Consider the following 57671-nt stretch of genomic DNA (forward strand, 5'->3'; position numbering starts at 1 on the left):
ACGTTTCACCGTCCTTCTTCATCCGGGCGAAGGCGAGGATGTAGTGCTCGGCCAGAGCCTTCTCGCCATCCAGTTCGACATGGATATTCGTGGAGAGATGGTTCATCAGCCCGCCGCGCGGCAGGATTTTCGCCATCAGCGCGATGTATTCGGAGGCCGGTCCGTCAAACACCCCGCCATGATCCTCCCACGCATCATCGTGATAGCAGCTGGTCAGAAGCTCGATATCGGCCCGGTCAGCGGCGCGCAGATAGAGATTGATGACATCGGTAATGGCCTGCTTGTCGAGCAGGGCCTGGACCTCGGGGGAATGGTTCGTGCTCATGCATCACCTTCAATAATGAGAATGCCGGAATCGGGCGTCGCGGCGTAAAGCCGTTCAACATCGCCGCGGCGGCGGTCGATGACAGCGCGGCGGTTCACCGTGCCCTTGTCGGACAGCTCGTGAGCGTTCGGGTCTGGCGGTGTATCCAGCAAAAGGGCGCGCCGGATCTTCGAGCCGCCATGCTGGCCTTCATTTACCGCCCGGATGGCTTTCGCGATGGCGTCCGGCGACGCGCCCGGCTTGGCCCAGCCCATCAAGGTGAGGTAGGGCCGGTCATCATCACACAGGACCAGATCGGTCATCAGGGTGCCAAGCTGGCGCATCAGCGTGTCGCGAAGCGCGCCGCCATAGACCCAGGCGCCGCTGGACAGCTTGAACTCCTCCGCCGCCCGCCCGGCAAAGGCAAGGCCCTGCTCAGGGCGGTCAGGGTCATGGAATACGGCAAGGTCTCCGGTGCGGTAGAAGCCTTCCTCGTCGAATGAGGCAGCCGTCTTCTCCGGCTCATCCAGATAGCCAGCCGTCACATTCGGGCCGCGTGCGCGCAGCTCGTAGCGGTCACCTGAGGGGACAAGCTTCACCTCGGCCCCCGGCGTTGGCAGGCCGATGCCCACCTTGTCGCTCTCAAAGTGGATGACCATGAAGGCCGACACGGTTTCGGTGGAGCCATAGCCGCTGGTCAGCATGATGCGATGGCCGGTCTCGGCCACAGCCAGAGCCTGCAGCCGGTCATAGACGGACTGCGACAGGCCCGCCCCGCCATAGAGCATCAGGTTCAGCCGGGCAAAGAAGGTCTTGCGCAGCGCTGCATCCGCTTCCAGCGCGTCCACCAGCATGGAATAGCCCAGCGGCACATTGTTGTAATAGCCGACACTGACCTCGCGCAGATTGCGGATCGACTGGTCAAACAGGCCAGGGGCGGGCTTGCCGTCATCGACATACATCGTGCCGCCCTCAAGCAGGGTGGTGCGCATCGCGAAGGCACCGGCGGCGTGGTGCCAGGGTAGCCAGTCCAGCATGACATCGTGCCAGCCAGCGCTTTTGCCGATGGTCTGCTGGCACTGGGCGCTGTTGGCGGCGAGATTGTCGAAGCTGATCTCGACCAGCTTGGGCAGGCCGGTGGAGCCTGAGGTAAGCATGTAGGCGGCCACGTCATCGGCGCGGCGCGCAGCGATGGCCTCGCTCACGGCCTGCGTTACCGGCGTCGCGGTGACGGTATCGAAGGCATGAGCGCCGGGCGCGTCCGCAGCGCAGGTGACAAGACGGGCATCGCCGGTATCAAGACTGGCTATCGCTTTGAACGCGCCAGCGCTCTGGGCAAAGATCGCGCCGGGCTTTGCCTTGGCGATAACGTGCCTGAGGCGTCCATAATCGCCGCCCAGAGCCGCATAGGTCGTGCTGACAGGGCAGACAGGCAAGCCTGCCGCCCAGCCTGCAAATGTCATCACGGCAAAGGCAGGGCCGTTCTCGGCAACAATGAGCAGGGCGCGGTCACGCGGCGCGTGGTCGAGCAACCATTGCGTCGCCCCGTCAATCTGGCGCTTCAGATCGGCGTAGGAGGTAAACACCCACTCGCCGTCGGCACTGGCGCGCTTGGCCATGGCAGGCTTCTCGCCCTGGGCCTGTGCCATGCGCGCGAACCGGGCGGGAAGATTGGTCTCATAGGGCTGCAGTGTGATGCGCGAGCGCACGACGACCGTCCCGCCGGGGCGGCGCTGAATGTCCAGATCGACCGGCAGCAGCGATGCATCACGCAGCGGCGCGAACGCGGCCTTCGCTTCGGGAAGAGCCATCAGCTCGCCCTCGTGACAACCGGCCTGTCGAGCATGGCGCGTACTTCAGGAGAAATCTCCTTTTTCTCGCGCTGGTTGGTTTGCACATAGGCGTTGAAATACTCGCGCCAGCGGTGAATCCGCCCGTCCTTGAACTCCAGAACGCCTGCATAGGGCACGGCCAGATGCGAGCCGTCAGTGCCGGTAAACTCATCCACGCCTTCCATCCAGAGCGTGTCGCCATTCTCCGCGTAATCGAAAAGGCGCCAGTCATTGGATTGCGTCTTGCCAGCCATCTTGGTGAGAGCGGCGCGCATGGCGTCCTTGCCCTCAAAGACCGGCAGCATGCCGCCGGAATTATTCCATATGAAATCGTCGTGGATGTGCTCCATGACAGCGTCCACGTCGAGCCTGTGCCAGGCTTCGATAACGTCAAGAAGAGTATCGATATGGCGAGCCAAAGCTTTTTCCTCCCTTAAGCCTCTCTTTGCCGGAGGCTATTTCCTTGTAAGTCCGGTTATACAAGCGACGCTCGGGAAGCGCAACCAGCGGATTCCTCAGCCGGGCTAAAGTCTTGTTTTGGCAATGAAGTCATGAGCTGGCGCCGGAAATCGCCGGGCGGTCAGGAACAGGCCGGACCGTCCCGGCGAAGGCGCAACGCATCCTGCAAACTCTCTGGGCACGCCCCCCTGACAATCGGCGTCAGAGGCGCGAATCCGGCTTGCCGCAATCTCTGGCCACTGCTCAACTTGCCCCGTTTCAGGGGGGAGATGTCAATGCCGGATGCCGGGACCTTGAAGCGGCCATATGGCCGGGCTTTTTCGGCTTTTGTGGCCGTCCTCGCGACGCTCTGCCTGGCGGCATGCGCCACAGTTCAGCCAGATGACGCGTCAGCCATGCCGCGCTTTGAATCCGACGAAGCGCTTCGCGCGTTTCTCGCGCCTGACGGCGACGTGCAAGTCAGCATGATGGCGGGGTTCCCGGCACCACCTGCACCGCCGCCACCGCCGGGGGGCGTCGCAGCGTCGCCACCGGCTGAGTCTTCCGCAGCGCAGGAACGGGTCGTCATGGCGTCTGACGTAAGCGCAGCAGACAGCGAATCCATCACTAACGTGCAGGTTGCCGGCGTTGATGAGGGCGGCATCGTCAAGGTGATTGGCGACTATCTGGTTATTCTCAGGCGTGGCCGCCTGTTCACCGTTTCCACGGCAGATGGCGGGCTGCGGGCCATCGACTCGATCGACGCTTATCCGCCGGGCGCCAGCGCCCGCCATGACTGGTATGACGAGATGCTGGTCTCTGACGATCTGGTCGTGGTGATTGGCTACAGCTACCGGCGCGGCGGAACCGAGATCAACCGCTTCCGCATGGCACCGGATGGAACGCTCGCCTTCGTCGACTCCCATCATCTGAGGTCTGACGATTATTATTCGGATCGCAATTATGCCTCCCGCCTGATCGGCAGCCGGCTGGTTCTCTATGCGCCGCTCTCCTTCCGCTGGAACTCGCGCGATGTGCTCGACGACCTGCCGGGCCTTAGCCGCTGGTCGCCTGATCGCGAAGGGCCGGAGTTCAAACGCATCGCCAGTGCCAGCAATATCTTCATTCCCGCCCCCTTGCGGGCGAGCGGCGCGCAAGCCGTGGAGGCGATGCACACCGTGACGCAGTGCGATCTCGCTGCGCCGGAGCTGACCTGCGATGCCACCGTCGTGCTCGGGCCAGAGGGCCGCACCTTCTTTGTGTCGAATGACCATGTCTATGTCTGGCTGGAAGCGAACCGGAATGTGGAGGCAGACAGCCCCAACTTCCTGATCCGCATAGCGCTCGATGACCGGCTGCCAGGCGCCGTGCGGGTGGCGGGCAGCCCGCTCGACCAGTTCTCGCTTGGCACCAACGCGGCCGGCGACCGGATTGATGTCCTGGTCGCCGACGAGGGCTATGACGATCCGATGTGGGATACGGAGCTGACGCGCGGGCGTCCGGCCCTTTTGCGCCTGCCGTTTGCGCGTTTTGGCGATGGCAGTGGCGCGGCCCCCGCGTCCGACTACCAGTTCCTGCCGGGCGACGAATACGCCCACCTCAATCGTAACCGCTTCATCGGGGACCGGGCGCTCTACAGCCTTCATCGTTACTCGGACAGCCAGCACCGCTATTCGATTGTGGTTGTTCCGGTCGAAGGGGGCGATCCGGTCGAACTTGCCGTGCCTGAATGGGTCGAGCGGATCGAACAGCTGGGCCGCGATGCCGTCGTGATTGGCGGCTCGCAGGCGACCGTGTTTGTCACCCTCGATATTACCGGGCCGGAGCCTGCCATTATCGACCGCTATACCGAGCGTGGTGCCCGCGAGGCGGAATCGCGCAGCCACGCCTTCTTCTACCGGCCAGATACGGGCAGCGCTGACGGAGCCGACGGCCTGCTGGGCCTGCCGGTGATCAATCGCGGACGCGGTTCTGGTGATGCGGACATGCTGTTCCTGCGCCGGGAAGCGCGCCGGCTATCCGCGCACGGGCGTCTTGAGTCCGCTGCGCCCGGCCATCTGGATGATGGCTGCCAGGCCTCGTGCATCGACTGGTATGGCGATGCGCGGCCCATCTTCCTGCACGGCAGGGTGTTCGCCCTGCTGGGCTATGAGCTGGTAGAGGGCGACGCGTCCGGAACGCGAATTCGGGAGGTGCAGCGCATCAATTACGGCCCGCGCATCGAACCCGGAAAAGACAACTAGCGCTGTCTGAACGCCGGCAGCTTGGCCATACAGGCCTTGGCTCGCGCAATCCCAAAAGCGTCCCAATCAGGATAACTTGTCCTGATTGGGATCGTGTGCCTATGATCGTTCTCAAACCGGATGACCGCGAAGCGGGAGGGGAGAACGATGCCGATCTTGAAACCATGGCTGCGCCGTGCGCCGCTTGAAACACTGATCTGTCTTTGCGCGGCAGTGGCATTTCTGGCGGCCACGCCGCTGAACGCGTTCGCCAATACGCCCGGCACCACGGGGGGCGGCGTCGGCTACACCGCTCCTGACGGCTGGGATGTGCGCCCCGGCGAAGGCCTTACTGTGCTGGCTGCGCCCGCAGATGAGCTGCTGGTGGCACTCGTGGATGTGGGTAGCGCCGATAGTGCGTCTGATGCGGTGCTGGCTGCCTGGGCACTCTTCGACCCGGATGCGGATTATCCCGTACGGCTTGTCACTGCGGCCAGCCCGCGCGAAGGCTGGGAAGAGCGTGCCAGCGTCTCCTACGACATTCCCCCCAATGAGCGCCTAGCCGTGCAAGCTCTGGCGCTAAGGCGCGAAGCCAGCTGGACAGTGATGATCGTGCGCGGTTCACAGGCCGCGCAGGAGCGGCGCTCGGCTGCGACATCCCTGATTCAGCAGAGCCTTCGCCCGGCTGGTTATGAACGTGAGAGTTTTGCGGGGCGCACACCCAACCCCCTCACGCCGGAGCGTATCGATCTGCTGCGCGAGTTTGTGGCTGAGGCCATGGACGCGCTGGATGTCCCCGGCGTTGGCCTGGCGCTGATCGATCAGGGCGAGGTCGTCTGGCAGGGCGGTCTTGGTGTGCGTCAGCTTGGCGCCGATGAGCCGGTCACGGCTGACACACGCTTCATGATCGCGTCCAACACCAAGGGTATGGTGACGCTTCTGCTGGCTACGCTCGCTGATGAAGGAGCGCTGGAATGGGATCAGCCCGTCACGCAGGTCTTTCCGGAATTCCGGCTGGGCAGCGACGAGACCACTCGCTCCACGCTGATGCGCCATCTGGTCTGTGCCTGCACCGGCCTGCCACGCAAGGATATGGGCTTCCTTCTGGTGGAACCCGGCGCACCGGCAACCGACACTTTCCGCCAGCTTGCGGACACCCAGCCGACCAGCGCCTTTGGCGAGCTTTTCCAGTACAACAACTTGCTGGTTTCGGCGGCCGGCTATGTTGGCGGCGCGCTGGCCTATCCGGGCATGGAGCTGGGCGCGGCGTTCGACCTGGCCATGGAGACGCGCGTGTTTGCGCCTGCAGGCATGCACAATTCCGGCTTCGACTTTGCCGAAGCGATGCAGGGTGACTGGGCGCGTCCGCACGGGCGCAATCTCGATGGCGATGTCGTCGAGATCAGCAACACGTTCAACCAGTCGATCGAGACCCACAGGCCCGCTGGCGGCGCCTGGTCGACGGCGGCCGACATGGCACGCTTTGTTCAGCTGGAGCTGTCGGGCGGACTGACGCCGGAAGGCGAGCGGGTGGTGTCCGAGGCCAATCTGATGGAGCGCCGGGTGCACAACGTGCCCACGGGTGAGGACAGCTGGTACGGCATGGGGCTGTTTGACGAGATCGCCTGGGGCGTTCCGGTCGTCAGCCATGGCGGCACGCTTCTGGGGTATCGCAGCAATTTCTACCTTCTCCCCGAAGCCGGTATCGGCGCGGTTGTGCTGACCAATTCCGATGAAGGCTCGGTCATGCTCCGGCCCTTCCTGCGCCGCCTCATGGAAGTGGTGTATGACGGCCAACCCGAAGCGATGAACGACATAAACACGGCGGTGGAGCGTATGGCCCGCCAGTCAGGCGCGCGGCGCGCCACGCTGACCGTCCCGGGTGACCCGGCCATACTGGAGGCCCTCGCGGCGCAGTATCACAACCCGGAAACCGGCTATATCACCATCCGCGACGTGGACGGGGAGACCTGGCTGCGGGCCGGTGCGATCGAGGGGCCGGTTGCCACCCGGCGCAATGCCGATGGCACCGTGTCTCTGGCCACCGTGGGAGCGGGCGCTATCGGGCTGGAAGCCGTGATCGGCGATGAGGATGGCGTGGCGACCCTGACCATCCGCGACAGCCAGCACGAGTACGTCTACCGCGCCCAGGACTGACCGCGGGCAGGTTCCATAGTGCTCGCGACCGGCAGGGCCTTGTCGTCCTGCCGGTCTGGCGCGTTCTAATTCCGGGTGGACGGCTTATATTGATCTTCAAGGGCGCACGCGCTCCGGCGGCGCGCCGTTGAGGAAACCATGTCTGACACCATCCTTGCTGCCGAGCCTTTACTGCGCCTTGCCGCATTTGCCGGCGTGCTGGCCGTGATGATGGTGTGGGAACTGGCCGCTCCGCGCAGGCGGCGGGAGATTCCACGCCTTGTGCGCTGGAGCAATAATCTCGCGGTGGTCGTGCTGGACACGGCGATTTTGCGCCTCGCTTTTCCCTTGCTGGCGGTGGCATTTGCCCTGTGGGCTGAAGGGGCAGGCTGGGGCCTGTTCAATGTGTTGGGCGCGCCGCTATGGCTGGCTCTGCCGCTTTCAGTCCTGCTGCTCGATCTGGCGATCTATGGCCAGCACGTCGTGTTCCATAAGGTGCCCGTCCTGTGGCGTTTTCATCGCATGCATCACGCCGATCTGGAGTTTGATGTCACGACAGGGCTGCGCTTTCACCCCGGCGAGATCGTCCTTTCCATGATCATCAAGCTGGCGGTCGTCGCGCTGCTCGGTGCTCCTGCTTTGGCCGTGCTGGTGTTCGAGGTGTTGCTGAACGCCACCTCCATGTTCAACCATTCCAATATCCGCCTGCCGTTCGGCCTCGACCGGATGTTGCGGCTCTTCGTGGTGACGCCGGACATGCACCGGGTACATCATTCGGCCCTGCGTCATGAGACCGACAGCAATTACGGCTTCAACCTGCCCTGGTGGGACCGGCTGTTTGGCACCTATCGCGCGCAGCCCGAGGCCGGACATGACGCCATGACCATCGGCATTGGCCAGTTCCGTACGCCCCGAGATCTCTGGCTGGACCGCATGCTGCTCCAGCCTTTCCGGGGGAGGGCCAGCGATCCGGTGTCCGATGATGACAAGAGGGGCACGGTAAGCAGCGTGTAGTCAGATCGCGTGGTCCTGCATGGCTGCCTGGCCCCGAAGTCCACACCTCCCCAAGCCATCAAGCCACACCGTCGCTTCCTACGCATGCTTGACTCCACAAACTTTGTAAATCAAAGTAATTTGACATCGACGCTTCACCCTGAACATTACGAAAATGTATCGTAAAGGGTGCTTTACATGCGATGGCGCACGGCCTACCGCTTGTGCGACAAACGCGCATCAGGCGCAGGGACGGGCAGGGGACAAGTCAGATGAATGATGATCGCCGGGACAAATTGCGGTCGCTGAGCATCAACCGGGATGAAGAAGAGCGGCGTGGCGGCGGGGTGTCGCCGGTCATGCTGTTCGGCGGGATGATCGTGTCGGCAGTCATCGCCGCAGGCGCGGTCTGGTTTCTGACACAAGGCGATGCCGGCAACGCGGCGCCGCAACAACAGACAGTCGCCAGCGCGCCGCCCGCCAGTACCGGCCAAGCCACCGACACGCAGGCGGCCCCGCCGCCTGCTGCGGCGACGCCACGCGCGCCGCGTGCGTCGGGCCTTGTTGCGTCCGGCTATGTCACCGCGCGCCGTCAGGCTACCGTTTCGGCCGAAATCACCGGGCGCATCGCCGAAGTGCTGGTTGAAGAGGGTACCGAGGTCGAGGCCGGCGAGATACTGGCCCGGCTGGACGATACGCGTGCGCAGCTCGATCTTGAATTGATCGACTCCCAGATTGCCGCCGCCGAGGCGCGTGTCCGTTCACTGGAGTTTCAGGCGCGTGAGGCCGGCACGGTTACCCGCCGCGCGTCCAGCCTGTTTGATCGCGCGATTGCCTCTGAAGCGGCCCTGACCGCGGCGCAGGCCCAGCAATCGAGCCTTGAGGCTCAGCTGCGTGCGGCCCGTGCCGAGTTGGACAGCGCCCGTGTGCGCCGCACCAGCCAGGTTGACCTTATTGCCCGGCATATCGTGCGGGCGCCGTTTGCGGGCGTCGTGATCGCGAAGAATGCGCAGGTTGGTGAAATTCTGTTTCCGGGTTCCGCCGGTGGCGGGTTCACCCGTACCGGCGTCGCAACGCTGGTCGACATGGCCTCGCTGGAAATCGAAGTCGATGTCAATGAAGGCCAGATCCAGCGGGTGACGCCGGGCCAGCGCGTTGAAGCAGTGCTTGACGCCTATCCGGACTGGCGGATTCCCGCCCGCGTGGAGGCGATCATTCCCACTGCAGACCGCAGCCGCGCGACCATCAAAGTGCGCGTGGCCCTCAATGAGCGCGATGCGCGTGTCCTCCCGGACATGGCTGCCCGCGTGACCTTTATCGAGTGATGCCGGCCCTTGGCCGGGGATGAATTTTCAAGGGACAGGACAACATGGCAGACGCATCAGGACTTTACGAACTCAAAGGGCTTTCCAAGCGCTATACGCGCGGCAAGGAGACTGTCGCGATCTTTGACGGGCTCGACATGACGATCTCCCAGGGCGATTTCATCGCCATCATGGGGCCGTCGGGCTCGGGCAAGACGACGCTGCTGAACCTGCTGGGCGGGATCGACAAGCCCAGCTCCGGCGAGGTTTTGTTTGAAGGCCAGCGCATCGACAATCTCAGCCAGGGCCGCCTCGCCAAATGGCGCGCCAAGAATGCCGGCTTCATCTTCCAGTTCTATAATCTGATGCCGACGCTCACCGCCGCGCAGAATGTGGAGCTGCCCCTGCTGCTGACGAACCTGTCGGGCAAGGCGCGTAAAGAACGGGTGAAAACCGCGCTCGATATTGTCGGCATGGTGGAGCGGGCGGGCCATCGTCCGGGCCAGCTTTCAGGTGGTCAGCAACAGCGTGTGGCCATCGCCCGCGCCATCGTCGCCGACCCGAAAGTGCTGCTTGCGGACGAGCCGACGGGTGATCTGGACCGCACGACGGCCGATGAAATCCTGCAGACGCTCCAGCTGCTCAACAAGGAGCTGGGCAAGACCATCATCATGGTCACGCACGACCCGGAAGCGGCGAGCTACGCCGCGCGCGAACTGCACCTGAACAAGGGCCGGTTCGAGGAGAAGGGGAAAGCCTGATGAATGACGCAACCCTTATAAGGAAGAACCTGTTCCGCAAGCGTTTGCGGGCCATTCTCCTGATGGTCTCCATCCTCATCGCCTTCCTGATCTTCGGGGTGCTCGGCGCCCTGCAGAACGCGTTTTCCATGGGCAGCGGCACGGCGGCGCAGGAGCGTCTCGTCACCGTCAACCGTATCAATTTCACCGTCGCGCTCCCCTATGCCTACTGGGGCCGTATCCAGCAGGTGGAAGGCGTGCGCAATGCCGCCCCGGCCAGCTGGTTTGGCGGCTACTATCAGGAACCCCAGAACTTCGTGCAGAGCTTCGCGGTAGATCCTGAAACCTATCTGGCCGCCTATCCCACCGAGATCGTCCTGCCGCCAGAGGAGCGCGCGGCATTCCTGGAGGGGCGCACCTGCGCGCTCGTTGGCCGGGCGCTGGCCAACCAGTATGGCTGGTCCACGGGTGACCGCATCCCGCTCATGTCCAATATCTGGCAGAACACCGATGGATCGCAGGCCTGGGAGCTGGATATCTGCGGGGTGTTTGACGACACCGAAGGCACCTATCCGACCAACTACCTCATGCTCCACTACGAGTATTTCAACGAGAGCCTCGCCTTCGGCCGTGATAGCTTCCACTGGATCACCATCAACACGACAAACCCGGCCCTGAATGATCAGGTCAGCCAGGAGATTGACGCCCTGTTTGCCAACTCTTCGGCGGAAACCTCCACCACCACCGAGGCCGCGTTCAATGAGGCTTTCATGGAGCAGTTCGGCAATATCGGTCTGATCCTGACCTGGGTTATCGGGGCGGCCTTCGCGACGATCCTGATGATTGTCGGCACGACCATGGTGATGGCGGTCAATGAACGCACCCGCGAGATTGCCGTGCTGAAGACGCTGGGCTTCACCGCGCCGCGCATCTTCCGCATGGTGCTGTGGGAGTCGCTCCTCTTGAGCTTTATCGGCGGATTGATAGGGCTGGGGCTGGCATCGCTGGCTGCGGCTGCCGCCAGCGGCGCGCTTGCCGGTTTCCTTCCCGCCTTTGGCCTGTCGCTGACCAATATCGTGACCGCGCTGATCCTGATGGCGGCGCTGGGGATCGTGACCGGGTTGCTGCCCGCATACAACGCCATGCAGGTGCGCATCTCCGAAGCGCTCGGCAAGATCTAGGAGAGATCACCATGCTCAAACAGACAACAGCCGTAACGCTTCTCAATCTGCGTTCCATCCCGCAGCGCTGGGGCATGTCGCTGGCGACAGTCCTCTCCATCGCCCTGGTGGTTGGCGTGCTGCTCGGCTTCATGGCCATGGCCAGCGGTTTCCGGGCCACGGTGGATGGTGCCGGCTCCGATGACGTAGCCATCATGTTGCGCGGCGGCGCGATGGCGGAGATGAACTCCACCGTTAGCCGCGATGATGTACGCCTTGTCGAAATCGCGCCCGGTATCGCTGCCGGTGAGAATGGCGAGGCGCTCATCTCTGCCGAGCTCTATGTCGTCGCCGACGGCATCAAGCGCACCACGCAGACGCGGGCCAATCTGGCGCTTCGCGGTGTCGGGCAGCATGGCCCGGAGCTGCGTCCGCAATTCTCGCTTGTCGAGGGGCGCATGTTCAGCCCCGGCACCGGGGAACTGGTTGTGGGTGAAAGCGTGCTGCGTGAATTTGATGGGTTCGAGCTGGGCCAGAGCATCCGGCTGGGAACGAATGAATGGATTGTTGTCGGCGTGTTCTCCACGGGCGGTTCGGTGTTCGATTCCGAAATCTGGGCCGATCTGGGCGTGATCCAGAATCTCTACGACCGGGGCTCCAGCGTGCAGACCGTCCGTGCCCGGCTGACCTCGCCGGACGCCATCGAGGCTTTGCGCGAATATGTCGAGAACGAGCCCCGGCTCAATCTCGAAGTGCTTTCCGAGCGGGCCTATTTCGCGCGGTCAGCGGGTGGCACGACCAATCTCATCATGTTCCTTGGCTGGCCGCTGGCCATTGCCATGGCCATCGGCGCGCTCGCCGGTGCGTGGAACGCGATGTATGCCTCGGTCGATGCGCGCACGCGTGAACTGGCAACGCTCAGGGCCATCGGCTTTGGCGGCCTTCCTGCCTTTACCGCAGCGATGGCAGAGGCGCTGGTGCTCGCCTTTGCAGGCGGGCTGATCGGCGCTTTGGCGACGTATCTGCTTTTTGACGGGGTCAGCGCCTCCACGCTGGGCTCGGGCTTCACCCAGATCGTCTTCGCTTTCGCAGTGACGCCAGATGCCGCTGTGCAAGGGGTAATCCTTGCCCTGATTGTCGGCTTCCTGGGCGGGTTCATCCCGGCCATCCGTGCCGCGCGCATTCCCTTGCTCGCCGTGCATAACGACTGATAGCGGCCCGGCCTGGTGGTGCCTGATCTGCCACCGGGCCGGGCTCGCCGTCCCCGGCGCCGAATCCAGCTGCGCGCTTGACCTTCGCGGCGGGCCCATCACCAATGGCACCCGGACGAAGGCAATAGGAGGGGATTATCGATGACCGGACAGGAAGGCGCGGCTAAGCGCTCGTGGCTGCGCATACCGCACACGCTGGTGCTGATGGTCATCATGATGGCCATTGCTCTGGTACTGACCTGGATACTGCCCGCCGGCAGTTTCGAGATGCAGCCCAACGAGGCCGGCCGGATGATGGTGGTTCCGGGCACCTATGAGGTGGTCGAGGACGCGCAGACACTGGCGCCCTGGCATTTGCTCAGCGTGGTGCCGCGCGCCATGGCTTCGGCCTCCGACGTCATCTTCTTTGTCTTCCTGATTGGCGGCGTGCTGGGCGTGGTACGGCTGACCGGTGCAATCGATGCGGCGATCGGCGGCATGCTGCAGCATTTCCGTGACCGGCTGGCGCTGCTGATCTTTGCTGCCATGTTCGTCTTCGGCACGTTCTCTGCCACCTTTGGCATGGCCGCAGAATACATCGCCTTTGTCGGCATACTGGTGGCGCTGTGCGCGGCCTTGCGGCTGGATTCCATGACGGCTGTCGGGATGATGGTCGTCGGCTACGGCGTCGGCTACGGGATCTCGTTCATGAACCCGTTCACCGTGATGGTCGCGCAGGACATTGCCGAGCTTCAGCCGCTTTCGGGCTGGTGGTACCGTCTGGCTATCGCCCTGCCGATCTTCGCCATCGGTTTCCATCACGTCTACAGCTACGCCAGAAAGGTACAGGCCGATCCGTCCAAAAGCCTGATGGCCGGGTTGCCGGCCACCGTCGCGCCGCCGGCGGAAGACTATCCGAAGATGAACTGGCAGCGCCGTCTGGTCCTGCTTTCGCTGGGCGCGACGATTGTCGGCCTGGTGCTGGGCGTGATGCTGCAGGGCTGGTGGCTGACAGAGCTGGCAGCGATCTTCCTGGCGCTGGCTGTTGCGGCCATCATTTTTGGGCGTCTGCGCCTTGATGATGCCGCGGAAAGTTTCATCACCGGGGCGGCGCAGCTGACCGCCACAGCGCTGCTGGTCGGCTTTGCCCGCTCGATCTCGCTCATTCTCGAAGACGGGCTGGTGCTGCACACCATCGTCAATGCGCTGGCAACGCCGCTGGAACAGGTCCGCGCGGAGTTTTCCGCCGTCGGCATGTTCCTGCTGCAGAGCCTTCTGAACCTGTTCGTACCGTCGGGCAGCGGCCAGGCCTTTGCCACCATGCCGATCATGGCCCCGATTGGCGATCTGGTCGGGGTGAGCCGTCAGGTGACCGTGCTGGCCTTCCAGTTCGGCGACGGCTTTTCCAACATGATCGTGCCGACCAACGCCGTGCTGATGGGCATTCTGGGCCTTGCTGGCATTCCCTATGACCGCTGGCTGCGCTTTGTATTTCCCCTGATGATCAAGCTGACCATCGCCGGTGCGCTGGCGCTGATGCTGGCGGTCTGGATCGGGTATACCTGACCGGGCGGTGAAGCCTGTTCCTTTAGTGAAAATCCCGGCTTTTGGGGATGACGCGCACATCGCGCGGATGGCGGGCGTGTGAGCTGTCCTTTGGCGGCGGCCCGCGCCGCGCCATGACGGGGCGGCGCACCTCGTCTACCGGGGCCATCGCGCCGTCGAGCATTTCGCGCTGGGCGTCCTCGCTGAGGTAAAAGAGATCGCCGGAGCGATCCTCCAGCCTTTCCGCGATGATGTGGGTGACATTGTCAGCCGTCTGCACACGGCCCGTCACGGCGAGGATACGCGCGCCCATCACGACCGGGCGGAAAAGCTCTGCCACTTTCTTCCAGACGATGAGATTGGCGATGCCGGTCTCGTCCTCGATGGTGATGAAGAGCACGCCCTTGGCGGTGCCCGGTTTCTGGCGCACCAGCACCAGCCCGCCTGTACGTACCCTGCGGCCCGTTGGCGTGGCGCAGGCCTCCTGCGTGGTCGCGAGGCGTTCCTCGCGCCACAGCCCCCTTAAAAGCGCCATGGGATGGCTTTTCAGCGATAGGCGGAGCGTCTGGTAGTCCTGCACCACATGCTCAGACAGCGGCATTTGCGGCAGCTCCGTGGGCGTCTTCTTCGCCCCATCGCCCGCCAGTGCCAGCAGCGGGGCAGGGGGCTCAACCGTCTCGCCGCGTATCGCCCACAGCGCCTCGCGACGGGAGAGGTTCAGCGAGGTGAAGGCATCGGCGCTGGCGAGCTTTTCCAGCGTGGCGCGCGGCAGGCGGGTGCGGGCACGCAAATCCGCCGGGCTGGTATAGCCAGTGCCGCGCAAAGCCGTCAGCCGGGCCATCTCCTCTTCTTTGAGGCCATCAATCTGGCGAAGACCGAGGCGCAGCGCGACGGGCCATGGGCCGCCCTCAGCCGGTTCCAGCATGTTGTCCCAGGCCGAATGGTTCACGTCGGCGGGGCGCACCTCCACCCCGTGCTCCCTGGCATCGCGCACGATCTGGGCAGGCGCGTAGAAGCCCAGGGGCTGAGCGTTCAGGAGGGCGGCGGCAAACACCTCCGGGTGGTGGCATTTGATCCATGAGGAGACATAAACGAGGAGCGCAAACGAGGCGGCATGGCTTTCGGGAAAGCCGTACTCGCCAAATCCCTTGATCTGGTCAAAGCAGCGCGCGGCGAACTCCGGCGCATAGCCGCGCTGCACCATGCCCTGCACCATCTTCTCCTCGTAATTGCGGATCGTACCCACGCGCCGGAAGGTCGCCATGGCGCGGCGCAATCCGTTGGCCTCCTCGGGTGTGAACTTGGCCGCATCAATGGCGATCTGCATGGCCTGCTCCTGAAAGAGCGGCACGCCGAGCGTACGCTTCAATATGCTTTCCAGCTCGTCCGCCGGGCCATGCTCCGGGGCGGGCGAGGGGAAGGTGACGGCTTCGATGCCTTTGCGGCGGCGCAAATATGGATGGACCATATCGCCCTGAATGGGGCCGGGGCGCACAATGGCGACCTGAATGACGAGATCGTAGAAGGTTTGGGGCCGCAGGCGAGGCAGCATGTTCATCTGCGCGCGGCTTTCCACCTGGAAGACGCCCAGGCTGTCGGCCCGGCACAGCATGGCGTAGGTGGCGGCGTCATCGGGCGGGATGCTGGCGAGGGTGTGGCGGATACCCTTGTGCGTGCGAAGCATGTCAAACGCCTTGCGGATGCAGGTCAGCATGCCCAGCGCCAGCACATCCACCTTCATGATGCCCAGCGCATCAATATCGTCCTTGTCCCACTCGATGAAGGTGCGGTCCTCCATCGCGGCATTGCCGATGGGTACGGTCTCGGTCAGCAGGCCCTTGGTCAGCACGAACCCGCCCACATGCTGGGAGAGGTGGCGCGGAAAGCCGATCAGCTGGCGGGTGAGGATGATGGCGCGGCGGATCATCGGGTTTTGCGGGTCGAGACCGGCTTCCCTGATGTGTTTGTCTTCAATCGTGCGCCCCCAAGAGCCCCAGACCGTGCCGGCGAGCGCCGCCGACACATCCTCGGTCAGGCCCAGCGCCTTGCACACTTCACGCACGGCAGAGCGCGGGCGGTAGGAGATGACGGTGGCGGTCAGCCCCGCCCGGTGGCGGCCATAGCGGGCATAGACATATTGCATCACCTCCTCGCGCCGCTCGTGCTCGAAATCCACGTCAATGTCAGGCGGTTCGCGCCGCTCCTTCGACAGGAAGCGCTCAAACAGGAGGCTGCTGGTGGCGGGATCGACGCTCGTGACGCCAAGGCAGTAGCAGACAGCCGAATTGGCCGCCGAGCCGCGCCCCTGACACAGGATGTCTTGCGCGCGCGCCCACGCCACAATGTCATGCACGGTGAGGAAATAGGCCGCGTATTTCAGCTCCGCGATGAGGGCGAGTTCCTTCGCAAGCAGCGCCTTCACCTTGTCCGGCACGCCGTCCGGATAGCGCCACTCCGCCCCCTTCCAGGTGAGATATTCGAGATGACCCTGAGGCGTAGAGCCGGGCGGCACCGGCTCGTCCGGGTATTCATAGCGCAGCTCATCGAGGCTGAAAGTGCAGCGCGCGGCGATGGTTTGCGTGCGCGCTATAGCGGCTTCAAATCCGGCAAAAAGCCGGGCCATTTCGGCCGGGCTTTTCAGATGCCGCTCGGCATGGGGTTCGAGGCGGAAGCCTGCCTCCTCGATGGTGCAGTGCTCGCGTATGCAGCTCATCACGTCCTGCAAGGGGCGGCGTTCCGGCGCGTGATAGAGCACGTCATTGACGGCGACGATCGGCACGCCCGCGCGCCTGCCAAGCGCGTCCAGACATGCGATCCGCTCCCTGTCCCGCCCCCTGTATCGCCACGCGGCGGCCAGCCATACCCGCCCCGGCCAGCTCGCGCCCAAACGGGCCAGCAGCGCCTCGAAGGCGGCATCGGGTTCTTCTGGCGGCACGATGATGAAGCACTGGCCGTCAGCGGCCTCCATCACATCTTCAAGGGTTAGATGGCACTCGCCCTTGGGGGCTTTCATCTTTCCCAGCGAGATGAGGGCGGAGAGGCGGCCATAGGCGGCGCGGGTTTCGGGATAGCAGAGAAGGCTTAAGCCGCAGGCAAGGTCCAGCCGCGCGCCGACCAGCAATTTCAGCCCGTGTTCCTTGGCCGCGATATGAGCGCGCACCACACCGGCGAGCGTGTTGCGGTCCGCCACGCCAATGGCAGAAAACCCCAGCGCCTTTGCCTTCTCCACCAGCTCGGCGGCATGGCTTGCCCCGCGCAGGAAGGAGAAGTTCGTGGTCACCTGAAGTTCGGCGTAGACAAGCGCGCTCATGGGAACAGCCCGCACACATACCAGCGCGGAGTGCCGCCGCGCTGGTCATCATAAAGCCCCTCACGCATCAGCCAGTAGCGGTGCCCGTCCTCATCCTCCACGCGGTAATAGTCGCGCGCGCGCACGCCATCCGCGCTGCCCCGCCACCATTCCGGGCCGATCCGCTCCGGCCCGTCCGCGCGCGCCACGCTGCGCGTCACACGCCGCCAGGTGAAGCGGGCAGGCGGACCGTCGGGCAGGATGGCAATGGTTTCCACCGGCTCTGGCTGGTCGAGCACGACGAGCGGACGCGGGCCGGTGCGATGAGCCGAGGCGGGCCAGGGTTTCAGCGCGCCGGGAAAGGGTGTCAGCGCCTCGCTGCGGCCCGGCACATGGCTTTCATGGGCGGTGAAGATGGCGACCAGATCATCGCCCAGCCTTGCATTCAGCCGGTCCACCAGCGCGGCTGTCTCGGCCGGATCAGCGCCCGGCAGGGCTGCGCCATCGGGCAGGGCAGAGGCAATGGCTTCCAGCGGGCCGGTGCCATGGGCGGAGAGGGTCATCAGATCGATGCCAAAGCCCGGATCCATGGCCTCAAGGCGCGGCGCGAAGAGCTTCGCGATAGCGCCCGCATCCCGTCCCGGACGGGAGAGGGCAAGGCTGGCGCTGGTGCGTGTGCCATCAGAGCGATAGCCGGTGAGGATGAAGCGCCGCGCGCCCTTGCCCGCCTCCTCCAGCTGGCGCGTCAGCTCGGCGAGCAGCTTGATGAGCGCGTCTTCGATCCCGCCAAGGCTCAATAGCGGTTCCGGGCCGGAAATCCGCGCGGTGAAGCGCGCGGGCGTTTTCAACGGGATCAGCGGCTCCGGGCGCAGCCCAAGCGCCTGATCGAGGCGTAACAGCACGTCCTGCGCAGCCTCGCGATTGCGAAAGCGGCGGGCGAGGGCGGTGCGCTGAATCGTGAAGAGCTGGCCGATCCGGGTCAGGCCGAAACGGCGTAAAGTCTGTACCGTGCCAGCCTCCAGCCGCAGGGCAGCGATGGGCAGGGCGGTGAGTGCTTCGCGCGCCTTTTCCGGCCCACTGATCTGCACCGCATTGGCACCGAAGCGGGCGAGCGCCCATGCCGCGCCTGCACTGTCGGCGAGGCCAAGGTGGGACGTGAGGCCCAAGGCTTCCAGAGCCCGCTTGATGGCGGCCAGAAAGGCCTCCTCCCCTCCGAACAGGTGCGCGCAGCCCGTCACGTCGAGGCGTATGCCGTCAATCCCGTCCATGGCGGTGAGGGGGGAGAAGCGCGTCATCCAGAGGGTGAGGCGCTTCAGGGCCAGCGCGTCCGCCTCGCGGTCTATCTCTTCTGCTGCAAGGTCCGGCACGCGGGCGCGTGCATCGGTGAAACGAAGCCCCGGTTCCAACCCCAGCGCGCGTGCAGCCTCGTTCACCGCCGCCAGCGTGCGGCCCTGCGCGCAAGTCTCGGTCAGTACGAAGGGCGCGCCGTCCTCAACCGGCCATGGCGTGGTGCGGGCGCGTTTCAGGCGCTCCATCGGCCAGTGCGGGAACCAGACGCACACGAAGCGGCGCATCATCCATCTCCATCAGGAATGTCTCTCCGGCCCGTTGCGCAAATTCGCGCGAGCGCTCCAGCGTCACCTGCCAGCGCGCGCGTCCGGGGGCGCGTGGATCAAACGCATTGGGCGCTGAAGGCGCCGCCGCCACCCGCCAGCGATTATGCGCGGCGGTCGCCCCTTCGGTGCGCCATGAGCGCACGAGGATGACCGGCGTGGCGCTTGCCTCATGGGCCAGCGTCAGGCGGCGGGTGAAGGTGAAATCAGCCGCCTCCACCTCCGCGATGACGGCCCCGATGGCGCGTGAGCGTGCGGCCTCGTCAATCGCGCGCAGGGCTGCATTGTGGTCGCGGGTTTCCACCAGCATCACGCGGGCCGGATCGGCTCCCAGCGCTGCGAGCCCCCGCGCGCTGATCCGCCCCAGATCAAGGCGCTGGCGGCGCGTGCGCACCCACAGCCAGCCGCCATGGGGCCGCGTCTGTGCAAATCCCACCGCCAGCCCCAGCGCGGCGGCCATGTCGGCAAAGGCGGCTGGGGCAATCTCGTGTACGCCCTGCAAGGGTGCGCCGAACCTCTCTTCCAGACGCGCAGCCTCCCTCTCCACGCGCGTGGAGAGACGCTTAAGAGGCAGGTCATGGAGGATCGCACGGGCCATATGTTCTTATTTTGTTCTTAGGCCCAAGAGTCAAGAGGGGTGATTCGGGGATCCTCTCTCCTCGTCATCCCCGCGCAGGTGGGGATCCAGAGATCATAGGGCTCTGTCGGTGCAAATGGCTCTGGGTTCCCGCCTGCGCGGGAACGACGAAGTGGAAGCCAGGACCTATGAAGTGGAAGTCGGGACCTATAACGTGCACCTCACGCGTTTCACCGGGATGAGCCGGGGTCCAACATCTTTCTGGGTCCCGACTTCTGCTAGAAAAGTCTGTATTTTAGCTATTTAGAGGAAAAATTTTCCTTCTGCCGCAAAACCAGCAGGGGAGGGTTCAGAAAGGGCGCGGAGATATTCTGCCTCGCCCCTTCTAACGTAGGTATCGAAGAGACCTGTGCGGCCTTTTCCTTGAAGATGCGGGCCAGTTTTTCTTTCTAACCAGCCACTTACTGTAGCGCCGACGAAATTTGGATAAGCACTCTTTTTCGCCAAAGGTTGCGATAAATTGAAGCTCTCACGAGCATTACCCTTTAGGTTGGCCTGAGGGTGATTTGAGTGTTCATAGTTCCACCAAACCGAAACTCTAAGTTCGCCATAGCTAATGCCACTCCAAAGCACTACGCAATTGCGCCCGGCTATTTTGACCTGAATATGACCTTCTTCGTCACAGCCGCTTTCAGTCGGTGGCGCCAGAGAAAATCTCTGAGCCGCAAGTGCCTCATTAACACCGTGAACTAGTAGCTTTCGGAGATATTCCATCTTAGATCCATTCGTTGCAGTTTAATACGGAAAATTATTCGTCAGTCGAAATATCTAATCAAAGACGACTGGACCTATCAACCAGCTGTCTGGACTGGTCAATGACAAGCGGCCAAATATGAACTGGATGGTCCTAACCAATTTCATGAAGAGCCACTCAAAGCCCCGCATTGTATCGACTACATTGCGAAATCGAGAAAATATGTCGCTCTGGCGTACTTTTTCATTGACGTCCCGGGGCGTATCGTGGCTCATTTTACCAGTCTCCTCTGAGAGACAAAAACGGGGAAAGCGGCATTTAATTGCTCCGTTGTCTAAGGCCTCGGATGTTAGCGCATCCGGGGGTCTTTCTGATGGGAAGTCGAGAATTTATATAATACAGTTAAGCCAAAGCTAACGACGACCTAGGCTATTCTGGTAGCATCGTATCGATAGTCTTCCAATCGCTAGCAAAATACTCCTTTAATGAAGCGATTCGAGACGATTGCTCTGCGTAGAGAGCGATCACAGATTTCTGTAATATTGTTTGATAGGTCAATAGGTTAAAGTGGAATTTTGTAGCGTATTAATGCTTGACAACCAAATTTTGCTGGTGGTGCCAGACGTTACAGAGTGAAAAAAACTTCGCTTGCTGACGAGATGTTCGGAAAGGACTCGAACTAATGCGTATTTCGTCGGGAAAACGAAGATGGTGGGTGAAAGAAGGTTACCCCCGCGCGGTCTTCACCACCCGCGCCACGTCTTCCGCTTTTGTCTGCCAGCTGGTGACGAAGCGGTAGCCGCCATGGGGCCAGGGGTAGAAGCCGGCATTGAGGGCGTTCAGCGCATCGACGGCCTCTTGCGGCAGGTCGATGAAGACCTCATTGCCTTCAACCGGGTGGAGCAGTTTCGCGCCGGGAACAACGGACAGGCCCTTTGCCAATTCGCTGGCCATCGCGTTGGCGTGAGCGGCCAGCTCCAGCCAGCGGCCACGCTCCAGCCACGCTTCGAACTGGGCGGCGACATAGCGCATTTTCGCCACCATGTGTCCGGCGCGTTTCTGGCGCACCTGCAGGGCGGAAAAGCGGTCCATGACGGACGGGAAGAGGATCACGGCCTCTGCCGCCAGCGCCCCGCCCTTGGTCGCGCCAAGGCTCAAGACATCGACGCCAGCGCGCCATGTCAGGTTCGCCGGATCGCATTTGAGATGCGCCAACGCATTGGCAAAGCGCGCGCCGTCCATATGGACGTGCATCCCGCGCGCCTTGGCGAGGCCCGTCAGCGCTTTCACCGTCGCGACATCATAGGTGGTGCCGGACTCGGTGAGGTTGGAGAGGCTCAAGACCGAGGGCGGGGTGGTGTGTACGAAGTCTGACGGCCATTGGCTGAGCGCCGCTTCCAGCGTTTCAGGCGTCAGGCGTGCATGGTCGCCATGCAGGGTGATCAGCTTGGCCCCGCCGGTGAAAAACTCCGGCGCGCCGCGCTCATCGCGGTGAATATGCGCCTCGTCATGGCAGAGGATGGCCGTATCGCCCGGAGCCAGCACAGACAGCGCCAGCGAATTGGACGCCGTGCCGGAGACGGTGAATACCAGCTCCAGATCGGTGGAGAATATCTCTTTGAGCTGCGCCTTTACCCGCGCGGAAATCGCGTCATTGCCATAGCTGGCAGCGGCCCCTTCATTGGCGCGTACAAGCGCCTCCAGAAGGGCAGGGTGGGCGGGGGCAGTAGTATCTGACAGGAAGCTCATGGGGGCGCACCTGACACGAGAAAAGGCGCGCGATCAACGCCTTGAAGCGGCGTCAGGCTGCCGACTGTTTGCGCGCATACATGGCCGCGTCCGCCTCGGCCATGGCCGTTTCCGGGGTGATGCCGCGTTCCAGCGCCTGCACGCCCCAGGCGGCCTTGAGGTTCAAGGTCAGTCCGCCGAAATGGATCGGCGCGGCTGCAATGGCACCGGCCAGTTCTTCGGCCTTGCGCTCGGCGGCCTCGACCGGGGTGAGTACCAGGACCACGCCAAACTCGTCGCCGCCAAGGCGTCCGACAGCATCAGTGTCGCGTAGCTGGGAGGAGAGGGTATCGGCCACGACTTTTAGCGCTTCATCGCCTGCGGCATGGCCATAGGTATCGTTGATGGCCTTGAAGCCGTTAAGGTCGAAATAGACCAGCGCTGAAGGCGCATCGTGGCGCTCGGCCAGTGACAGGGCTTTAGACACCTCGCGCAGGAAGGCGCGCCGGTTGAGAACAGGCAGCAGCACGTCGCGGTCAGCGAGGCTTTCCAGATCGCGCACCTTGGCGCGCAGCGCGTCGGTTTCCTTGCGCAGCTGGTCTACCTCGCCCATCAGGGTCAGGAGCGCACGCTGGACATTCGGGGTCAGTTCCGCTTCCGGCACGCCCATGATGGAGGCGGTGTCGTCGGCGCGCCGCACCGGAGAGGGGGCCGATGCCGGGCTGGCAGCTTCGCTGCGCACGGGCCCGCTGACAGGCCCTGCAGACGCCACTCCGCCTGCCGCTCCGCTGGATCGCACCCGCATGTCCCCGATCCTTCCCAATCGACTCAAGGACGCAGTCTTGTTGATCGTGGTTAACAAACGCTCAAGCGGGCTTGCCAGGATGGTTCACCTGCCGCTTGACGCCATGCGGCTTATGGCTAGGCTCCCGCGCTTTCCGCTGCCCGGAGGCTGCGCATGGCGACCCGTTTTCCCGACCCTTCACCGCCCGTAGCGGTCATCATGGGCTCACGCTCGGACTGGCCGACCATGCAGCACGCGACCGGCGCGCTGGATACGCTGGGTGTGGCGTTTGATGCGCGGGTGATCTCCGCTCACCGCACGCCGGACCGTATGGTGGATTTTACCAAGTCGGCAAAGGCGCGCGGCGTGAAAATCATCATTGCCGGGGCAGGGGGCGCGGCCCATCTGCCGGGCATGGTCGCCTCGCTTACCGAACTGCCGGTGCTCGGCGTGCCGGTGAAGTCCAAGGCCCTCAACGGCCTCGACAGCCTGCTCTCCATCGTCCAGATGCCCGGCGGCATACCCGTTGGCACGCTGGCCATCGGCGAGGCGGGCGCGACGAATGCCGGGCTGCTGGCAGCCTCCATACTGGCGCTCACAGACACAGCGCTTGCTGACAGGTTGACCGCCTATCGTGCCAGCCTCAGCGATAGCATTCCCGACAGTGTAGAGGACTAGGCTCGCGCTCATGCTGAAATCCGGCGCGCGTATCGGCATTCTCGGCGGCGGCCAGCTGGGGCGCATGCTGGCGATGGACGCGGCGCGTCTGGGGTTCGACGTTCATATCTTCACGCCCGAGGACAACAGCCCCGCCGCGCGCGTGGCGGCGGCCTGCACGGTCGCGCCCTATGACGATCTGGACGCCGTGGCGCGCTTTGCCGCTGGCGTTGATGTCGTGACCTACGAATTTGAGAACGTCCCCGTGGAGACCGCGCGCAAGGCGGGTGAACACGCCGCGCTGCGCCCCGGCGTGAAGGCGCTGGAAGTGTGCCAGGACCGGGTGACGGAAAAGCGCTTCGTCAATGAGGCGGGTATCGAGACCACGCCCTGGCGGGCGGTTTCCAGCGCGGACGAAGCTGAGGCGGCGATCGAAGCGCTTGGCACACCTGCCATCCTGAAAACGCGGCGTATGGGCTATGACGGCAAGGGCCAGCAGGTCATCCGCAAGCCCAGTGATGCCGTTGCTGCCTTCGAGGCGCTGGGCGGTGTGGCCTGCATTCTGGAAGCCTTTGCGCCGTTCACGCGCGAAGTGTCGGTCGTCGCCGCGCGCAGCCTTGACGGCCAGATTGAGGCCTACCCGCTGGCAGAAAACCACCATGAGGGCGGAATCCTGCGCACCTCCATTGCCCCTGCACCCGGCGCGGATGTGCTGGCCGGGGAGGCCCTGCGCATCGCCTCTGCGATCCTCGAAGGGCTCGACTATGTGGGTGTGCTGGCGGTGGAATTGTTCGTGCTGGACGATGGCCGTCTGTGGGTGAACGAGATTGCCCCGCGCGTCCACAATACCGGCCACTGGACGATGGATGCCTGCGCGGTGAGCCAGTTTGAACAGCATATCCGCGCGATTGCGGGCTGGCCGCTCGGAGAGCCGTCACCGCACTCGGCGGCCCGCATGGATAATCTGATCGGTGATGATGTGGCACGCTGGCAGGCGCTGGCCTCTGAGCCGGGCGTGTGCCTGCACCTCTATGGCAAGGGCGAGGCGCGCGAGGGCCGCAAGATGGGCCATGTAAACCGGCTCTCACCGCTCTCCTGACGGATCGCGTGCGCGCTGCGGCGTGATGGACGGGCCGATACCCAGATGATCGGTGCGCGTTGAGCGGTCGCGGTCCATCGCGCGAAGCAGCGGTGAACGGCTGATCTGCTCGCGCTGCGCATTGAGGAAATGCACGCGCAGTAATTCCATCGTCGAGGGGCTCACGCCCAGCTGGGCGAGTTCAAACTCCAGCCGCGACATATTTTCGGCGAACTCCAGCGGCCCCGCGCTCATGGCCCGGACATGATAGATCGCCAGCTCGGCCTGGGCTGCGTTGGGGCCATCGCCGCAATCGCCAATCTCCCGGTTGGCATCGCCCGATGACAGGCAGAACACCTCGGCTATCACGGCGCCAACGCTGCCCTCGATGCGGCTGACCTGAAAATCTTCTACCCGCAGGCCGGTCTCCGCGCGGGCCGCGATTCCGGCGAAAGTGGGCACGCGCCGCACTATGATTGCCGCGTCCTCCTCGGCTGGCTGGATGGTATCGACCGGGGATTCAGGAGACGTCACGGAAAAGGAGGGCGCAGGCGCCCTGTCTTGCGCGGGGGCTTGAGGGGCTGACGCTGCTGGCGTGTCCGGTTCAGGGGGAAGGGTGCCAGTCTCCGATACAGGGGGAACAGGCTCAACCGTTTCGTCCGGACTGGTCTCGTCAGCGGGTTCTGGATCCGGTTCCGCGGCCGGTTCTGGCTCTGCCTCCTCCATGCCGGACGCGTCATCGCCTGGACTTCCTTCCGCGCCGGCACTGTCGCTGCCCGTTTCGCCACGATCTGCCAGCAGGGGCGCATTGAGCGGCAGATTGCTCTCTGCGTCGCTGGCGCTGATGGTGAAAAAGCGTATCTCGATGCCGGTGCCGGTATCGATAAACTGTTCCAGGGTTTCCGGCGGCAGCGCGGCAATCGCGCCGATAGCCCCGGCATGGAGAATGCCCGCGCAGATATAGGCACCCAGCCGCAAGCGGCTGAACGCGGGTGCCGATGCACGGGTCAGGGCCGGTCCACGAACGCTCACAATGATGAGAGATGGCCGCTGGTGGCAGCTGGTTCAAATTAAATCGGCAGCAATGGCACAGGTATCGGCGTGCTAGCCTTCGCCGCTCTGGGTGATGAACAGGCCTGAGGAGGTGTCGCCGAGTACGCCCGAAGCGTGCGCGATCACGGCGCAAGCACCGAACATGACGATGGCGATGAGAAGGGCACCCAGATTGATGTCCCGGCCCGGACGGCCATTACCGGCAGAAAAGTCAGCCATGATCCCCTCCCTCAATGAGCCACCCGTCTGCGGCTGACCCTGTACTGGTCCGGTGAACGCCAGATGAACAGATTTCCTGCGCTTCGCGGCCCGCAGAGGTCCAAAATCAGGCGAACTCAAGATCAATTACGGTCAGAAGAAGGCATCATGACAGTGCTACAGCGCAACGCGTATTGCGGTTTACGGTAAACGGACGGTAGTTTCTGCGCGCCTTTCACCGCCCGCATCAGGAGAACCCATGTCCGCCCCGTTCGAGGTTTCCAAAGCCCTTTCCCGCGTCCAGCCGTCTGCCACCATTGCGGCGACCCAGAAGGCACGTGAGCTGAAAGCCAAGGGCATTGATGTGATCTCGCTCGGCGCTGGTGAGCCGGACTTCGACACGCCCGGCCACATCAAGGACGCGGCCATAGACGCCATACGGCGCGGCGAAACGAAATACACTGCCGTGGACGGCATAACCGAGCTGAAAGAGGCGATCTGCGCCAAGTTCAAGCGCGATAACGGCCTCGCATACAAGCCCTCGCAGGTGAATGTCTCACCGGGCGGCAAGCCGGTGATCTACAACGCTTTCGCGGCCACGCTGAACCCCGGTGACGAGGTGATCGTGCCTGCGCCGTACTGGGTGAGCTATCCCGACATGGCGCTGTTGTGCGGCGGCAAGCCGGTGTTTGCTGAAGCCACCGCAAAGGATGGCTACAAGCTGCGCCCTGAAGCCCTTGAAGCGGCCATCACGCCGCGCACGAAATGGCTGGTGCTCAACTCGCCGTCAAACCCCACCGGCGCAGCCTATTCCGCCGATGATCTCAAGGCGCTGGCAGAGGTGCTGGAGCGCCATCCGCATGTCTGGATCCTGACCGACGACATGTATGAGCACCTCGTCTATGACGGGTTTGAGTTCGCCACCATCGCCGAGGTCGCGCCCTCGCTTTATGAGCGCACGCTGACCATGAATGGCGTGTCCAAATCCTACGCCATGACGGGCTGGCGCATCGGCTATGCTGCCGGGCCGGAACCGCTCATCAAGGCGATGGCCAAGGTGATGACGCAGACGACATCCAACCCGTGCTCGATCAGCCAGTGGGCGTCTGTAGCCGCGTTGAATGGCGAGCATGACTTCCTGAAGCCGCGCAATGACGCCTTCGTGCGCCGCCGCGATCTCGTCCTGCGGCACATTGCAGCCAGCGAAGGCCTGGATGCGCCAAAGCCGGAAGGCGCGTTCTACGTGTTTCCGTCCTGCGCCGGACTCATCGGAAAAACCTCTGGCAAGGGCAAGGCGCTGAAAACCGATGGCGATGTGTGTGATGCGCTGCTCGAAGAGGCGCATGTGGCCGTCGTTCCCGGCACCGCCTTTGGCTCCGGGCCGGCTTTCCGCATCTCCTATGCCACGTCTGACGAAGCACTGGAGAAGGCGGGCACCCGCATTGCGGAATTCTGTGCCGCCGCGCGTTGATATAGGCGTTCTCTATCGCTGACAGTTTGTGTTCCAGTTGGATTGGAACAGGGCGTTCCCATATACGTAAGGCAATGGACACTGTCCGGGCGGTTCCCTCTCCGCCCGTTCCGCAAACTGGAGAACGTCATGCAAATCAATATGGGACTGAGCCAGGCGCAGCGTGAAGAGATGGCCGAGGCCGTCACCCGCCTGCTGTCTGACACCTACGCGCTCTATTTCAAGACGCACGCCTATCACTGGAACGTCACGGGGCCGCGCTTTCACGACCTCCACGCGATGTTCGAGACGCAATACACCGAGATGTGGACGGCGACCGACGACATCGCCGAACGCATCCGCGCGCTCGGCGTGATGGCCCCGATCTCCTATGACGAGATCACGAAATCGGCCTCAATCCGCCCGGATGACAAGACTCCGAAGGCCGACGACATGGTCGCCAACCTGCTGCAAGGCCATGAGACGGTGGTGCGCACCGCGCGCGCCGCGCTGGAACTGGCCAACACCCATGGCGATGAGGCCACGGCTGATGTCGTTGCCCCGCGCGTGACGGCGCATGAGAAGATGGCCTGGATGCTCCGGGCGACCTTGGGGTAGGTTTGGGTCCCCTTGTCATCCGTCCGTTGCGTTAGCGGCGCAGGGCACCGGTTTCCTCCCCCGTTTACGGGGGAGGTGTCAGCGAAGCTGACGGAGGGGGGAGCTTTTTTGAACAATCCCCCCCCTCGGCCCTTCGGGCCACTCCCCCCATAAACGGGGGGAGAAACCGTCAGCCGGAACCCAAAACCCTCAAGCCTTCTCCGCTATCGTCCAGGCGTATTCGGCCATGGGTTCGACGAGGGCGCCAAGTTCCTTCGCGCGTTCGTTGGAGGCATTGCCCTGCAGCGCCCGCGCATAGACGCCCTGCGCGATGCCGGCCAGGCGGAAGATATTGTAGGCGATATAGAAATCGAGATTGGGAATGCCGCTGCGCCCGGTGCGCTCGCAATAGGCCGCGACATACTCTTCTTCGGTCGGGATGCCGAGCGATTTCAAATCCACGCCGAGGAAGCCGGAGCGGATTTCCTTCGGCGTGCGCCATTGCATGAGCTGGTAGGTGAAGTCCGCCAGCGGATCACCGAGCGTTGAGAGCTCCCAGTCCAGCACTGCGATGACGCGCGGTTCGGTGGGGTGGAAGATCATGTTGTCGAGACGGTAATCGCCATGGACGACGCTGGTGCGCTCCTGCTCAGGCGCATTGGCGGGCAGCCACTCGATCAGCCGGTCCATCGCCGGGATGGGCCGTGTTTCAGCGGCCTTGTACTGCTTGGTCCAGCGTCCGATCTGGCGCTCGAAATAATTGCCCGGCTTGCCGTACTCCGACAGGCCCGCCTTTTCGACATCGATGGAGTGGAGATGCGCGAGCGAGGCGTTCGACGCATCATAGAGCGCGCGGCGTTCTGACGGGTCCATGCCCGGCAGATAGGCGTCCCAGAAGATGCGCCCCTCCACGAATTCCATTACATAGAAGGCGGTGCCGATAATTTCCGGATCTTCGCACAGGCCGAACATGCGCGGTGCCGGAAAGCCGGCCTCGCCGAGCGCCTTCATCACCGTGAACTCGCGCTCCACGGCGTGAGCAGAGGGCAGCAGAACGCCCGGCGGCTTGCGGCGCAGAACGTACTGGCGGGCAGGGCTGGTAAGCTTGTAGGTCGGGTTGGATTGCCCGCCCCGGAACTGGCTCACTTCAAGTGGCCCGGCATAGCCGTCCACATGGGTTTTCATCCAGTTTTCCAGCGCCTTTTCGTCAAAGCGCAGGGCGTCCGCGACGGACTTGGTGCCGGAAAACTGGGCGTCGAGTTCGGATTGTGAGTTGCTCATGGTGCTTTGTGTACCATTCCCGCTGCCATGACAAAGTCCACATCACGCAGTTCAGAGATATTTTCCAGCGGATTGCCGCTGACTGCGATGATGTCGGCATGAAAGCCCGGCGCGATGCGGCCTATTTCGCCTTCCATCTGCAGATGGCGGGCGCCGTTGATGGTGGCGGCGATGATGGCCTGCTCAGGCGTCATCCCGGCTTCAACCATCAGCTCGAATTCGCGTGCATTATCACCATGACGGCTGACCCCTGAGTCCGTGCCGAAGGCAATCTGTACCCCGCCCCGGTGGGCGCGGCGCAGCATGTCGACCATTTGCGGGCCGACCTGCAGCGCCTTGGCGCGCTGGAACGGCGTCATCCAGGGCGCGTTGGCTTGCGCCTCCAGCGTCACGAACTCACCCGCCATCACGGTCGGCACCAGGAAGGCCCCTGAGCTGCGGAACAGCCGGATGGATTCATTGTCCAGAAACGTGCCGTGCTCGATCGAATGCCCGCCTGCGGCGAGGAAAGCGTTCACGCCAGTCACACCATGGGCGTGCGCCGTGACGCGGCGTCCCATCATCTCGGCGGCCTGCACGATGGCGCGCAGCTCATCATCCATGAACTGGACCTCGATGCCCGCCGCCGTATTGGACAAGACCCCGCCCGTGGCCGTGATCTTGATCGTGTCCACGCCTGCCTGAATGAGCGAGCGCACGGCGCGGGCGCAGTCAGAGGGGCCGTTACAGGCACCGGGGCTGGAGAAGTTCTCGATAACGCGCTGATTATAGCCGTTCACATCACCATGCCCGCCAGTGGGCGTGATGGAGGGACCGGCAACGCGCATGCGCGGGCCTACCGCATCGCCATTACGGATGGCGTTGCGCAGGGCCAGGATGGCTTCCAGATCACCGCCGACATCCTGCACGGTGGTAAAGCCTGCCTCAAGCGTGCGCCGGGCATGGCGCGCGCCAACAAAGGCACGGTCGGCGCTGGAGAGGGTGAAAGGGTCCAGCCGGCTATTGGCTCCACGCTCGCTGAGCAGGTGGACGTGCGCGTCAATCAGACCCGGCAGCACCCAGTGCGAGGTGAGGTCGACGATCTCGGCCCCGTCGCGGGTGACATAGCCGTCCTCGATGGACTCGATGCGTCCGTTGCGGATGATGATGGAGGCGCCATTGCGCACCCGCTCGCCTGGCACGGCGATCAGATGGCCGGCATGAATTACCTGCAAGTGCTCCTCGGCGGGCTGCGCGAAAACCAGTCCGGCAGAAGCCAGTGCTCCCAGCGCTGCAACGCAAAGGCTTGAAATAAAGCGTTTCATCGGCCCGCTCCCCGTTAGTTTGTATTCGCCTTTGTCCGACGCGCCGTGCCGGAAAGTCAAATCCTGATCACGGGCTTGTGAGAGGTTACAACAGTTTAAGTGGACGCGCCGGTCCGTGTGCCGAACATCGCCGGATCAATCTAACAGGGGGAGCTGGCGATGCGCCGCAATACAATCATTCTTCTGGCCTGCACGGCCGCCATCGCGCTGGCACCTGCTGGCTACGCACAAGGCACGGCGGCGCCCGACGCACGCTGGACCTGGGATACAACAGCTCTCTATCCGGACCGCGCCGCCTGGGATTCTGACAGGCGAGCTGCCATGAGCACGGCAGACGAACTTGCCGGGCTGGAAGGCACGCTGGGCGACGGCGCGGGCGCTTTCCTGCGTGTCCTGCGCACCTATTCGGATGCCTGGCGTACAGGGGTCCGCGCCGGCACCTATGCCGGTCTGATCGCGGATGAGAATCTCGCCGATCCTGATGGTCAGGCCCTGCGCCAGCAGGCCATGGCGATGTATGCCCATATCGGACAGGCCGGTGCGTGGATCGACCCTGCCATCGTCGCGCTGGGAGAGGAGACGGTCTGGTCATACTTCGAGGCAGAGCCGGCTCTGGAGCCTTTCCGCCAGATGATCCGCACCACCCTGCGCAATGGCGATCATACCCTGTCTGACCAGACCGAGCGCGCACTCGCCGCCCTCGGCCCAGCCACGAGCGCCAGCTATACGATTTACGGCCAGCTTGCGAACTCCGAAATCCCCCGGCCCACCATTACCCTGTCGGACGGCACCGAGCTTACGGTGAACTCAGCCGGCTACGCGCGCGGCCGCTCTTCGGATAACCGTGAGGACCGTATCGCGGTGTTTGATGCCTATTGGGGCTCCTGGCAGCCGTTTACCGGCTCTGTCGGTGCGGCGTTGAATGGTCACGTTCAGAACTCGGTCGCGCGGGCCCGCCTTCGCGGTTACGACAACGCTCTGTCGGCTGCCCTGTCGGGCGATAATGTGCCGGAGGCCGTCTACCGTACGCTGGTGGCTGAAACCAATGCGGCGCTGCCCGTCCTCCACCGCTATTTCGCCCTGCGTGCGCGGCTGCTGGGGGTCGAGGATCCGGCCTATTACGACATCTATCCGGATATGGTCAGCATTGACCGTGAGTTCGGGATCGAGGACTCCATCGAGCTGACCCGCGCCTCCCTTGCCCCGCTGGGTGAGGACTATGTGGCGATGTATTCCGACGCGGTCTCCCAGCGCTGGATGCATGTCTATCCGCAGCCGGGCAAGACCTCCGGCGCCTATGTCAGCGGAGCCGCCTACGACGTGCATCCTTATGTGCTGCTGAACCATCTCGATAACTACAACTCGGCGACCACTTTCACCCATGAATGGGGCCATGCCCTGCATACCGTGCTGGCCAATGAGGCCCAGCCTTTCGAGACGGCGCGCTACTCGATCTTCACCGCTGAAGTGGCCTCAACGGTGCATGAATTCCTGCTTCAGGAGCACATGCTGGAGACGGCACAGACGCCGCAGGAGCGGCTATTCTATCTAGGCAACGCGCTGGAGCTGCTGCGCGCCACCTTCTTCCGCCAGACCATGTTCAGCGAGTTCGAGCTGGCCATCCATGAAACGGTGGAACGCGGTGAACCCCTTACCGGCGCGGCGATCACCGCGCTCTACGCCGATGTGGTGCGCCGCTATCACGGCCATGCAGAAGGGGTCATGCAAGTAGATGATCTCTACACCCACGAATGGATGTTCGTGCCGCACTTCTACATGAATTTCTACGTGTACCAGTACGCCACCTCGCTGGCGGCGGCGGCCTATTTCACCGATCTCATTCTGGACGGCGATGAAGCGGCGCTGGAGCGGTATCTGGGCGCGCTGCGTGCCGGCGGATCGGACGATCCCTACCAGATCCTGCTCGATGCGGGCGTGGACCTTGCCACCCCGGAGCCTTACCGGGTGCTGGTAGAGCGGATGGAGCGCACCATGGACGAGATGGAAGCCATCCTCGCCGAGATGGAGAACTGATCAGTCCGCGACCGTTTCCAGACGTTGGGATATCCAGAACTTGATCAGCGCCTGCCGGGTGACCCCCAACCGCTGGGCTTCCTGATCAAGTTCTTCCACCACCCAAGCGGGAAAACCGACATTCACCCGGCGGGTTTCGAGATTGGGGCGGCGCGCTTTGGACCAGTCCACGATGCCGGAGACATCGCCGCCTTCATCAAACCGGGTGTCAAATTCACGGGCTTTCATAGGCGTTTATCTCCCTGACGGAGAGTATATCACGTTTCGGCCTTTATCTCTTCGTTTCACCGGCGAAAGCCGGTGTCCAGTTTTAGTGATGCTCAGCCCATCCGGGCTTCGCGCCTCGCCCCTTCGAGACGCCGCTTGCGGCGGCTCCTCAGGGTGAAGTGCCTCGGTCGGCCGGTCGGCCTTGCAGGCCGCAAAGCGGCCTGAAAAGCGCGAATGCCCGCCCGCGACTGCCTGTGCCTGCGCAGGCGGGTATTCGCGGAATACCGCAGCGCGGCCGCGTTGCGGAGACAAAGGGCTGGGCCCCGGCCTGCGTCGTAAAAACGCAGGGCTGATGATGCGGGCACACCAAATTAGTTGCAAATGATACTAATTTCCGGCACAAAGACCGGGAGTTTGCTGGACGGGTCTGGGCGGTCACGCACCTCTCCCGGTTCCGGCTTATCCCCTTTTGTGTGAAGGAGCCCTTGCCATGGCTGACCTGTTTGAAAACCCGCTGGGAACCGATGGTTTCGAGTTCGTCGAATATACGAGCCCGGAGCCCGAGAAGCTCGACAAGCTGTTTACCCTGCTCGGCTTCACGGCTGTGGCCAAACACAAGACGCGTGACATTGTCCGCTACAAGCAGGGCGATATCACGTTTCTGGTAAACCGCGAGAAGACCGGCCAGGCGGCTGATTTCCGCGCCGAGCACGGCCCGTCGGCCAACGCCATGGCGTTCCGGGTGCGCGATGCGAAACAGGCCTATAAGGACGCGCTCGCGCGCGGGGCGGAACCCTATGGCACGCCGCTCTGGGGCGATGACCAGAATCTGCCGGCCATCAAGGGTATTGGCGGTTCGGTGCTCTATCTGGTCGATCAGTATGGCGACAGCAATATCTATGACGGGAACTTCGAGCCGATCCCCGGCGCCGAAGACAAGGGCGGTGCGGGCCTGGAAGTGCTCGACCATCTGACCCACAACGTCTTCATGGGCCGCATGAACCATTGGGCCGGTTTCTATGAGAAGGTCTTCAACTTCCGCGAAATCCGCTATTTCGACATCAAGGGCGCCCATACGGGCCTGCTCTCGCGCGCCATGACCGGCCCCTGCGGCAAGCTGCGCATTCCGCTCAATGAAAGCTCTGACGACAAGTCCCAGATCGCGGAATATCTGCGCGAGTATAATGGCGAGGGCATCCAGCACATCGCCCTGACGACGAGCGATATCTACTCCACGATCGAGAAGCTGCGCGCCAATGGCGTGGAGTTCCAGTCCACCCCGCCGACCTATTACGAGCTCGTTGACGAGCGCGTGCCGGGCCACGGGGAAGACCTTGAGCGTCTGAAAAAGAACTCCATACTGGTTGATGGGGACCCGGAGAACGGGCAGGGCCTGCTTCTGCAGATCTTCACCACGACCAATATCGGACCGATCTTCTTCGAGATCATCCAGCGCAAGGGCAATGAGGGCTTTGGCGAAGGTAATTTCAAGGCGCTGTTTGAATCGATCGAGCTCGATCAGATCCGCCGCGGCGTGCTCAAGCCCGACGCTGCCGAGTAAGCTGTCATGACGGGGCGGGCGAACCGGGCGGACGGGCCGCCCGCCCTCATCCTTTCCGAGTATCTGCCCTACCGGCTCTCGGTCGTCTCCAACAAGGCGTCCGGGCTGATCGCGCGCGCCTATCAGGCCCGCTTCGGGCTTACGATCTGGGAATGGCGGGTAATAGCGGTGCTGGGGGGCGGCGAGGCGATAACCGCGCAGGCCATCTGCGAAGCGACCGCCATGGACAAGGTGACGGTGAGCCGCGCCCTGCGCACCCTGACCGAACGGGCGCTGGTGCGCCGCCGTACAAGCCCCACGGACAAACGTGCCGCTCTGGTGTCCCTGACACCGGAAGGTCAGTCCATCTTCGACGAGATCGCACCGCTGGCGCTGGAATGGGAGCGTTCCCTGCTGGAGGGCTTCAGCCCTGAAGAGGCAGATCAGCTATCGCGTTTGCTGGACAGGCTGGAGAAGCGCGCCGACGTGCTAGGCAAGGGCGAGCTTTAGGCGGATACAGCCTAAACCCCCTTCGTTTCTTCGATCAGCTTCTGGTCGTCACTGTCTTCCGGCGTCTCGATGCGTTCCGGCTCCGGCGCTTCGCCCGTCAGAAGCTCCACGGCCTGATCGGCGGCATCCTGGAAGGGGAAGAGGATCAGGTCTGCTCCGGCCTCCTGCAGCCGCTCCAGCGCGGCGCCGCGCTGGCTGGTCACGGCAATCTTGCCGGCAAAACCGAATTTGCGCAGCGTGGAGATCATCGCGATGCGGGTATCCTCATGGGTGACGCCGGTTTCCAGGTCCGAGGTGGTCGAGATGATCCAGCGCACCCGGCTAAGCGGCAAATGGGTGAGAAACTCCTGATCGGTCAGGTCGCCATAGACCGCGTCCAGTCCCCGCTCGCGCCATAGCTTCACCGCTGACGGATTGAAGTCGACCCCCAGCGTTGAGACGCCGCGATTGAGAAGGCGCTGCGCAATCGCTCCGCCATAACGGCCCAGCCCGAACAGGACGATGTCATGGTGCTTCTGCGCGGTTTCGCCATCGTCCGTCTCGGCATGATTGATATTGCGGCGCTCGAAGGGCGAGAGCAGGGGTTCGACCAGCGGATAGAGCCGGTGCGAATAGGTGATCATGTAGGTCGAGGCCGCAATCGTGATCAGGCCGACCAGCGTGACCAGCCCGAGCGCCTCATCATTGACGTGGCCGAGGGTCAGCCCCATTGCCATGAAGATGAGGGAAAACTCGCTGATCTGCGCGACGGTGAGGCCGGCCAGAAAGCCGGTGCGGCGGCGATAGCCCATAACGCCCATGATGATGACAACGATCAGCGGATTACCGATCAGCACGAAGGCGGAGAAGATAGCCGCTGCGGGGATGTTCTCGCCCAGCAAGGTGAGGTCGAGGCGTGAGCCGAGGCCGATAAAGAAGAACAGGAGCAGGAAGTCGCGCAAAGGCGCCAGCCGGGCCGACACCGCTTCGCGGTAGGGGGTCGACGCAAGCGCTACGCCCGCCAGCAGCCCGCCCAGCTCCTTGCCCAGGCCAAACATATCGCCAAGGGCAGCAAACATCGCTGCCAGAGCAATGGCAAACGACAGCAGCAATTCCGGCGAGCGGGCGAGTATGGCCGTCAGCGGATTGGCGACGAAGCGGATGAACACCACCACCGCCGCGACCATGAGTATGCCAGCGATGAGAACGCCCAGCAGCGCGCCCGCACCGCCGTTTTCCGCCCCGCCTATACCGATGGCCGACAGGACGATCATGGCCAGCACGACGACAAGATCCTGGACGATCAGGAATCCGAGCGCGATGCGGCCATGCAGGGAGTCGATCTCGCGCTTGTCGGAGAGCAGCTTCACGATGATGATTGTGGACGAGAAGGTCAGCGCCACCGCGATATAGATGCTGGTGAGCGGGTCAAACCCGAGCCCCAGCGCTATCGCGAAGCCGATGATCGAGGTGAAGGCGACCTGCCCCAGCCCCGTTGCGAGCGACACCATGCCCAGCGACTGGATCAGCTTCACGTCCAGCTTGATGCCGACCAGAAACAGCAAAAGCGCGATTCCAAGCTGGGAAAGCAGCTCGACATGGTCGCTGGAGCGCACCAGATCCAGCCCGGCCGGGCCCACCAGAATGCCAACCAGAATGAAGCTGACGATAAGCGGCTGGCGCAGCATATGGCCTACGAGGCCCACGCCTGCGGCGATTACCAGCAGGACCGCGATCTCATAAAAGACCGATACAGAAACCAGATCGGCCAGCATGCGCACGTCCCCTTCGCCACGAAGTCTGAATCACCAAGTCACCACAATGACATGGCGCAGACTAGCGACCAAGCCGGATCACGCGAAAGGACTATCAGCCGTGATTAGCCTGTGGCCGCCATGAGCGAGCGTGCGTCATAGGCATTAGGGGCGTCCGGTGTTGCGCCGTGCCGGGCGATGATTTCAAGACTGACCAGAGTGCGCCCTTCCTGGCCGGGACTGAAGCTGACGCCAAGCCCAACCCCGGAGGCCCGGTAGCCGCGCGACCCCACACTGGTGCCAGCCGAGCCACCAACGCGCACCGGATTGCGTCCGGTTGTGGACTCGACGCGCCGGTCGACGATCTCGAACCAGTCATAGCCATTTTCCAGTGTCAGCTCGGCAGCCCGGCGCAGGGCGAGGCGCTCTGCGCCAGCGGTGGAAACGTCCGCTCCGGCGGTAAAGCTGACGCGCCAGCGATTATCGGTGATCCTGAGCGAGTCGAACCCGATTGCCTGTCCGGCTGCGCCGGTGGCAGGGCCGTATGTCGTCTGTGTCGGTGCGCAGGCAAAGAGCGCAGCAGAGCCAATGGCGGCCAGAAAGACGAGTTTGATGGTCATGCACAGCACTCCTGATGGCTTGGCCGGTCGGGTGGCCACTATATCAGGGTTTACGCGTTTGCGCCCCGAACGGTTTCGCCGGCTGTTACTTTATCATAGCCCAACGAAGCGATAATCCAGCCGCCGATATACCCGGCGACAAAGCCACACGGCAGGGTGGCCAGCAGCACGATCGCGTCCAGATCCATGCCTTCACCGCCGACAAGGCGTCCCACGATAAAGAAGAGAAATGAAAAGCACGTGCCCCCCACGCCGAACGTGAGCCCCATCTGGGCAGGAGAGCGCCATTTCAGAAAATGGGCGATAGCCCAGACCGCAAGCATCGGTATGCCGGCAAGAAGATATGCAGCTGCCACGCCGACCATCACAGCCGGGACGGCCCCGATCATTAGCACCAGCATGGTCTCGTCGAGGCCCTGTTCGGGCAGGAGGGGCAGAGTGATCGCCAGCCAGACCAGCATGCCGCCGATCAATCCGGTTGCCGCGGGGGCAATCAGCAGGGCGGCGATGAGATGGCCTGTCCGGATCTTGTACATAGGCTAGCGCGCGCCCTTGGAGCTGGAGTTGACGATCAGCCCAATCATCGCCCCCAAGAGACGTTTTGCCTGCGCGGTTTTCCTGTCTGGTCCGGCGTTGAACATCACGCGCCAGCGCCAGAGCTTGTCGCAACAAGCGCGGTAACTGGGAAGGGGCGTCGGATCATGGGCGTCCTTTTTTGCGTTTAGTCCCTCATTTGAGAGCATAGCGGCTTTTTGGGATTTACGCTTCCCCGGACGACGCGGTTTCTTCTGGGGCAGTCGGCGCATAGCCAAGCTGGCCGACAAACCATCCCGCCACGTAGCCCGCCGCGAGCCCGGCAGGCAGTGTCACGAGCAGGGCAGTGTCCGAGCCAGTCTGGAAATCCTCGAGAAATATCCGGCCATTGAAGAAAAAGCCGATTGCGAAGATCAGCCCGGCCACAGCCATCACGAGCCCCATCTGATGGGGTTTGCGCAATCTGGCAAAGTGAGCTGCGGCCCAGCCCGCCAGCATGACCGGTACGCCGAAAGTGTAGCAGACGAACACCGCGATGATGACCGCAAAGAAGGACATCACGAGGCCGGTGCGCAGGGTCTCCAGAACGGTAAAATCTGGAAGCAGCTGGAAGCTGAGCCCGAACGATACAAGCGTGCCTCCGAGAAACCCCGCGATCAGCGGTGACAGTGCCATGGCGAGTACGAGCTGCAGCGGAACCGGCTTGCGCATTGGTCTATCGCCCTGCGCGCTCAAGGCTGGTGAAGACCAGCCAGTGACGCGTAGTCGGCCAAGGGCACATCAGCGGCTGCCGGGTCGGTGATGTAGAGATGCCCGATCAGGCCCAGCACGGCGAGAGCGGCGAGCATGCCGCCCGGATAAGCGGACTGTCTCATGCGCGCATGCTCCAGCCGGATTCGTATCTCATGATTTCCCCCCCAATTCCCCGCTGACCATTTACTCAAGCGCGGCCCTGCACGTGACGCAAGGCCCATACCCGGCACGCGCTTGCCAGACCGCCCTCATCGCCGCTCGCAACCCGTTCCTCGTCAATCTCGCCGACCAGGCTTGCCAGTGAGCGGCCCTGCGCCGCGCTGGCTTCGTCCAGCACCGCCCAGAACTCTGCTTCCAGCGCGAGGCTGGTGCGGTGTCCGGCAAGGGAGAGGGAGCGTTTGATCTGGCTCATCGCTTGAAGAAGATCACCGCTGCGCCCGCCGCGATCAAGGCAAACCCGACCAGATGGCGGATTGTGACAGGTTCTTTCAGGTAGATCGCTGCGAACGCGACGAAAACCGTCAGCGTGATCACCTCCTGCATGGTTTTCAGCTCGGCAGCCGAATAGACATTGTGTCCGATCCGGTTGGCAGGCACGGCCATCGTGTATTCCACGAAAGCGATCAGCCAGCTGAAGAAAATGACCATCAGGATGGGCGCGCTCTTGAAGCGTAAATGCCCGTACCAGGCGAGCGTCATGAAGATATTGGAGCCGATCAGCAGGATGACAGGAAGGATGTGCGGCCAGGAGATGGTTGGCATGGAGGAACCGTGGCGAGAGCGGCGGAAAGTGCTATTGCGCAGCACCGGGCGCGCCTGTCCATAGACAAAAAAAGAGCCGGAAGGCGCAAGGCGCTCTTTCCGGCTCAGTCTTGCATATCCGTTCGGGGAGGAGACGGTATGCGAACAAGAAACGGGGAAACCGTTCGCGGCTGATATGACGCTAACGCCTGCCCGCTTCAAGGCGTTCCAACGAATACCAGCTATGCAAAAATGCTGCGTTACGGCTTTGCGAAGAATATGTGACGCAATGCTGGAGGCGGAAAGCTGAAATTATTCAGCGGCCTCGGCTTTCCACGCTTTGGCGGCGTCCACGAGAAAATCCCGGAATGCGGCAACTCGCCGCGATCCTTTGAGTTCTTCGGGAAACACCACATAGACATCGAAGGTCGGCCCGTCGGTGTCAGGCAGGACGCGCACCAGGCCGGGGTTTTCAACAGCCACATAATCGGGCAGCCCGCAAATGCCGAACCCGGCTTCGGTCGCGCGCATCATTGCCTTGATCGTGTTGGCCTCGATTGTAGCCGCGCGCGGCTGAGTGCCGGGCTCGTGGCCAATGGTCAGCTGCCAGTTGAGGTTGGGGATCGGGGCGAGCTTTTTGGGCCCGTAAGCGATGAAGCGGTGACCTTTGTCCAGATCAGCCAGCGTTTCCGGCGTGCCATGTTTGGCGAGATATTCCGGCGCGGCGTAAAGATGCTGCTCCACCTGCATCAGGCGGCGCTGTACCAGATCGTTCTGGGTGGAGGGCCATGGACGGATGGCTATATCGGCCTCCAGCCCGGCGAGATCCAGCTCATGATCGGCCAGCAGCAGTTTGAGCTGTATTTTCGGGTACAGCGCCTGAAACTGTTTCAGGCGCGGGATCAGCCAGATTGAGCCGAGCGCGGTTGGTGCGGTAATGCGCAGCGCGCCGGTGGGCTTGTCGCGGCTGTCCTGTACCCGTGCCTCGGCCACCGCGACGCGGTTGGCAATCTCTCCTGCGGCTTCAAACAGGAGCCGCCCCGGCTCTGTGAGCAGAAGCCCGCGCGCATGGCGGTGAAAAAGCTTTATCTCCAGCTCGGCTTCGAGCGCAGAGATTTGACGGCTGACCGCCGACTGTGACAGGCCGAGCGTTTCGGCAGCGCCGGTGAGCGAACCCGCATCGGCGGCGGCGTGAAAGGTTTTCAGCTTGTCCCAATCCATCAGGGAACGTTAGAGCGCTTCGCCGCCCCCGTCAGGTGCGAATTGTCATGCCGTCTGCCAATGAATTGCGGAACGCCGTCCAGGCAGGAATGAAGCCCAGTATTGCCGATGCGCCAGTGACGACGCCGATGAGTGCGAGGTCGTAAAGGCCGGGCAGGGTGCCGCTCAAGTGTACGCCGTAGCGCTGCTCCAGCACAGGTGCGCCCAGAGACAGCGCGCCATAGGTGAGGCCGGTGCCGATAATGGCGCCAGCCAGCGCGAGAAGCGCGCTTTCGCTTACCAGCAGTACGAAGACATGGCGGGGGCGGGCGCCCAGCGCTCGCAGGATCGCCATTTCCCGGCGGCGCTCATTGAGGCTGGTCAGTACGGCGGTCAGAATGCAGATCAGTCCCATCAGGACCACGAAGGCGGCCACCGCCGCCAGCGTGCGCTCGGCAACACCCACCACGCTCCAGAGCTGGGACAGCGCAACGCCCGGAATAATCGCCTGCAGCGGCTCCACCCGGTAGGTGTTGATCTGGCGTTGCAGGCGCAGCGCCGCGACCGGCGTTTCGAGGCCCACGAGAAACGCGGTGATCTGGTCAGGGGTGAGGTCCATGGCCCGCAGCTCGTCCATGGAGAGGCTCGTGCCTGCGCCCGTTGGCCCTTCCAGATGGATCGCCTCAATAGCTTCGAGGCTGACAAAGACCGAGCGGTCCACCGGCGTTCCGGTCGGTTCGAGAATGCCGACAATGGTGAACGGATTGTTGTCGTGCTCGACAAAGCTGACCCGGCCCGTGCCGTGGGCGACGATGATTTCCTCGTCCAGTGAATAGCCCAGCTCGCGCGCGACGCTGGCGCCCACAACCGTGTCGAACAAGTCGTCGAGCGGTCCGCCAGCAGCGAACTGCAGATGCCGCCGGCCGGCATAGCGGTAATGCTCGAAATAGCGGTTATCCGTCCCCACCACGCGGAAACCGGCATGGGAATCGCCCAGCGAGATCGGCACCGTCCAGGCGACGCCGGGTGCATTGGCGACCTGCTGGTAGGTCTCCCAGGTAATGTTGTTGGTGGCATCGCCGATATGGAAGATCGCGTAGAGCAGCAAATTGACCGGGCTGGAGCGTGCGCCGACGATCAGGTCTGTACCCGAAATCGTGTTTTCAAAGCTTGCCCGCGCGCCGTGGCGCACCTTCTCGACACCCAGAAACAGCGTCATTGCGATGGCAACGGTCAGGATGGTCAAAAGCGCCGTACCGCGCCGGTTGGCAATGGAGCGCCAGGCGAGGGAGATAATGGGAAAGCGGGTCATGCGCTTCTCCCCGCAGTGTTGAGCTCTGACAGATCGACCGCGCGGTCAAACTTCGAGGCGAGAGAGCCATCATGGCTGACAAAGAGAAGCGCCGCACCGCTGGCCGCGCATTCCTCGATCAGCAGAGACAGGAAGGCATCGCGCGCATCGGCATCAAGCGCCGAGGTCGGTTCGTCGGCCAGTACCAGCCCTGGACGGCCAATGAGTGCGCGCGCGGCGGCCACGCGCTGCTGCTGGCCCACGGACAGCTCGATTGGCGGGCTCGACCAGTATTGCTTGGGATCAAGCTGCAGGCGGGTCATCAGGCGTCGGGCCTCGGCCTCGGCTCCGCCTGCCGCTTCACACGCCTTGCCCCGCCGCGCCGAAAAGCGCGCAGGCAGCATCACGTTCGCTCCGGCGGGCAGATAAGGCAGCAGGTTGAACATCTGGAAGATGACGCCCAGCCGTTCGGCGCGCAGCGCATCACGCTTGCCGCCGGAGAGCTTTGACATCGGCTCGCCCAGCACCTCGATACGGCCCGCCGTGGGCGCCATGATGCCCGCGATCAGGCCCAGCAGGGTGGATTTGCCCGATCCGCTCGCGCCCTTGAGGAATACTTTCTCTCCGGCTGCAACCTCGAAACGCTCCATGTCGAGCACGACAGGGGCTTTGCGCGCATAGGAGAAGCGCACGCCCGTTAACGATATGGCAGGCGCCGCGCTCACGCCGCGTCAGACTTGGCGGCTTTGCCTTCGCTGGCGGCGTGATGCTCCATCTCCGCCAGCCAGCGCTCGGCTTCCAGCGCGGCCATACAGCCCATGCCGGCTGCCGTGATCGCCTGCCGGTAGATGTCGTCGGTCACGTCTCCGGCGGCAAAAACGCCGGGGATCGAGGTGAGGGTGGAGCCGGGCTTCGTCACCAGATAGCCGCCATCCTTCATCTCAAGCTGGCCTTCAAAGAGCGAGGTTGCAGGGGCGTGGCCGATGGCGATGAATACGCCGTCAGTGGCGAGCTTCGTTTCCTCGCCGGTTTTCAGATTCTTCACCCGCACGCCGGTGACGCCGGGCACATCGCCTTCGGCGAGGATTTCCTCTACCGCGCTGTCCCAGATCACCTCGATCTTCTCGTTATCAAACAGGCGGGCCTGCGCGATCTTTTCAGCGCGCAAGGAGTCGCGGCGATGGATGAGGGTGACCTTGCTGGCAAAGCGCGTGAGGAACAGGGCTTCCTCAACGGCGGTATTGCCGCCGCCGACCACCACGACTTCCTTGCCGCGATAGAAAAAGCCGTCGCACGTCGCACACGCCGACACGCCAAACCCCTGCAGGCTCTGCTCGCTTTCAAGGCCCAGCCATTTGGCGCTGGCGCCGGTCGCGATAATCACGCTGTCAGCGGTGTAGATCGTGCCGCCATCACCCTTCATGGTGAAGGGGCGCTTGGAGAAGTCGGCCTCCACGATGATGTCGGCGATGATTTCCGCGCCGACATTCTCGGCTTGCGCTTTCATCTGCTCCATCAGCCACGGGCCTTCGATGACGCTGGCAAAGCCCGGATAGTTCTCCACCTCGTGTGTGATGGTCAGCTGGCCGCCTGGCTGCAGCCCGGCGATGACGATGGGCTCCAGCATGGCCCGCGCGGCATAGATCGCGGCGGTGTAGCCGGCCGAACCCGAACCGATGATGACAACTTTGGAATGGCGGGTCTCGGTCATGGCGGGCGTGGTCCTCTGGCAGTCGTGTTTCGGGCGGGTGATGAAAGCTTATTGCGTGGATTCGGGGCCTGGCGTCTCTCCCAGCAGGCGTGACAGGAGAGCCTGATTCCATTCGCGCCCCGGATCGATGGTGTAAAGCTGGTCTCGGCTGACATGGCCTGCCCGGATCTGGGCGGCTGCGTAGACATGGCTGGCGCGGATAGCGCTGGCGCAGTTGATCACCACCGGGCCATCAGTATCGGCCATGATGCGTGCTACCGCATCGGCAGCTTCCGTCCCTGTCATGCCCCCGACCGGGACGTTCGCGTAGACCATCCCGTTTTGCATGACGTTTTCTGCATAATCGAAGCCCAGTGCCTCGATCTCCGGCTCGGTCAGCAGGTTGATGACGGTGGTACGGCCTTCGCGCGCCCAGCTGCGTGCATCGCCGGCATCGGGCCGTGCTTCAAACCGCACATCGCCGCGAATTTCGGGCATCGGGGTCTGTTGCCCGAGTGCGGGCGCCGCAGGCATGGCGAGCAGGGCGGTCACGGCAAGAACGGGGCGGAGCATTTCAAGCCTCTTTCGGACGCGTGGACATTATCCGGCGTTCAGATGTCGCCTTTGCGAGTCATGATTTCAAGGACACGGTGCGCTGCCCTCTCGGTTTCGTGAAGAGGCATATAGCTCCAGCGGTCCAGACGCCCAAGGAAGGGCCGCACCGCGCCGTGAGCCTCCAGCGCGCTGTAGAGCCGGGCAAACTTGCCGGGCTTTCCCTCCAGCATCAGCCGGTAGACGGGCGTGCCGGTAGCGGCGGCCTCGGTGAGCATGTTGGTGGAATCCTCAGTGGCGAATATCCAGTCGGCACCGGCCAGAAAGCCAAAATACGGGTTCGGCTCGCCACCCGTATGCAGCCACACGCCGTCGTCTGCGCCGAATTGCGCTTCCAGTGCGCTCACGAAGCTCTCTGGCGTGCGCCGCGAAGTGGTGATCATCAGGCCGATGTCTTGCGCACGCAGCCAGACGAGGCGCTCCAACAGCACACCGGCGATCTCCGGCGTGAACTGGTGATGCCGGGAATCCCCGCCAATCAGCACAGCTGCGCGCGGGGCGGGCAGGGCGGCGATCTGCCCGGCAAAGGCGCGCTCTGCCTCGGCCAGCCGCTCTGGCGTGATACGGTTGGGCGAGCCGGTGATTTCAAACACTTGGCGGCCGCGCATGCGGTCATGCTCAGGTGGTATGATGAGATCGAAGCGGTGATGGGCCATTTTCGGGTCCTGCACATAGACAAAGACCGCGTCTGGAAAAGCCTTGCGGTGTTCGCCCGCCGCCCGAACGGCCGCCATGCCGCATCCGATCCACAAATCGGGCGCAATGGGGCCGGGATCGGGCAGGTCGCCGGTACGCGGCACCTGCACGGGCAGGATGCGCATGGGCGTCAGCCGGGCCACGGCCTCGGCGAGGCCCAGCGCCTGATTCTCCATGCCTCGCCTGCCGTCGGTAACGACAAAGCAGGCACGTTCTGCACGATTGGATTTGTCCGCCATACCGTCAGTTAGCCTGCAAGGACGCGTCCAGCCAAGAGGCCGTGGAACTGCACTGCACATCCACGCGGCGCGATCGCATGCCTGCTGCCCTCTCCGCCGCATGCGCTACGGATCGGTAATCGTGTCCGGTGTAACGGGTGCGAAATGAGAGAGCTTTCTGCCGATCATCGGCTTCTACACGAGCGTCCCAACATCGCGTACTTGTGCGCCGGGCACCACACGGCGTGGGAAGACGCCGCGCGCGGCATGGTTGTCCTGTCTGATCTGTTAAACCACGAGCGCCTGAGCGGCATGGTGATAGATTTCCGGACGGTGTCCCATCTGTTCAACGATCTTGAATACGCAGAACTGGCCAAGCGCGCCCGCCTGTTCTCTCCAACCTATTTCCCGGTCGGCTGGATCACGGGGCCGTGCCACGCCGACAAGGCCGAACTGATGGTCAGGCTGTTGCGCCAGCATGGGCTGAATAGTCGCAGCTTCACAAGCTGGGCCACGCTGACGGCATGGCTCGGGTGCCCGCAAGCCATGGACCCCCTGCCGCGAGAGACGCTGGAGGTATAGGCGCGGCATGCTGGCCCCTCCCTCGCAGCAAGAAGCCGGCGGATCGCTCCGCCGGCTTCGGTCATTTCTAAAGAGTGGCAGGCAGTAAGCCTATTTCCACTCGACCTTGATGATCTCGTACGTCTTCAGCCCGCCGGGCGCATTGACCTCGACGACATCGCCCTCTTCCTTGTTGATGAGCGCGCGCGCGATGGGCGAGGAAATCGAGATCTTGCCCGATTTCACATCGGCCTCATCATCGCCGACAATCTTGTAGGTGGCTTCCGCCTCGGTATCCTCGTCGATGAGGGTGACCGTTGCGCCGAACTTCACCTGCTCGCCGGACATGCGCGAAACGTCAATGATTTGCGCACGTGCGAGCTTGTCCTCAAGCTCGACGACACGGCCTTCAATCCAGCTCTGACGTTCCTTGGCCGCGTGATATTCCGCGTTCTCTGACAGATCGCCATGGTCGCGCGCTTCGGAGATCGCCTGGATCACCGCCGGGCGCTCAACCGATTTGAGATGCTTCAATTCTTCGTCGAGGGCCCGGTGACCCTCGGCGGTCATAGGGATTTTTTGCATAGGGAAGGACTCGTTTCTTTTTACGCCTGCGAGCGTAAGACCCAAATGATCCCGCTATCAAGCGCTCTTTGCGTTCTCCTCGAACGCCCTAGTAACGATAGGATTGCAAAGCGCGCGGTTCAAGCTCTCCTGCATCAATCGTCGCAATCGCCTTGACGGCAGCCCGGCTGGCCGATGCCGTAGTATAGCAAGGCACTTTCAGCTCCAGTGCGGTGCGGCGGATGGAGTAGCTGTCGATCTGGCTCTGGCGGCCTTCTGTTGTGTTGAAGATCAGCTGGACCTCACCGTTCTTGATCGCGTCGACAATGTGCGGGCGGCCTTCGAACACCTTGTTGATGCGCGTAACTGTCACACCGGCCTCTTCCAGCGTCTTTGCCGTGCCACCGGTCGCCAGCAGTGAGAAGCCAAGCTGCGTCAGCTGGCGGCAGGGTTCGATCATCTGTGCCTTGTCGGACTCTTTGAGCGAGACGAATACAGCCCCTGAACGCGGCAGGCGCACCCCGGCACCCAGCTGGGCCTTGGCGAAGGCGGCTTCAAAACGCATGTCGATGCCCATTACCTCGCCGGTGGAGCGCATTTCCGGGCCCAGCACCGGGTCAACGCCGGGGAAGCGGGCGAACGGCATCACCGCTTCTTTCACAGCAATATGCTCGGGCGTGTCATTCCATGCCTTGAAACCAGACAGCTTCTCGCCTGCCATCACCTTGGCCGCGATGCCGGCAACCGGCGCGCCAATGGCCTTGGCCACGAAGGGCACGGTACGGCTGGCGCGCGGATTGACCTCCAGCACGAAAATCTCGCCATCCTTAACCGCGTACTGCACGTTCATCAGGCCTTTCACGCCTATGGCTTTTGCCAGCGCGACAGTTTCCGCTCTCAACTCCGCGATGGTTTCGGCCGGCAGGGAATGAGGCGGGATGGAACAGGCGCTGTCGCCGGAGTGAACACCGGCTTCCTCGATGTGTTCCATGACGCCCGCGATGCGCACTTCCTCGCCATCGCACACCGCATCGACATCCACTTCTGAGGCGTCGGTGAGGTAGCGGTCGAGCAGAAGCGGGCTGTCGCCGGAGACGTGAACGGCGGCACGGATATAGCGCTCCAGACTTTCCTGATCGCGCACGATCTCCATGCCGCGCCCGCCGAGGACGAAAGAGGGGCGCAAGACCAGCGGAAAGCCGAGTTCCTTGGCCGTCTCCAGCGCTTCCTCTTCAGAGCGCACGATCGCGTTCGGCGGCTGGCGCAGGCCCAGCGTGTCCAGCAGCGCCTTGAAGCGTTCACGGTCCTCGGACAGATCGATCGCGTCGGGGCTGGTGCCGAGAATCGGGATGCCGGCTTTTTCGAGCGCGCTGGCGAGCTTCAGCGGGGTCTGCCCGCCATATTGCACGACGACACCCAACAATGTGCCATTGGCCTGTTCTGTCTCGATCAGTTCGAGCACGTCCTCATCGGTCAGCGGCTCGAAATAAAGCCGGTCGGCCGTGTCATAGTCGGTGGAGACGGTTTCAGGATTGCAGTTCACCATGATGGACTCGATGCCCATCTCGGCGAACGCAAAGGCCGCGTGGCAGCAGCAATAATCGAACTCGATGCCCTGACCGATCCGGTTCGGCCCGCCGCCCAGGATGATGGCTTTCTTCGCGCTTGAAGGCTGGCTCTCGCACCCGCCGGTTTCGTAGGTGGAATACATATAGGCGGTGGGCGTTGCGAACTCGGCCGCGCAAGTGTCCACGCGCTTGTAGACCGGACGCACGTTCAGGGCCTTGCGCGCTTCACGCACCTTGGCTTCGGTGGATTTCGTCAGCTGCGCGAGGCGCAGATCGGAAAAGCCCATGGCTTTGAGCCGGCGGAAGGCCTTGGCATCGCCGGGCAGGCCCAGCGTGGCCAGGTCTTCCTCGGCGTGGACGATCTCTTCGATCTGGCGCAGGAACCAGGGCTCATAGGCGCAGGCGGCGTTGATCTCGTCCACGCTGAGGCCTTCGCGGAAGGCTTGCGCGATCACGCGCAGCCGGTCCGGCGTCGGGCGGGCCAGCGCTGCGAACACGGCATGGCGGCGTCCTTCCGGCCCATCGGCGGACTCAAAGCCCTCAATCTCGATCTCGTCAAAGCCACAAAGTCCGGTCTCCAGGCTGCGCAGCGCTTTCTGCATGCTTTCCTGGAAGGTGCGGCCCATGGCCATGGCCTCGCCCACCGACTTCATGGAGGTGGAAAGCAGGTTCTGGGCGCCCGGATATTTCTCGAAAGCAAAGCGCGGGATTTTCGTGACGACATAGTCAATCGACGGCTCGAAGCTCGCGGGCGTTGCGCCGCCCGTGATGTCGTTATCGATCTCGTCGAGCGTGTAGCCTACCGCGAGCTTGGCAGCGACCTTGGCAATCGGGAAGCCCGTGGCTTTTGAAGCCAGCGCAGATGAGCGCGACACGCGCGGGTTCATCTCGATGACCACCATGCGGCCGGTCTTCGGATCGACGGCGAACTGCACGTTTGAGCCGCCGGTTTCCACTCCGATCTCGCGCAAGACTGCAATCGAGGCGGAGCGCATGCGCTGATATTCCTTGTCGGTCAGCGTCAATGCGGGGGCGACGGTGATGGAATCGCCGGTATGTACGCCCATCGGGTCAATATTTTCGATCGAGCAGATAATGATGCAGTTGTCCGCGCGGTCGCGCACCACCTCCATCTCGAACTCTTTCCAGCCGAGCACGCTTTCTTCCACCAGCACCTCGGTGACGGGGGAGGCGGCAAGGCCGGTGCCGACGATCTCGCGGTACTCCTCGACATTATAGGCGATGCCGCCGCCGGTGCCGCCCATCGTGAAGGACGGACGGATGACGGCAGGCAGGCCAAGTTCGTCCAGCACGGCTTCGGCCTCGGCCAGCGAATGCACGGCGCGCGATTTCGGGCTTTCCAGACCTATTCTGTCCATCGCGTCGCGGAAGCGCTGGCGGTTTTCCGCCTTGTCGATGACGTCGGCCTTGGCGCCGATCATCTCCACACCGAACAGCTCCAGCACGCCGCGCTTTTCCAGCTCCAGCGCACAGTTGAGCGCGGTCTGCCCGCCCATCGTGGGGAGCAGCGCGTCGGGGCGCTCCTTCTCGATGATCTTGGCGACCATTTCAGGGGTGATCGGCTCGATATAGGTGGCGTCTGCGAGGACCGGATCGGTCATGATCGTGGCCGGGTTGGAGTTCACCAGAATGACCCGGTAGCCCTCTTCTTTCAGCGCCTTGACTGCCTGCACGCCCGAATAGTCGAACTCGCAGGCCTGACCGATGACGATAGGGCCGGCACCGATGATGAGGATGGAGCTAATATCGGTGCGTCTGGGCATGGGCGGTGCTCCGTTTGTGTTCGCGCGCGTATCCGCGCTGCCGGTCTTGTGGGGCAAGTCCGGGCGCGGTTCGACTCTGATTACATGCTAGAAGCGGGTGTTAGCGCCAATTTGCTCCCATGGCGAGGGGGTAGGTGCTTATGCCGATCCTATTGACCGAATAGGTAGGCTATCGCCTGCCATGAGAGCAAAATGGCCTTGCAGATGAAACCGGTGGCGAGCAGCAAGAGCATCCACGGTTGTTGAAGTGTATTAAGCGCGTAAAGAGTCTTGGCGTCTTCTTCCAGCTTGTCGCTATCGTCGGGATCGCCGCACCGCTGTGACTTCCCTTCCAAGTGTAAGCCCCAAAGTGCACGAATAATTGTTATCATGCCGCCGGCCACGAGCGCTGTGTCACCTAGCCAACCGATAACTGTAAGAGGCTCGTGCATGCGGGTTACTCAATGGAGATACGCAAACTTTTGCCCATCGCGAGCGCGATGTGTGCCAACGTAGCGACAGTTGCCCCTTTTTTTCCCATACGTCCGTTTGCAAGACGTGAGACAGTCGCCGGATCTGGACCACCAGCTTTGCGCAGATCTTCCAGGGTCTGTCCATAAGCCTTTAGAGCCGTCACCAACGCATCGGACACTTCAGCTTGCGCCACGAAACTGGCAGCCTCCAACAGTGCGCCGCGCCCATCATCGCCAGCCGCTTCCAGTAGGCGAGCGTCAATATCCGACGAACCGGCAGTGTTTGTCTGCGTAGGCGATATTGACCCGGATACTTCTGATGTGTGTGGCATATGAGCCTCCTTTTCAATTGATGAGTTTATCAAAATTGATGAATTTGTCAACGCGCTGCCGTTTGAAACGGTCAAAGCGCCTCATTCAGTGCATTCGCATATGGTTGGTGTACTCTGGACCAGTTTACAAAATTGTTGGTCTCTATCTTGAGATCTTGCACTGCGTCGGCCCATCGAATGTCGGGTCCGATCCACATAATCCGAAGTTCGTTGAGCAGGTCGAAATAGACCAGCAATGCCGCCATGTCGGAAAAGTGCCGGGCTTCCGGAGGGCCAGCATATAATTTGGCAAAATAGCTTTCGGGGTCAGCATCCCGTAAAGCACGCGATCCGAGCTGAAATGCGGATTCATCCGGAAAAAGGGGTGTTGCAGGGCTGCACAGGCCATGTAGAAGCGCGGCTGACCGGCGCGGCCAGCTCAAGGCCCCGGTACTGGACAGCACGTCCCGTTCAAGCGTGGCGAAGCGGCCATCTGTCGGCAGATAATTGGGTGAGGTGCTACTATGGGCTCTTGAAAACCGGTTCGAACGTTCTTGAAAGGCGTTTTGCATCGCCATAATTCGACTGGCAGTTTTCGCACTGTGTACGAGTCCCTGCATTCGGTAATGCTTTCGGGTGTTTAGGATACGTGATTGATCCAGTGTGATTTTTAGCATCCGGAACCCTAAAATAGGTTTTCGTGTCCCTAATAATCCAGTCTACTCAGAGTTTTGATCGGCGGACAAGCCTCACCCCAGACTTAAATCCCGCCAGAGCTGGGGCTGGAGGTTGGCGTCGCGCCGCCGCACGCGGTCTGAAATCATCCAGAAGGCGCGCTCATGCAGCAGCGGCACATTGCATTGCTCTTCCAGGAAAACCGCCTCGGCCTCGCGGTGAACGGCGATGCGTTCAGAGCGCGAGACGCGTCCGCGTGCATCTTCCATCAACTGGGCAAAGCGCGTCCGGCCCGGCCCGGACCAGCCTGTATCATCGGCAAATCCGCCCGGTGCGAATGGTTCCAGCATGAAGTCCGGCTCTGATTTCAGGCCCCGGTTGAAATAGCCCAGCGTCATGTCGAACTCGCCGCCCGCCACGGCCTGATTGATGTCGTGCGGGTAGGAGGAGAGGATGTCTATATCCAGCCCCGCACTGCGCAGATCATCCGCGATGGCAATCGCAATGCGCTCCCGGCTGCCCGATGACACCCGCAAGACCAGCCGCAGCGGGCTGTCCGGCCCGTAACCAGCCTCGGCCAGCAGCGCGCGGGCGGCCTCCCTGTCCGGTCCCGGCGCGGTTTGCCCGTTCTCTTCCAGCGCCTGTGCGGTGATGACATGAATCGTGGGCGTGGCTTCGCCGCTGAAGAAGTTCTCCGCCAGAAACTGCCGGTCCACGGCGAGCGAAATGGCACGGCGCACGCGTACATCGTTCAGGCCGGGCCGCCTGTGATTGAGTTTGAGATAGGTCAGTATGGGTGCGTCAAATCCGTGCAGCCGGTCGCCGATCTCCCGGCGCAGAAAGCCGATCTGCTCAGGCGGCGGACGGTCGGCAAGATCCAGATCGCCGGAGCGGAAGAGGCGCGCCCGCGTCGCCTCGTCCTCAACCACATCGACGCGCACAGTCTCTATGGAGACACTACCTGCGGCGTGGAAGCGCGGATTTCTGGCGAGAAGATAGGTCAGCGCGCTGGCCTGGCGCAGAATGTACGGCCCGGCGCTGACCCAGTTTTCGGGGCGCACCCAGCGATCCCCGCGCGCCTCGATCACATGGCGGGGCAGGGGGTAAAACTCGCGCATCAATACCGGGAAGGCACCAACGGGCGTATCCAGCTCGAAAATGATCGTGCGGGCATCGGGGGCTGTGACGCCTATCTCGCTGGCAGGGGCTCTGCCTGCGAGCGCAGCGCGGGCGCCGCGAACAGCAAAAAAATCGCCCAGATTGGCAAAGCCGGTGCGCGGGTCCACGGCGCGCTGGGCGGTCCATACGACGTCATCAGCCGTCAGCGGCATGCCGTCGGACCATTGCAGGCCTTCGGCGAGCCTGAAGCGCCAGATGCGCCCATCCTCCGAACGCCAGCTTTGCGCCAGACCCGGTGCCAGCCCGCCTGACGGGCTGTATTCGGTCAAGGGCGCATGCAGCTGCTTGTAGAGCAGGGCGGAGGCCGCAAACTGGCCTTTGAGCGGATCAAGGCTGTCGGGTTCAGTGTCGATGGCGGCGCGCAGCAGGCTGCTGTCCGCACCGCCGCGCGGCGCACAGGCGGCAAACGCCAGCACCCCGGCGCTGGCTGCACCGCCCAGAAGTGTCCGCCGTGAGACGGGCAAAAGGATTCGCTTGCTCATGACCGCAGTTTTGCGGGCAGCGGCGGACTCTGGCAATGCCTACCAGCGCGCGCGGATCGAGGCCCAGCCCAAGGCCTGAGGCTCGGCGTCCGCAATATGGCCGGGCTCACGGGTCACACGCGCGGCAAAGGCGGCGTCGACCTGTGTGGTCAGCTGCTTGCGCCAGGCGGCTTCCAGCGAAATCTCGCGGCCCGAAGGCGTCAGCGAAGCATGGCGCCGCTCATAGCTGACCCTGTCTTCCCGGTCGACATTGACCGGAACCCGGGCAGAGATCCGTCCGTGCTCCATGCGCAGTGGCTGAGACAGGGTGAAACCAAACCTGCCCCCGGCCAGCGGCCTGTCGATACCGGCGCTCCACGCGCTGGCACCGAGCTCCTGCTCGACGGTCAGCGAGGCGGGCGTGTTGAACTGGCCGGTGACGTATTCCGCCCGCGCCGACCCGCGCCAGCCGAGCGGCAGCTGGCCAGACCAGAGCGCTGCGGTGAACTGGGTGTCGGCGGCGTCTTCTGCCCCGAACCGGGCGGCCAGCCTGCCACCCATCACCGAACCGGTTTCCTGGCCGGTGCCGGTCTCCAGCCCGACGGTCTGCCCGGTAAGCCGGCCGGACCGCAGGGTGTAGGTGAAGCCCACGGCGTTGAATGCGCTGTTGTCTCCAGAGGAGGAGCGCATATGGAAGGCAGCGGGGCCGAACTCATAGCTGGCTGCCACCCATTCGCGCGAGCCAGCAAAGCGGGCCACCGCACCTGAGAACAGGGTTTCCGACAGCACCGATACCCCTGCCCCGCCAACGGGTGCGGGCGAGGAGAAGCCGCGCCCGGCTTCCACGCTCAAGCCCCCCTGACGGAAGGCGAAGGACATGTCCGGAGCCGACTGGTACCAGTCCTGCGGCAGGTTGCGCAGCAGGTGCGGCGGCTGCCAGTTCATGCGCAGATTGATGCTGGCCGGGCCGACCTGGGTGCGTGACGCGCGTGCCAGGCCCGCCGCTGCTGCGCTTTCCATGGCGTTCAGAGCGCTGTCCGGTGCAAAGGATGGGCGGTCGGCGCTGAAATGGAAGGGGCGGCGATAGCTGTCGCGCAGCACGGCATCATCAACCAGTCCGCTTTCCCAGAGCCAGTCCCCTGCCGGACCGTCCGGCGCAGACAGGAGCAGGTCGAGCGGGATGGCTTCGCCTGTGCCAAGCCGCATGCTGGTCGCGCCGACGGGCTGGAAAGCGGCCGCCAGGTCGATCAGCCCGCGACCGTAAATGCTGTCGGTGCCCGGGGCGCCGAGATCGAGCGCAGTATCAAACAGGATTTGCAGGGCATCATTGCCCTGCAGGTTCGGGAAAGCATCCAGTAGCAGGGCGAGAGCGCCGGCTACGTGCGGCGCGGCAAAGCTGGTGCCCGAGTAAAGGACAAGGCGTGGGTCGCCGTCGTCATCATCGAGAAAGGGCGTCAGGATACGCCGTCCCGGTGCCATCAGGAAAGTTTCGCCGGCGTTGCCGGCCCGGTTGGAGAAACTTGTGATAACCGTCTCGCCGGGCGCACAGTTCTCACCGCCATCCGGGCATTGAACGGCGCCAACTGCCACAACAAACCCTTGCGCGTCCGGCATGTTGGCAAAGTTGGCCGGGAAATTGGGCTGGTCACCCGTGCCGTCCGTTTCCTCGCCGCTATTTCCCGCCGAAACGACGATGAAAATACCGGCATTTACTGCGCGCCGCATCGCAGCGAATGTCTGAGTCAGGGAGTCATTGCTGCCGATATCGCGCCCCAGCGAAAGATTGATCACGCGCGCGTTGTGGCTGATCGCATAGTCGATGGAAGCTGCGATATTGGCGTCCGAGAAGCGGCAGCCGCCATCATCGGGATCGTCATCTTCGCACGTTCCCGGTGTGTCTGCGCGGATAGCCAGAACGATACTTTCAAAGGCGACGCCGTGGCCACCCTGATTGTTCTTGTTTGCAACAATAACACCGGCCACGCCCGTGCCGTGTCCGTCTATGTCTTCCAACTCGCCGCGTGAAGAAACGATATCGGTGCTTGCGGAGGAGATGCGGCGGTGAAATTCGGGATGAGACTGATTGATGCCACTGTCCACGACCGCGACGGTGATGCCCTGTCCGGTCGCGCCGGCCGCGTAGGCGCTCGACGCATTGATCAGGCCCAGCCCGTACTGGCGATTATACTCAGCCGTTTCAAAATCTGCCGGATTCCCGGGCGGGGGTGGCGGCGGAGGAGGAGGGGGTGGAGGCGGCGGGGGGGAGGTGGAGGTGCAGGCGTTACGGTAGGGCTGCCACCGCCACCGCCGCCACCACAGCCAGCCATGCCGATGCAGGCTGCCGCAAATACCGTTACCAGAAGCGCGCTGCGCAGTTTCATGGCCATTCCTGATCTCCGCGTCCCCTGTCCTTCGACAGATAAGCTAGAGCCGATCAGGCAAAATGGAAAAGGTTTTCCGAGAGGTGGGGTTTATCAGGGGTCAACCGCCCGACAGGCGGCCGACAAATTCGTCAAACACGCCAAAGGAATCCTGCGGGCCGGGGCTGGCTTCCGGATGGTGCTGCACCGACATGACCGGCTTGTCCTTAAGGCGGAAGCCGCAATTTGTACCGTCGAACAGCGAGATATGGGTCTCTTCGGCATTTTCGGGCAGGCTGTCACGATCCACCGCGAAGCCGTGATTCATGGAGACGATCTCCACTTGGCCTGACAGTATGTTTTTCACCGGATGGTTCGCGCCATGATGGCCGTGGGTCATTTTCTGTGTCCGGGCGCCAATGGCCAGTGCGAGCATCTGGTGGCCAAGGCAGATGCCAAGGGTTGGCACACCTGCCTCGATGACGCCGCGAATGGTGGCCAGCGCATACTCACCCGTGGCAGCCGGATCACCGGGCCCGTTCGACACGACGACGCCCGCCGGCGACAGCGAGAGTACGTCTTCGGCACTCGCCGTGCCGCGCACCACTTTTACGCGCGCTCCAGCCCCTGCCAGACGGCGCAGTATGTTGGCCTTCACGCCATAATCCAGCACCACAACGAGCGGACCATCGGACGGGCCGATGCCCGGCCCGTCGGGCCACACCCAGTCTGATTGCGTCCAGTCGCTGTCTGCTTCGCTCAGAACATGCTGCGCCAGCTCTGCGCCTTCCATGCTGGGCGCATCGAGCGCAGCCTTGCGCAAGGTATCCGCGTCCAGCTTCCCGTCCGGGGAGTGTGCAATCGCGGCGATAGGCATGCCCAGCTCGCGGATCCGGGCCGTGAGCGCACGGGTGTCGACGCCGGTGACGGCCACAATGCCCCGCGCGGTCAGCCATTCGGTAAAGCTGTGTTCGGCGCGCCAGCTGGATGGCGGCGTGATCGGGGCCCGGCTGACCATGCCTACGGCTGCCTTGCGCGCCCTGTCACTGGCGGCCTCTTCATCGTGCGCATTGGCACCGACATTGCCGATATGAGGGAAGGTGAAGCAGACGATCTGTCCGGCATAGGACGGATCGGCGAGAATCTCCTGATGCCCGGTCATCGCCGTGTTGAAGCAGAGCTCGCCAGTGGCGATTCCCGATGCCCCGGCGCCTTCGCCGGGGATGATCGTGCCGTCAGCCAGCACGATGGCTCCAGTCGCCCCGTCAAGATCGCTGTCGCGCCAGGGGTTTGCGGTCAGTACTTGATTCCCGGCCCGTTCCGTCATATCTCACCGCCTGATTTCGCGTGCGCCGCACAATAAGGGCGGCCCTTTGAACAAACGCGCGGACGGTATGTGAGCCTTGCCCGGACGTCAAGCAAGCTAGAAGCCGAAAAAGAAACTCAAAAACAACGGGTTAGGCGGCGTCGCTGTAACTCGTGCGAATGGATGAAAAATGTCGCTGCGCGACCAGATTGCCGAAGACCTCAAAAACGCGATGCGGGCCAAGGATGGGCTGAAGCTCAGCACGCTGCGCCTCGTTCAGGCTGCCATCAAGGACCGTGACATCGCTGCGCGGGCTGAAGACCGCTGCCAGGGGTGCGGTGAGGGCGAGATCATGGCCCTGCTGCAGAAGCTGGTGAAGCAGCGCGAGGAGAGCGCCGAAACCTATGAGAACGCTGGCCGGCTGGATCTGGCCGAGCGTGAGCGGGCGGAAGCCGACATCGTGCGCGCCTACCTGCCCAAGCCGATGTGCGAGCAGGAAATCGAGCAGGCCGCAGAGACGGTCGTCGACGAGCTCGGCGCCACGGGCCTGAAGGACATGGGCAAGTGCATGGGCGCGCTCAAACAGCGCTATACCGGCCGCATGGACTTTTCCAAGGCGGGCGAAACGGTGAAGACCCTGCTGCAGAGCCGGGCGTAAAGCGCACAACTAGGCCGTGGCAAGTCTGCCGCGTGTGCTATGGTGAGCCATGGCCCTTCCCGACGGATTCCTTGACGAAATCAAAGCGCGCATCCGCCTCTCCGATCTAGTGGGGCGCACGGTAGCCCTGCGCCGTCAGGGCCGGGAGTTTGCCGGGCTGTCTCCGTTCAAGAAAGAGCGCACGCCATCCTTTTTCGTCAATGACGAGAAGGGGTTCTACCATTGCTTCTCCAGCCAGAAGAATGGCGATGCCGTCAACTGGCTGCAGGAAACGCAAGGTCTCAGCTTCATGGAGGCGGTCGAGACGCTCGCCGCCGAGGCAGGGCTGGCCATGCCTGCGCCGGACCCGGAAGCGGCCCGCAAGGATGAGCGCCGCAAGGAGCTGGCCGAGTGGAACGAGCTGGCGCAGCAGTATTTTGCGCGTGAGCTGAACGGCCCGCGCGGGAGCGAGGCGCGCGCCTATCTGGAGCGTCGTGGCCTGTCTCCGCGTGACTGGGAGAATTTCGGCCTTGGCTATGCGCCTGAGATGCGTACCGGGCTGAAGGATTTCCTCATCAACAAGGGCGCAAAGCCCGATGAGCTGGTGACGGCCGGGCTGCTGATCGCGCCCGAAGATGGCGGCGCGGCGTTCGACCGTTTCCGTGGCCGGGTGATGTTTCCGATCCACGATCCGCGCGGGCGGCTTGTCGCGTTTGGCGGGCGGGCTCTGTCCAAGGACGCGCGCGCCAAATATCTCAACTCACCCGAGACGCCGCTCTTCCATAAAAGCCATGTCCTCTATCGCTACCCGCAAGCGCGCACAGCGGCCTCCGATCCGAAATCCGGCATTCGCGGACTGATAGTCGCCGAAGGCTATATGGACGTGATCGCGCTGAACCGGGCAGGGCTCGTTCATGCCGTGGCGCCTCTGGGCACCGCGCTGACCGAGGACCAGATACGTTTATTGTGGCGTGCGGGGCCGGAGCCGGTGATCTGCCTTGACGGTGACAGTGCCGGTCAGCGCGCGGCAGGGCTGGCCGCTGAGCGCGCCCTTCCCATGCTGGAGCCGGGCAAGACCTTGCGCTTTGTCTTTCTCCCGGACGGGCAGGACCCTGACGATGTATTGAAGGCCAAGGGCGCCGAGACGCTGCGCGCGCTGGTCAACGATACGCGCTCGCTGGCCGATCTGGTCTGGGACAGGGAGTTT

General features: G+C 63.1%; 53 protein-coding genes (2 of these 53 cut by a window edge). 18 read left to right on the top strand and 35 right to left on the bottom strand.

Annotated features, from left to right (window positions below; all coding sequences use genetic code 11):
• The 3 genes in view from X907_RS05400 to X907_RS05410 are tightly spaced (each overlapping or abutting the next) and all read right to left on the bottom strand, a layout consistent with a single transcriptional unit that may run on beyond the window.
• Nucleotides 1–325, bottom strand: the 5' portion of a protein-coding gene (locus tag X907_RS05400) for a nuclear transport factor 2 family protein (RefSeq protein WP_127565996.1). The gene continues 206 nt to the left of window position 1, outside the view; only the first 325 of its 531 coding nucleotides appear in the window; the start codon lies at nt 323–325; its stop codon lies off the left edge, out of view.
• Nucleotides 322–2115 carry an AMP-binding protein gene (locus tag X907_RS05405; RefSeq protein WP_127565997.1) on the bottom strand — a complete coding sequence of 598 codons (1794 nt, stop codon included), beginning with the start codon at nt 2113–2115 and terminating at the stop codon, nt 322–324. Before X907_RS05405 ends, X907_RS05400 begins: the two co-directional genes overlap by 4 nt.
• Nucleotides 2115–2555 (bottom strand): nuclear transport factor 2 family protein, encoded by a 441-nt coding sequence (locus X907_RS05410; protein ID WP_127565998.1) that lies wholly within the window; start codon nt 2553–2555, stop codon nt 2115–2117. The genes X907_RS05405 and X907_RS05410 overlap by 1 nt, the downstream gene beginning before the upstream one ends.
• Nucleotides 2556–3161: 606 nt before the next feature.
• On the opposite strand from X907_RS05410, the gene X907_RS05415 reads away from it, so the two are divergent.
• The 8 genes from X907_RS05415 to X907_RS05450 all read left to right on the top strand — a co-directional run bounded on the left by X907_RS05415 (nt 3162) and on the right by X907_RS05450 (nt 13885).
• Nucleotides 3162–4817: a beta-propeller domain-containing protein gene (locus tag X907_RS05415; RefSeq protein ID WP_170175470.1), complete on the top strand. Its 1656-nt coding sequence runs from the start codon at nt 3162–3164 to the stop codon at nt 4815–4817.
• 147 nt (nt 4818–4964) lie between these two features.
• On the top strand, nt 4965–6953 hold the full coding sequence (locus X907_RS05420) for a serine hydrolase domain-containing protein (RefSeq protein ID WP_170175471.1): 1989 nt from the start codon (nt 4965–4967) through the stop codon (nt 6951–6953).
• Between the two features lie 138 nt (nt 6954–7091).
• The gene (locus X907_RS05425; protein WP_127566001.1) at nt 7092–7946 is read left to right on the top strand and encodes a sterol desaturase family protein; all 855 of its coding nucleotides are present in this window, start codon (nt 7092–7094) and stop codon (nt 7944–7946) included.
• 251 nt (nt 7947–8197) lie between these two features.
• On the top strand, nt 8198–9250 hold the full coding sequence (locus X907_RS05430) for an efflux RND transporter periplasmic adaptor subunit (protein ID WP_127566002.1): 1053 nt from the start codon (nt 8198–8200) through the stop codon (nt 9248–9250).
• Between the two features lie 44 nt (nt 9251–9294).
• Nucleotides 9295–9990 (top strand): ABC transporter ATP-binding protein, encoded by a 696-nt coding sequence (locus tag X907_RS05435; protein WP_127566003.1) that lies wholly within the window; start codon nt 9295–9297, stop codon nt 9988–9990.
• Nucleotides 9990–11150 carry an ABC transporter permease gene (locus X907_RS05440; protein ID WP_127566004.1) on the top strand — a complete coding sequence of 387 codons (1161 nt, stop codon included), beginning with the start codon at nt 9990–9992 and terminating at the stop codon, nt 11148–11150. The genes X907_RS05435 and X907_RS05440 overlap by 1 nt, the downstream gene beginning before the upstream one ends.
• 11 nt (nt 11151–11161) lie before the next feature.
• Nucleotides 11162–12340, top strand: a complete 1179-nt coding sequence (locus X907_RS05445; protein ID WP_127566005.1) for an ABC transporter permease — start codon at nt 11162–11164, stop codon at nt 12338–12340.
• Between the two features lie 141 nt (nt 12341–12481).
• On the top strand, nt 12482–13885 hold the full coding sequence (locus tag X907_RS05450) for a YfcC family protein (protein WP_127566006.1): 1404 nt from the start codon (nt 12482–12484) through the stop codon (nt 13883–13885).
• 22 nt (nt 13886–13907) lie between these two features.
• Here X907_RS05450 and X907_RS05455 read toward each other — a convergent pair whose 3' ends face one another.
• From X907_RS05455 to X907_RS05480, 6 genes are all read right to left on the bottom strand, one after another.
• Complete coding sequence (locus X907_RS05455) at nt 13908–17174, bottom strand: error-prone DNA polymerase (protein ID WP_127566008.1); 3267 nt, start codon at nt 17172–17174, stop codon at nt 13908–13910.
• A complete protein-coding gene (locus X907_RS05460) occupies nt 17171–18730 on the bottom strand; it encodes a Y-family DNA polymerase (RefSeq protein ID WP_233352539.1) in 1560 nt (519 codons plus the stop codon). The genes X907_RS05455 and X907_RS05460 overlap by 4 nt, the downstream gene beginning before the upstream one ends.
• Entirely contained in the window at nt 18645–19364 is a 720-nt protein-coding gene (locus X907_RS05465; RefSeq protein WP_127566012.1) for an ImuA family protein, read from the bottom strand. The genes X907_RS05460 and X907_RS05465 overlap by 86 nt, the downstream gene beginning before the upstream one ends.
• Nucleotides 19365–19646: 282 nt before the next feature.
• Entirely contained in the window at nt 19647–20117 is a 471-nt protein-coding gene (locus X907_RS05470) for a hypothetical protein (protein WP_127566014.1), read from the bottom strand.
• 706 nt (nt 20118–20823) lie between these two features.
• The gene (locus X907_RS05475) at nt 20824–21846 is read right to left on the bottom strand and encodes a threonine aldolase family protein (RefSeq protein WP_127566016.1); all 1023 of its coding nucleotides are present in this window, start codon (nt 21844–21846) and stop codon (nt 20824–20826) included.
• A gap of 52 nt (nt 21847–21898) precedes the next feature.
• A complete protein-coding gene (locus tag X907_RS05480) occupies nt 21899–22630 on the bottom strand; it encodes a GGDEF domain-containing protein (RefSeq protein WP_233352540.1) in 732 nt (243 codons plus the stop codon).
• A 153-nt stretch (nt 22631–22783) separates the two neighbouring features.
• Here X907_RS05480 and purE point away from each other — a divergent pair, with 153 nt between their 5' ends.
• Together purE and X907_RS05490 are read left to right on the top strand one after the other, a co-directional pair.
• Nucleotides 22784–23287, top strand: a complete 504-nt coding sequence (gene purE, locus X907_RS05485; RefSeq protein ID WP_127566018.1) for a 5-(carboxyamino)imidazole ribonucleotide mutase — start codon at nt 22784–22786, stop codon at nt 23285–23287.
• Nucleotides 23288–23297: 10 nt separating this feature from the next.
• The gene (locus tag X907_RS05490; RefSeq protein ID WP_127566020.1) at nt 23298–24365 is read left to right on the top strand and encodes a 5-(carboxyamino)imidazole ribonucleotide synthase; all 1068 of its coding nucleotides are present in this window, start codon (nt 23298–23300) and stop codon (nt 24363–24365) included.
• Here X907_RS05490 and X907_RS05495 read toward each other — a convergent pair.
• A complete protein-coding gene (locus X907_RS05495; protein WP_127566022.1) occupies nt 24351–25376 on the bottom strand; it encodes a hypothetical protein in 1026 nt (341 codons plus the stop codon). The two genes, X907_RS05490 and X907_RS05495, sit on opposite strands and share 15 nt — an antisense overlap.
• A gap of 72 nt (nt 25377–25448) precedes the next feature.
• Entirely contained in the window at nt 25449–25616 is a 168-nt protein-coding gene (locus tag X907_RS14415) for a hypothetical protein (protein WP_170175472.1), read from the bottom strand.
• A 238-nt stretch (nt 25617–25854) separates the two neighbouring features.
• On the opposite strand from X907_RS14415, the gene X907_RS05500 reads away from it, so the two are divergent.
• Complete coding sequence (locus X907_RS05500; protein WP_127566024.1) at nt 25855–27066, top strand: pyridoxal phosphate-dependent aminotransferase; 1212 nt, start codon at nt 25855–25857, stop codon at nt 27064–27066.
• Nucleotides 27067–27195: 129 nt separating this feature from the next.
• Complete coding sequence (locus X907_RS05505) at nt 27196–27663, top strand: Dps family protein (protein WP_127566026.1); 468 nt, start codon at nt 27196–27198, stop codon at nt 27661–27663.
• Between the two features lie 189 nt (nt 27664–27852).
• Here X907_RS05505 and X907_RS05510 read toward each other — a convergent pair whose 3' ends face one another.
• Together X907_RS05510 and X907_RS05515 are read right to left on the bottom strand one after the other, a co-directional pair.
• Nucleotides 27853–28923, bottom strand: a complete 1071-nt coding sequence (locus X907_RS05510) for a phosphotransferase (RefSeq protein ID WP_127566028.1) — start codon at nt 28921–28923, stop codon at nt 27853–27855.
• Entirely contained in the window at nt 28920–30227 is a 1308-nt protein-coding gene (locus X907_RS05515; RefSeq protein WP_127566030.1) for a metal-dependent hydrolase family protein, read from the bottom strand. The genes X907_RS05510 and X907_RS05515 overlap by 4 nt, the downstream gene beginning before the upstream one ends.
• Before the next feature lie 159 nt (nt 30228–30386).
• On the opposite strand from X907_RS05515, the gene X907_RS05520 reads away from it, so the two are divergent.
• Nucleotides 30387–32261: a M3 family oligoendopeptidase gene (locus tag X907_RS05520; protein ID WP_127566032.1), complete on the top strand. Its 1875-nt coding sequence runs from the start codon at nt 30387–30389 to the stop codon at nt 32259–32261.
• Here X907_RS05520 and brnA read toward each other — a convergent pair whose 3' ends face one another.
• Nucleotides 32262–32489 (bottom strand): type II toxin-antitoxin system BrnA family antitoxin, encoded by a 228-nt coding sequence (brnA, locus tag X907_RS05525; protein WP_127566034.1) that lies wholly within the window; start codon nt 32487–32489, stop codon nt 32262–32264.
• Nucleotides 32490–32958: 469 nt separating this feature from the next.
• Here brnA and hppD point away from each other — a divergent pair, with 469 nt between their 5' ends.
• Entirely contained in the window at nt 32959–34029 is a 1071-nt protein-coding gene (hppD, locus tag X907_RS05530) for a 4-hydroxyphenylpyruvate dioxygenase (protein ID WP_127566036.1), read from the top strand.
• A 6-nt stretch (nt 34030–34035) separates the two neighbouring features.
• Nucleotides 34036–34518: a MarR family winged helix-turn-helix transcriptional regulator gene (locus X907_RS05535; protein WP_127566038.1), complete on the top strand. Its 483-nt coding sequence runs from the start codon at nt 34036–34038 to the stop codon at nt 34516–34518.
• 11 nt (nt 34519–34529) lie between these two features.
• Here the strand turns inward: X907_RS05535 and X907_RS05540 are convergent, their stop codons facing one another.
• The 13 genes from X907_RS05540 to X907_RS05595 form a co-directional block, all read right to left on the bottom strand.
• A complete protein-coding gene (locus X907_RS05540; RefSeq protein WP_127566040.1) occupies nt 34530–36272 on the bottom strand; it encodes a cation:proton antiporter in 1743 nt (580 codons plus the stop codon).
• 104 nt (nt 36273–36376) lie between these two features.
• Nucleotides 36377–36871, bottom strand: coding sequence for a CC0125/CC1285 family lipoprotein (locus X907_RS05545; RefSeq protein WP_127566042.1), 495 nt, complete (start codon nt 36869–36871; stop codon nt 36377–36379).
• Between the two features lie 50 nt (nt 36872–36921).
• On the bottom strand, nt 36922–37407 hold the full coding sequence (locus X907_RS05550; protein WP_127566044.1) for a hypothetical protein: 486 nt from the start codon (nt 37405–37407) through the stop codon (nt 36922–36924).
• A gap of 223 nt (nt 37408–37630) precedes the next feature.
• Complete coding sequence (locus tag X907_RS05555; RefSeq protein WP_127566046.1) at nt 37631–38116, bottom strand: hypothetical protein; 486 nt, start codon at nt 38114–38116, stop codon at nt 37631–37633.
• 20 nt (nt 38117–38136) lie between these two features.
• A complete protein-coding gene (locus tag X907_RS14420) occupies nt 38137–38280 on the bottom strand; it encodes a hypothetical protein (protein WP_170175473.1) in 144 nt (47 codons plus the stop codon).
• A 65-nt stretch (nt 38281–38345) separates the two neighbouring features.
• Entirely contained in the window at nt 38346–38570 is a 225-nt protein-coding gene (locus X907_RS05560; protein ID WP_127566048.1) for a ribbon-helix-helix domain-containing protein, read from the bottom strand.
• Nucleotides 38567–38920, bottom strand: a complete 354-nt coding sequence (locus X907_RS05565; protein ID WP_127566050.1) for a DMT family protein — start codon at nt 38918–38920, stop codon at nt 38567–38569. Before X907_RS05565 ends, X907_RS05560 begins: the two co-directional genes overlap by 4 nt.
• A gap of 291 nt (nt 38921–39211) precedes the next feature.
• Complete coding sequence (locus X907_RS05570; RefSeq protein ID WP_127566052.1) at nt 39212–40120, bottom strand: LysR family transcriptional regulator; 909 nt, start codon at nt 40118–40120, stop codon at nt 39212–39214.
• Nucleotides 40121–40151: 31 nt separating this feature from the next.
• Nucleotides 40152–41411 carry an ABC transporter permease gene (locus X907_RS05575; RefSeq protein ID WP_127566054.1) on the bottom strand — a complete coding sequence of 420 codons (1260 nt, stop codon included), beginning with the start codon at nt 41409–41411 and terminating at the stop codon, nt 40152–40154.
• Nucleotides 41408–42115, bottom strand: coding sequence for an ATP-binding cassette domain-containing protein (locus X907_RS05580; RefSeq protein ID WP_233352541.1), 708 nt, complete (start codon nt 42113–42115; stop codon nt 41408–41410). The genes X907_RS05575 and X907_RS05580 overlap by 4 nt, the downstream gene beginning before the upstream one ends.
• Entirely contained in the window at nt 42112–43101 is a 990-nt protein-coding gene (gene trxB / locus X907_RS05585) for a thioredoxin-disulfide reductase (RefSeq protein ID WP_127566056.1), read from the bottom strand. Before trxB ends, X907_RS05580 begins: the two co-directional genes overlap by 4 nt.
• Nucleotides 43102–43149: 48 nt before the next feature.
• Nucleotides 43150–43653: a protein tyrosine phosphatase family protein gene (locus X907_RS05590; protein ID WP_127566058.1), complete on the bottom strand. Its 504-nt coding sequence runs from the start codon at nt 43651–43653 to the stop codon at nt 43150–43152.
• Between the two features lie 38 nt (nt 43654–43691).
• Complete coding sequence (locus tag X907_RS05595; protein ID WP_127566060.1) at nt 43692–44627, bottom strand: mitochondrial fission ELM1 family protein; 936 nt, start codon at nt 44625–44627, stop codon at nt 43692–43694.
• 246 nt (nt 44628–44873) lie between these two features.
• Here X907_RS05595 and X907_RS05600 point away from each other — a divergent pair, with 246 nt between their 5' ends.
• The gene (locus tag X907_RS05600; RefSeq protein ID WP_127566062.1) at nt 44874–45188 is read left to right on the top strand and encodes a hypothetical protein; all 315 of its coding nucleotides are present in this window, start codon (nt 44874–44876) and stop codon (nt 45186–45188) included.
• Between the two features lie 90 nt (nt 45189–45278).
• Here X907_RS05600 and greA read toward each other — a convergent pair whose 3' ends face one another.
• From greA to carA, 8 genes are all read right to left on the bottom strand, one after another.
• On the bottom strand, nt 45279–45752 hold the full coding sequence (gene greA, locus X907_RS05605) for a transcription elongation factor GreA (RefSeq protein ID WP_127566064.1): 474 nt from the start codon (nt 45750–45752) through the stop codon (nt 45279–45281).
• An 88-nt stretch (nt 45753–45840) separates the two neighbouring features.
• A complete protein-coding gene (gene carB / locus X907_RS05610; RefSeq protein WP_127566066.1) occupies nt 45841–49083 on the bottom strand; it encodes a carbamoyl-phosphate synthase large subunit in 3243 nt (1080 codons plus the stop codon).
• 149 nt (nt 49084–49232) lie between these two features.
• Nucleotides 49233–49514 (bottom strand): hypothetical protein, encoded by a 282-nt coding sequence (locus tag X907_RS05615; protein ID WP_127566068.1) that lies wholly within the window; start codon nt 49512–49514, stop codon nt 49233–49235.
• A gap of 5 nt (nt 49515–49519) precedes the next feature.
• A complete protein-coding gene (locus X907_RS05620) occupies nt 49520–49942 on the bottom strand; it encodes a hypothetical protein (protein ID WP_127566070.1) in 423 nt (140 codons plus the stop codon).
• Nucleotides 49939–50466, bottom strand: coding sequence for a hypothetical protein (locus X907_RS05625; protein ID WP_127566072.1), 528 nt, complete (start codon nt 50464–50466; stop codon nt 49939–49941). The genes X907_RS05620 and X907_RS05625 overlap by 4 nt, the downstream gene beginning before the upstream one ends.
• A 129-nt stretch (nt 50467–50595) precedes the next feature.
• A complete protein-coding gene (locus X907_RS05630; RefSeq protein ID WP_127566074.1) occupies nt 50596–52182 on the bottom strand; it encodes a peptide ABC transporter substrate-binding protein in 1587 nt (528 codons plus the stop codon).
• A gap of 39 nt (nt 52183–52221) precedes the next feature.
• The gene (locus X907_RS05635) at nt 52222–54582 is read right to left on the bottom strand and encodes a S8 family peptidase (RefSeq protein WP_335808403.1); all 2361 of its coding nucleotides are present in this window, start codon (nt 54580–54582) and stop codon (nt 52222–52224) included.
• A 60-nt stretch (nt 54583–54642) separates the two neighbouring features.
• Complete coding sequence (carA, locus tag X907_RS05640) at nt 54643–55848, bottom strand: glutamine-hydrolyzing carbamoyl-phosphate synthase small subunit (RefSeq protein ID WP_127566078.1); 1206 nt, start codon at nt 55846–55848, stop codon at nt 54643–54645.
• Nucleotides 55849–56017: 169 nt separating this feature from the next.
• On the opposite strand from carA, the gene X907_RS05645 reads away from it, so the two are divergent.
• Nucleotides 56018–56485 (top strand): GatB/YqeY domain-containing protein, encoded by a 468-nt coding sequence (locus X907_RS05645; protein WP_127566080.1) that lies wholly within the window; start codon nt 56018–56020, stop codon nt 56483–56485.
• A 49-nt stretch (nt 56486–56534) separates the two neighbouring features.
• Nucleotides 56535–57671, top strand: partial view of a DNA primase gene (dnaG, locus tag X907_RS05650; RefSeq protein ID WP_127566081.1) — the 5' portion only. It continues 687 nt past the right edge of the window; the window shows 1137 of its 1824 coding nt (coding positions 1–1137); its start codon is at nt 56535–56537; its stop codon lies beyond the right edge, outside the window.

This window comes from Glycocaulis alkaliphilus, assembly GCF_004000605.1.
GTDB lineage: Bacteria > Pseudomonadota > Alphaproteobacteria > Caulobacterales > Maricaulaceae > Glycocaulis > Glycocaulis alkaliphilus.

Excerpts from the sequence above, each read along its gene's own strand:
- X907_RS05405 (WP_127565997.1), bottom strand. The coding sequence starts at position 2,115 with ATGGCTCTTCCCGAAGCGAAGGCCGCGTTCGCGCCGCTGCGTGATGCA.
- X907_RS05415 (WP_170175470.1), top strand. The coding sequence starts at position 3,162 with ATGGCGTCTGACGTAAGCGCAGCAGACAGCGAATCCATCACTAACGTG.
- X907_RS05420 (WP_170175471.1), top strand. The coding sequence starts at position 4,965 with ATGCCGATCTTGAAACCATGGCTGCGCCGTGCGCCGCTTGAAACACTG.
- X907_RS05425 (WP_127566001.1), top strand. The coding sequence starts at position 7,092 with ATGTCTGACACCATCCTTGCTGCCGAGCCTTTACTGCGCCTTGCCGCA.
- X907_RS05430 (WP_127566002.1), top strand. The coding sequence starts at position 8,198 with ATGAATGATGATCGCCGGGACAAATTGCGGTCGCTGAGCATCAACCGG.
- X907_RS05435 (WP_127566003.1), top strand. The coding sequence starts at position 9,295 with ATGGCAGACGCATCAGGACTTTACGAACTCAAAGGGCTTTCCAAGCGC.
- X907_RS05440 (WP_127566004.1), top strand. The coding sequence starts at position 9,990 with ATGAATGACGCAACCCTTATAAGGAAGAACCTGTTCCGCAAGCGTTTG.
- X907_RS05445 (WP_127566005.1), top strand. The coding sequence starts at position 11,162 with ATGCTCAAACAGACAACAGCCGTAACGCTTCTCAATCTGCGTTCCATC.
- X907_RS05450 (WP_127566006.1), top strand. The coding sequence starts at position 12,482 with ATGACCGGACAGGAAGGCGCGGCTAAGCGCTCGTGGCTGCGCATACCG.
- X907_RS05455 (WP_127566008.1), bottom strand. The coding sequence starts at position 17,174 with ATGAGCGCGCTTGTCTACGCCGAACTTCAGGTGACCACGAACTTCTCC.
- X907_RS05460 (WP_233352539.1), bottom strand. The coding sequence starts at position 18,730 with ATGATGCGCCGCTTCGTGTGCGTCTGGTTCCCGCACTGGCCGATGGAG.
- X907_RS05465 (WP_127566012.1), bottom strand. The coding sequence starts at position 19,364 with ATGGCCCGTGCGATCCTCCATGACCTGCCTCTTAAGCGTCTCTCCACG.
- X907_RS05470 (WP_127566014.1), bottom strand. The coding sequence starts at position 20,117 with ATGGAATATCTCCGAAAGCTACTAGTTCACGGTGTTAATGAGGCACTT.
- X907_RS05475 (WP_127566016.1), bottom strand. The coding sequence starts at position 21,846 with ATGAGCTTCCTGTCAGATACTACTGCCCCCGCCCACCCTGCCCTTCTG.
- X907_RS05480 (WP_233352540.1), bottom strand. The coding sequence starts at position 22,630 with ATGCGGGTGCGATCCAGCGGAGCGGCAGGCGGAGTGGCGTCTGCAGGG.
- purE (WP_127566018.1), top strand. The coding sequence starts at position 22,784 with ATGGCGACCCGTTTTCCCGACCCTTCACCGCCCGTAGCGGTCATCATG.
- X907_RS05490 (WP_127566020.1), top strand. The coding sequence starts at position 23,298 with ATGCTGAAATCCGGCGCGCGTATCGGCATTCTCGGCGGCGGCCAGCTG.
- X907_RS14415 (WP_170175472.1), bottom strand. The coding sequence starts at position 25,616 with ATGGCTGACTTTTCTGCCGGTAATGGCCGTCCGGGCCGGGACATCAAT.
- X907_RS05500 (WP_127566024.1), top strand. The coding sequence starts at position 25,855 with ATGTCCGCCCCGTTCGAGGTTTCCAAAGCCCTTTCCCGCGTCCAGCCG.
- X907_RS05505 (WP_127566026.1), top strand. The coding sequence starts at position 27,196 with ATGCAAATCAATATGGGACTGAGCCAGGCGCAGCGTGAAGAGATGGCC.
- X907_RS05510 (WP_127566028.1), bottom strand. The coding sequence starts at position 28,923 with ATGAGCAACTCACAATCCGAACTCGACGCCCAGTTTTCCGGCACCAAG.
- X907_RS05515 (WP_127566030.1), bottom strand. The coding sequence starts at position 30,227 with ATGAAACGCTTTATTTCAAGCCTTTGCGTTGCAGCGCTGGGAGCACTG.
- X907_RS05520 (WP_127566032.1), top strand. The coding sequence starts at position 30,387 with ATGCGCCGCAATACAATCATTCTTCTGGCCTGCACGGCCGCCATCGCG.
- brnA (WP_127566034.1), bottom strand. The coding sequence starts at position 32,489 with ATGAAAGCCCGTGAATTTGACACCCGGTTTGATGAAGGCGGCGATGTC.
- hppD (WP_127566036.1), top strand. The coding sequence starts at position 32,959 with ATGGCTGACCTGTTTGAAAACCCGCTGGGAACCGATGGTTTCGAGTTC.
- X907_RS05535 (WP_127566038.1), top strand. The coding sequence starts at position 34,036 with ATGACGGGGCGGGCGAACCGGGCGGACGGGCCGCCCGCCCTCATCCTT.
- X907_RS05540 (WP_127566040.1), bottom strand. The coding sequence starts at position 36,272 with ATGCTGGCCGATCTGGTTTCTGTATCGGTCTTTTATGAGATCGCGGTC.
- X907_RS05545 (WP_127566042.1), bottom strand. The coding sequence starts at position 36,871 with ATGACCATCAAACTCGTCTTTCTGGCCGCCATTGGCTCTGCTGCGCTC.
- X907_RS05550 (WP_127566044.1), bottom strand. The coding sequence starts at position 37,407 with ATGTACAAGATCCGGACAGGCCATCTCATCGCCGCCCTGCTGATTGCC.
- X907_RS05555 (WP_127566046.1), bottom strand. The coding sequence starts at position 38,116 with ATGCGCAAGCCGGTTCCGCTGCAGCTCGTACTCGCCATGGCACTGTCA.
- X907_RS14420 (WP_170175473.1), bottom strand. The coding sequence starts at position 38,280 with ATGAGACAGTCCGCTTATCCGGGCGGCATGCTCGCCGCTCTCGCCGTG.
- X907_RS05560 (WP_127566048.1), bottom strand. The coding sequence starts at position 38,570 with ATGAGCCAGATCAAACGCTCCCTCTCCCTTGCCGGACACCGCACCAGC.
- X907_RS05565 (WP_127566050.1), bottom strand. The coding sequence starts at position 38,920 with ATGCCAACCATCTCCTGGCCGCACATCCTTCCTGTCATCCTGCTGATC.
- X907_RS05570 (WP_127566052.1), bottom strand. The coding sequence starts at position 40,120 with ATGGATTGGGACAAGCTGAAAACCTTTCACGCCGCCGCCGATGCGGGT.
- X907_RS05575 (WP_127566054.1), bottom strand. The coding sequence starts at position 41,411 with ATGACCCGCTTTCCCATTATCTCCCTCGCCTGGCGCTCCATTGCCAAC.
- trxB (WP_127566056.1), bottom strand. The coding sequence starts at position 43,101 with ATGACCGAGACCCGCCATTCCAAAGTTGTCATCATCGGTTCGGGTTCG.
- X907_RS05590 (WP_127566058.1), bottom strand. The coding sequence starts at position 43,653 with ATGCTCCGCCCCGTTCTTGCCGTGACCGCCCTGCTCGCCATGCCTGCG.
- X907_RS05595 (WP_127566060.1), bottom strand. The coding sequence starts at position 44,627 with ATGGCGGACAAATCCAATCGTGCAGAACGTGCCTGCTTTGTCGTTACC.
- X907_RS05600 (WP_127566062.1), top strand. The coding sequence starts at position 44,874 with ATGGTTGTCCTGTCTGATCTGTTAAACCACGAGCGCCTGAGCGGCATG.
- greA (WP_127566064.1), bottom strand. The coding sequence starts at position 45,752 with ATGCAAAAAATCCCTATGACCGCCGAGGGTCACCGGGCCCTCGACGAA.
- carB (WP_127566066.1), bottom strand. The coding sequence starts at position 49,083 with ATGCCCAGACGCACCGATATTAGCTCCATCCTCATCATCGGTGCCGGC.
- X907_RS05615 (WP_127566068.1), bottom strand. The coding sequence starts at position 49,514 with ATGCACGAGCCTCTTACAGTTATCGGTTGGCTAGGTGACACAGCGCTC.
- X907_RS05625 (WP_127566072.1), bottom strand. The coding sequence starts at position 50,466 with ATGCAGGGACTCGTACACAGTGCGAAAACTGCCAGTCGAATTATGGCG.
- X907_RS05630 (WP_127566074.1), bottom strand. The coding sequence starts at position 52,182 with ATGAGCAAGCGAATCCTTTTGCCCGTCTCACGGCGGACACTTCTGGGC.
- carA (WP_127566078.1), bottom strand. The coding sequence starts at position 55,848 with ATGACGGAACGGGCCGGGAATCAAGTACTGACCGCAAACCCCTGGCGC.
- X907_RS05645 (WP_127566080.1), top strand. The coding sequence starts at position 56,018 with ATGTCGCTGCGCGACCAGATTGCCGAAGACCTCAAAAACGCGATGCGG.